Source organism: Streptomyces sp. NPDC002619 (assembly GCF_042889305.1).
Classification (GTDB): domain Bacteria; phylum Actinomycetota; class Actinomycetes; order Streptomycetales; family Streptomycetaceae; genus Streptomyces.
This window is the reverse complement of the sequence record NZ_JBIAQV010000024.1, coordinates 1-53,324: the sequence shown is the minus strand read 5'-3', so window position 1 is coordinate 53,324 and position 53,324 is coordinate 1. Positions and strand designations below refer to the sequence as shown.

Sequence of the window (53,324 nt, the reverse complement as noted above, 5' to 3'; positions counted from 1 at the left end):
ATCGGGAAGCGTTCACGCATGATCGACTCCTTCCAGGGTGGCCAGTTCCTCACGGGCGGTTTCGCGGTTGAGCTGGAGGTCGCGGGCGATGGTGGCGGCCAGGGCGGACTCGCCGGGGGTGTGGCCGTGTCCGGCGTACTGCCAGTCGGCCAGGACGAGGACGGTATCCGGCTCGCGGTCGTCGAGGCCGAGGGCGGCGCGTTCCTGGGCGGCGCGGTAGTCCGCGCGGGCTTGGCGGAGGCTGCCGAGGGTGGTCGAGTAGCGGCGGGACTTGGAGGAGAAGTGGCCGCGGAAGCCGAGCATGTGCGCCCAGGTCCACAGCCGCCGGTCCGGGTAGAGGGCGTCGAGGTCGCGGCATGCGGTGATCAGGCGGCGGGCGTGGTCGGGGACGTTGTGGCGGTCGAGTTCGGCTAGTTCGCCGATCCGGCGGTCGAGGGTGCCGGTGTTCTCGGCGGCCTTGGTGGCGTACTTGGCTACGTAGGAGGCGACGGCCTGTTCGGTGAGGTCGGATCCGTCGCCGAAGGCCTTGACCGGCCGGACGTCCAGCTGCGTGCCCCAGCGGAAGGTGCGCGCCGGTTGGTCCCCGGCGGCCGGGATGCTGACGCTGGTGTAGGAGTGCGCGGCAGCGGCGCGGATGGCGTCGGTGAGCAGATCGGTGCTGGCCCATGAGGGTGGCGGGGAGTCGGGGCCGTCCGGTCCGTCGAGGCGGATCACGGCATGGAAGTGGACGGCGCCGCGCTTTTGGAACTCGGCGACCTTGCCGTAGGAGACGCGGCAGGCGTCGGCGAGTTCGCGTTGTGTCAGTCCGGCGCGGGCGGCGATCTCGCGGCGGAGCCGGTTGACGAAGCGCACCCAGAGCTCTCCGGCGTGGTTGTTGAAGAGCACGGCGCCCGCATAGTCGTACGTCGCGGGATCGAGTGCGGTGCCGAGGGCGGGGTCATCGTCGGCGTGGCGGGTGCCGCAGCGGCAGGTGCCGCGGTCGGGCCGGTTGTGGACCGGGCCGAACGAGGGCGCGGTGAGGGTGGCGAAGACCCTCGGGTGATCGCGGACGGTGGCCGGGATGTCCTTGTCTTCGTCTCCGGCGAGTCCGGCGCGCATCAGGTGGTAGGTGTCGCCCGCGTAGGTCCAGGCGCAGGCCGGGCAGCGGGAGGCGCGGCGGTTGCCGCAGGCGACGCGGAGGCGTCCGCCCGGCTCGTGCTCGGTGCTGTAGTGGTGCAGCAGCTCGCCGGTCGTCTTGTCCTTGTGCAGGACCCAGCCGGTCAGGTGGATCGGGTCGGCGCAGCCGCCGGTGCGCTTGATCTGGTCTTGCCAGCGGTCGAAGCCGGGGAGCCCGGCCACCCGCAGCGCGTCGCCGAGGGTGATCGGGTCCAGGTCCGCGAAGGTCGCGGTGTCGGTCATGCGGCGCCCTCCGTCGTGTCGGCTGCCATCTGGTCGAGGACACGGGCGGCGTCGTCGGCAGCGCGGGCCAGGGTGCGCATGGCTTCGGCGGTGCCGGGGCGGGCGATGAGTGCGATGTCGACGAGGTCACCGCCGATGCGGAGGCTGACGAAGCACCCGCCACGGCCGGTGTGGTCGAAGACGTCGACGCGGGTGGTGGTGTCCGGCTCGACGTGGGCCGAGGTGGTGAGACTCTTCACGCGGCCACCTCCCATACCGTGGCGGGCAGCCGACGCACGGGCGCGGTGCCGGTGCCGCGGCAGGCCGGGCAGTGGGTGGTGATGGTGCGTAGGTGACCTCGGGCATCGCGTCCGCCGAGGGTGACCTTGACGGCGGCGAAACCGTCGCAGTTCGGGCAGATCCGCGCCGTTGTGCTAGTGGCCGGGGTGGGGCCGGTCATGATGGAGGTTCCTTCCGGATCGTTGGTTCGGACAGGGACGGCGCCCGGGCGGCGGAGACTTGGTGGTTTCAGGGCCGCCCGGGGGCCGGTCAACGACGCTTGCTCTCGGAGGCCAGCAGCGAGCGCAGGACCACGGCGCACACGGCGACCGAGGCGGCGGTGATGGCGACCGCGAGCAGCATGGAGACCAGGACCGCGCCGACGACCAGGACGACGGCGGTGCCGCCGCCGACGAGGGCGAGCGCGGTACCGGGCGTGAGCTGGACCACAGGCCGGGACGGCGCCGGAGCCGCGGGGGCGGGGGGCGGGGTCTGGGCCGCCGGGATGACCGCGGTCGGCTCGACGACGGCGGGCGGGGTGACGTGGCCGGTCGGGGTGGGCATGGTGGGGATCTTCGGGCGGAGCATCGGTGACATCCCTTCTGGGTCGGGCTACTTGACGAAGGTGTTGATGGCGGGGGCAAGGACGCTGTCGGCGAGGAGGAAGCCGCCGAGCAGGAGCACGGCGATGAGCCAGGCGGGCGGGCGGATGAGCTTGACGCCGAGGTAGCCGACGACGAGCAGGGCGAGCCAGAGCGGGACGTCCATGGCGGGGTGCCTCCTAGCGGACCTGGCAGCGGTGGGTGCGGGCGGCGAGCTGGGCGGCGGACTGGCTGGTGTAGTCGGCGGACCAGCCACAGCCGTCGGCGCTGCACACGGCGGCGTGCTTGGTCTGGCCGTGGCGGTCGCGGTGGGTGCCGATCTGGACCGGGCCGATGCTCAGCACGGAGTGGAAGAAGTCGCGGGCGGGCATGAGCGGATCTCCTTGTCGTCTCAGGCGAGTTGGGCGGCGATCGCGTCGGCGAGGTGGGGCGGGACGCCGAGGCGGGCGCGCAGGGTGTCGGTGTCGATCGGGTTGCCGGTGCGGGCTTCGTGGTCGGCGGCGACCTTGCGGGCGTGGTCGACCAGGGCGGCCGGGACCGTGACCGCCGGAGCCGGGTCGGCGGCGGGCAGGGCCGGGGCCGTGTCCGGTTCCAGGGCGGGGGCCGGTTCGGGCTCAGATTCGGGTGTGGGTGTGGGTGCCGGGGCTGCGGGTGCTGGCGGAACCGGCATCCGGTCCCCGGCGCGGTCGGGTGAGGAGGCGTGGGCGAGGAGGGTGCCGCCGAGGAAGGCGAGGGCGGGCCATCCGGCGACGCCGAGGCGGAGCAGGGCGGGCGGATTGGCGAGGTCGAGGAATCCGGCGGTGGCGACGTTGGCGCCGAGGGAGGCGACCAGGGCGACGAGGAACCAGCACCAGGCCAGCCGGGACGGGCCATCACTGCGGAGGCGCCGCCAGGCGGCGACCAGGAGCAGGTCAACCGAGACGGGATAGGCCCAGGCCTTCCAGCCGGACTGTCCGGCCGCGGCGGCGAGGTCATGAAGGTGGGCGAAGGACAGGGCACCGGCGATCACGGCCTGTACGAGCACGGCATCCGGGCGCAGCGCGGGACGCATCGCAGATCCTCCTTCCGGGAGTTGAGCCAGAGGCGGGGCGGGGAATCGGTGTCCGGCCGCCCAGCCCCTGGCGGGCGTTCAGTCGGTGGGGGCTTCGCCGATGCCCCAGCAGGTGAGGCACAGACCGGATTGACGGTCGTCGGTGACACGGCCTTTGCGGGCGCCGACCCGGACGGCTTCGGTGATCTCGCCGTTGCCGTCGCAGTCCGGGCACTTCGCGGGCACGGGCCTCGGGGTCTTGCGGCGGGCGGTGGGCCGTTTCGCGGTGGACATGGTCACCACCCCTGGCCGGGGTACTCGGGGCCCTCGTTGGGGTCGTGGCCGGGCGGGGTGGTGCCGGGCGGGGTGGTGCCGGGCGGCGGCTCCGGCAGCGATGCCGCCAGGCACGGGCCCACGGTGTCGATGAAGTCCTGATCGGCACCGAAGGTGTCGGCGTAGAGGGCGAGTTGGCCGAGCATGACCACGGTGCGGGCGAAGTCTTCGCAGTCGGGGCACATGGCGGGTGGACTCCTTGCTTGAGGCATGGCTCGGGTAGGGACGTGGCGCGTAGGCGGTCGCGCCGACCGTGGGACGGGAGTGATCAGGCGGTGGCCGGGATGGACTCGACGGCCGGGGCGTCGACCGGCTGGGAGACGCCGAGCGCGGGCCGGAACGGGGCCAGGGCGGGCAGGTCCGGGGTCAGGTCGGCGTGCCGGTTGCAGGTGTTCACGGCGTGGCGCAGCGAGGTGTGCGGGGCGCGGATGCGGGCCCAGCCGCCGGTGGAGTCACCGGTGATGGCGACGCCGGGCATGTCGGTGGGGATCTGGATCGCGGCGAGGACGGCGTCCGGGGCGATGTCGCCGAAGGCCATGTTGGCGCTGGATTCGTCGTTGACGCGGTGGGCGGTGCGGCCGGTGAGCTGGGCGCGGAGCATGGTGATGCCCTTGCCGAGTTCGGATCCGAAGCGCTGTCCGCAGATTTCCAGGTAGATGCCGGCGGCGCGGCCGAGCTGGGCGAGGCGGGCGAGGGCGGTGATGATCCGGTCCCGGCGCTTCTCCTGCTCCTTGGTGGCGTACAGGGCGAGTTCGGCGACCTCGTCGACCAGGACCACGATGGGTACCGGCCGCAAGTGTTCGGGCAGGTTCCAGATGTCGGCGGCGATCTCCGCATCCGGCACGTCAGCGGTGATCCGCTGTTCGGCGCGGATGACCTGGTAGACGCCCTCCATGTGGGACACCAAGGCGTCGAGGAGTTCGGCGGCGGTGTCGGGGTTGTCGGCCAGCGCGGAGAACCGGCGTGCCAGCGGGAACAGCTCAACTCCCTGCTTGCAGTCGATCCCGACCAGGGCGACGTCCTGCGGGGCGAGCGCGGCCACCAGGTTGCGCTGGTAGACGGACTTGCCGGACTCGGTGGCGCCGAGGGTGAGGGCGTGCGGGACGGCCCGGTAGTCGCGGTAGTGGATCGAGCCGTCTTCGCGGAGGGCGACCGGGACTCGCATGGGGCGGGCGTCGGTCTTGGCGGGCATCTGCACGCGCTTGAGCACGTCGTAGCCGGTCATCCGCAACTCGACAACGCCGGAGCGCAGTTCGCGCGAGGTGACGCCGTACAGGGCGAACGAGTGCCGCAGCCGGTCACACGAGGCGGCAACGTCGAAGGCGTCCTGTCCAGGCCGCAGTCCCAGCCGCAGGACCAGGCCGGTCCGGGTCGGCCGTATCCGCAGGATGCGCGGGGCACGAGGACCAGGGGCCGGACGGTTGGCCGCCCGCGCCAGCGCCAGGCGCCAGCGGGAGGGCGGGACGGTCAGCCCGCAGGCGTCCATGACGGAGGCGTAGCGGACCAGAACCCGCAGCGTCGCGAGGGTGACACCGAACGTCATCCAGTACCAGGCGGGGCGCCGCCACCGCAGGAAACCCACGGTGACGACGACCAGCAGCAGCAGAGCGACGGTCAGCCACGTCATGGCTCAGGCCGCCTTGGGCTTCGAGGCGGCGGCGAGCGAGGTGACGGCGACCGCGCGGAACGCGATGCCGTGCCGCTTCTGGCCGTTGAAGTCGTTCTCCCACGGCCGGGCGATCAGGCCGGTGAGCGCGACCGGCGTGCCCATGGCCAGCTCGCCGGAGATGCCAGGCTCCGGAACGGTGATGGACAGGATCTCGACCTCGTCGTTCGCCGCGAACATCACGTCGACCGTCATCAACTGCGCGCCGGTGTCGGCATCGGTCGCGATCTCGCCAGTACGGCGGTCCTTGACCTTGGGCTGCGGAGTCTTGGCGACCATCACGGTCGCGGCAGAGGTGTCGACGGGGATCTGACGCATGATGGAAATTCCCTTCAGAGGGCGGGAGCGGCGTACTTGCTTGGCGGTGGGTCGCCGCTCCTGAGTTGACGTTGGGCCCGATGGCGGACGCCTGCGGGCACTTGCGTTCCCAACTGGTGCGCACCAGTAGATTCCATCTGGTGCGCACCAGTTGTCAAGTGGTGTCGCCGTCCGGCTTCCTCAACTCGCCTTCCTGCGACACTTCTAGGGAACTGCACAGCTCAACTCCCCGGTAGCCAACAGAGGTTCACGACAGCACAGTTAAGGTCGGGGTTAACCCCTCACGACCTGCGTCGATGTGAGGCATGCTGCTGTTAGGGATCAGCAATCTCATGCAGGGCGGTGCGGGTGACTAGCGGACTCCGAACGGTGCGCAACGCGCGCGAGTGGTCGCAAGAACGACTGGTCCGAGAGATCGAGCAGTATGCGCGCCAGCACATGCTCACGATCGCGTCGACGGCGAGCCTGCGTGTCTACGTCTCGGAGTGGGAGAACGGCAAAAGGCCGATCAGCGAGCGGTACGCGAAGATCCTTCGTGCCCTACTCGGCGTGACCAATGAGGAGTTGTACGGCAGGCAGATAGCTCCAGCCGAGCCGATCCAGACCGACGGCTACGACGAGCTCGTTACCCGGATCGACGCAGCACGGAGCGTCAGCCTGACCATGGTCAAAACGTTCATGGATCAAACGGAACTCTTGCGGACCGTCGATCGGCAGATGGGAGCCACGAGCCTTGTCGATCAGATGACCGGCCACCTGACCACGCTGGAAGACGCACTGACCTTCGCCGTACTTCCGGAGACTCGACGGCCCGTCGCTCGCGCGTTAGCCGGGGCGGCGACGCTGGCAGCCTGGCAGGCTCTAGACGTCGGAGCCGTCGAACGCGCATGGCGTCACTACGAGTTGGGCAAGCGGGCAGCCAAGGAAGCCGATCAGCCGATGTACCTCGCGCATGCCACGGCCGAGCAGGCGTACGTGCTTTGCGACGCTGGCCGTCCTTTGATTGCGGTTGAGCTCGTGCGCGACGCGCAACGTGTCGGCGGCAAGATGATGTCGCCAAGGCTCCAGGCGTGGTTGTACGCCGCTGAGGCGGAGATCTGCGCCAAGGCCGGGATGCCCGCAGAGTGCCGGCGGGCACTCGACAAGGCCGTGCGCTTGCTGCCACCGGGCGACGAGGCCCGGGACCCCGACATGTTGAGCATCTTCCTGAACGAGGGCCATCTAGCCCGATGGCGTGGGAATGCCCTCGCCTTACTCGGAGACGACGACGCCGTAGACGACCTATACGTTGCGCTGGACACCGCTGACCCGACGTTCGTCCGGGCAACAGCCGGACTGCGATGTGACCTCGCGCAAGCCCACCTTGCCCGTGGCGAATACGACCAGGCCCACGACCATCTGCGTCAGGCGCGGTTGCTGGCCAATCGGACCGGGTCAGTACGCCATCGGCGGCGCATCGAGCAGCTCACCCGGCGGTTGTAGGCGACGGCCCAGCCGTATGCGACGCGAGGACATGAAGGAGCGCGACGAGCGTGCCCGACCCCATCAGCTCGCCCCGCTCCATGAGCCCGGGGATGTCGGCGAGCGGGACCCAGGCGACATGACCGGACTCTTCGATGTCGGTCGGGTCACCGACGTGTTTGGCACCGCGGCCTACGAAGATCTCGTGCGGCGAGTCGACCATGCCCACCATGGGCTGATAGGTGACCACGTGCGCAAGGGAATCCGGCCGCCACCCGGTTTCTTCCTCAACCTCGCGTAGCGCGGCCTCGGCGGGATCTTCGCCCTCATCCACGATGCCGCCAGGAAGTTCCCAGCCGAACGCCTCGGGTACGAAACGGTAGCGCCAAAGCATGAGCACGCGGTCTTGGTCGTCGAGAACCGCCGCGATCGCGACGTGGTGCAGCCGCACTACGTGATGTTCGAACCGCTCGACGCCCGGAGGCTCGACATCGACAAGGGTCAACTTCACCCATCGGTTGTCGTACAGCGTGCGCTCGCCGTGGATCTGCCACGGTTCGAGGTCCGTCGGGGTCTGAGTGGTCACCGCACGATCCGGCACACGGTAGGAGCTGCGGCCGTACACCTCGACAACGCGTTCGCTCACGAGCCTCGCAAGCACTTGGCGGAGGGCCGTACGGCCGATGCTCAGCTCTTCGGACAGAGTCCGCTCAGACGGGAGCTTGGTCCCGGGCAGGTACTTGCCCGTCGAGATCCACTCGCGAATCGTGCGGTACACCCGCTCCGACTTCGGTCCCATCCCCTGAGCACGCTCCCGTCGTGTTATGTCGGCCGCCCCAAGCGTAGCCTTCGAGCCCGACAGCAGACAGAGACGATCAGCCGTGCGGTGGGAGTTTCCCTACGTCATCAAGGCCCGCGCACGGCGCGGGCGCGCGCCGCCTCTGCGGCGCGGCCTGCCTCCTGTCTCCGCCCCGGCTGGCCGCGCCCGGCGGCGCGCTGCGTGCATGCTGGCGAGAAGGAAAACCCGCTGTGGCTGGGGCGGTCGGCTCCACGACTTTAGCCAGCCACTTTGGCGCGAGCCTCGAAGATCATGGCCCCAACGTCGTGCTTTACCGGGCAGGTCCACAGACTGCCCGACGCGCCGGAAGCTTACGGGGCCATGATCACTCGCGCCAAAGCAGCTCCCGGCCAAAGTCGTTCCGCCGACCGCGTGCGTTTCGCGGAGTCGTGCGTGGCCAACTGCATCTATTCGTACGCTAGTCACATGAGCGCAGAAGAGTGGATCATCGTCACTAGCTTCGCGAGTGGGGACACTGCGTACTGGGGTTACAGGCGAGACGGCTCCAGCGGTCTGGTCCCGTATCGCACGAGTTCAGCGAGGTACGAGTCCGAGTACGCAGCCCGATACTCAGCAGATGGGCTGAAGCAAGCTGGCTGGATCAACGACTACGAAGTTGAGCAACTGCCACCAAAGCCCCGACTCAAGACCTCGTGATCCCGCTACGCCGCAGCGGCGCGCGCCGTCCGGAACCGCCCCGGGCGAGAGCCGACGCTCCTGACCCACCAACTACTAAAGATCGCTAGCATCTTCGCTGACGGAACTCAGAGGGCATGGTTGCCCGCGGGTGGGGCGAAGCGGAGACGAGGCGGTGCTGTGATCGACTGGCAGAACGACCCGGAGTTCCCTGACTGGCGAGACACGAGCATTGGGGCGAGGGTGCGTGTCTCAGCCTGGCTCGTGTCAATGGTCGGCGAGGGCAACGAGTTCACGAAGCAGAGGCTCAGAGAGGCCATTCCTGGCGTCGAGCAGGTAGACCGGCGTATGCGCGACCTGCGCCCCGCCGGATGGGTGATCAAAACTTACCGCGACAAGCAGGTCGCCGGGGCGGAGATACTTCACCTGGAGAAAGTTGGGCTTCCTGTCTGGCAGAAGCAGTACAGGACCGCTGGACTCCGTGCGATCAGCACGAAGGTACGTCGAGAGGTCTTCGAGCGAGATAAGCACCGTTGCGTACGATGCGGCATCACGGCCGGAGAAATCTACCTTGAGCCCCCCCACGAAGAAGCCCGCCTTACCACGGGCCACGTGAATCCCCACAAGCTAGGTTCTGCGGCCACGGCCAAGGATCTTGTCACCGAATGTGCAAGGTGCAACGAAACGGTTCGGCACCTCACGGGAGTCCAGGTCGACGCGGAGCGCGTTTGGGACCAGATCGTAGAGCTCCCCAAGCGCGACAAGACCCGGCTGCTACATTGGATGACGGCTGACGCTCGCGATTTTGACAAGGCCGAGCAGGTCTGGGCCATCTTCCGGCAGCTCCCAGGCGCCAGTCGCGAAGAATTGCACGAGCGCTTGAAAGAGGCACTTGAGAGCTGACATTGCGCTCCACATGCCGGATAACCTCGACACCACAGGTTCTCAGATAGCGGGCGAGATTGGAACCGGTCACGGGTTGATCGGTGGAAGCGGGACATCAGCGACCTGCCGCTCGATCTGGCCTCCAGCGGCAGGATTTCACCTATCGGCGTAACAGTCAGCTGATCCGGGATCGCATCTCAGCAAAGCGTGCGTGCCGCTCGTGGCCTTCCTGCCCTATAAATCCCTTGAAGCCTACGAGCCGGTACGCGCGGCCACCAAGCTGGTCATCCTCGTCGATTACGAAGTCTCTTGCGAGCATGGCCATCCGGCGCTCGAAGGTGGGGGAATCAATCTTCTCTCCTGCCAGCTTGACGAGCTCTTTCTCCGTGAGTGGAGCTGGCGCGTTCTTCAAGGCCAGGTAGAGCCGGTCATGCATGACCTCGTTCTCTACCTCGGACAGGTCCTTTGGCTGGCTCTTATGGTTCAACGCGTTGGCGATCGACGTACCAACCGCCCTAGCCACTGGTGGGGGAAAGGCGTTGCCGATCTGCCTATACTTCGCCGTCTTACGGCCCGTGAATTCCCAGGCGTACTCTGGCTCAATTCCCCAGCCCTGAATGCGCGCAACCATTTCCGTCGTGAGCTTGGGCAGAAAATCGATAGGGCGCGACTTGTTCGGCGGGGCATCGGCAACACCCATCGCGTCTACGCCGAGGGTACGCCAAGCAGCCTTAGCGCGAGTCGGACCAAGATCTGCTCCGCCGTGTTTCTTCGAGCCGCCCACGATAGTGGGCGCAATTCCCTTCGCCTTGTCTCTCCATTTCTCAGCACCAGGCCAGCCATCCGCTTTCATCAGATCAAATAGAGCTGTTCCGACTGTGCCTTTATAGGCCGTTTCTTCAGGCCAATCGAACCAGGGAGCATCTTCGTTGCGCAGCGCGACTAGGACGAAACGGGGACGTAGTTGCGGTACCCCGTAGTCACTAGCCTGTAGAAGCTTCCAGTCGGACCAGTACCCGAGTTCCTTCAGGCGGTCCTTTACGTGCTGGCGGTACGCGGAGAAGCGCGGCATTGAAAGCCCTCGAACGTTCTCCAAGAGAACAGCCCTCGGCTGCATCCTTCCGGCAAGTTCGACGGCCCACGCGAATAGGTCCCGCTCGTCGGTGGCACCGAGCTGCTTACCAGCGATGGAGAACGGGGGGCAGGGAACTCCGCCAGCGAGCAGGTCGATGTCGGGAAACTCCTTAGGGTTCCAGATCCCCTCGTCAGCCACGTCGCCGTGCCGCACGTCCCAGTGCGGGCGGTTCTTCTTGAGAGTGTTCACCGCGTTCTCATCGAGCTCGACGGCGAGTGCATGGTCGAAGCCTGCCAGCTCCAGGCCGAGCGACTGGCCCCCAGCGCCCGCGCAGATTTCCACGGCCGTCAGATCAGCCACGCTCGTACCTCCAGGTCGATTGCACAGGTCTACCATCCTGACGCATCAAACACCGAGGGTCTGACAGTGTTGGCTACGGTGTAACCGATGGCCCTCAACAGTGACCCCGCAGCGTCGACGCCGCCGACTCCCGGCCGCTCGCGCAACATGGCCGCGATCAAGCGGCGGGACACCAAGCCCGAGCGAACCATCCGCTCCCTGCTTCACGCCGCAGGGAAGCGATACCGCGTTGATGTCCGCTTGCAGCTGGAAGGTACGCGGCCGCGGCCAGACATCGTCTTCACGCGCGCCCGAGTGGCAGTCTTTGTGGATGGGTGTTTCTGGCACTGCTGCCCCGAGCACGGTCGGCAGCCTGGCGTTAACGGGGGCTACTGGGGGCCAAAGCTAGAGCGCAACGTTGCCCGGGACAGGGTCGCCGACGAGGCCCTGGCTGCCGCAGGGTGGACCGTTGTCCGCGTGTGGGAGCACGAGGCTCCAAAGGAGGCCGTAGAGCGCATCATCACAGCTGTCGACGCCGCTGCCCCGGCTAATCGAGGCGCCCGAACTGGATGAGGTCCTGTTCCGCGTCCTCTGCCCTGCGCAGCACGATCCTGCCATCGCCATTGCTGTAGGCCAGCACGGAGCTCCCAGGCGATAGCCCCGCCTCGGCGAGCACCCCAAGGGGGAGTACGACCGAGCCGTCTTCTGCGATGGTCAGCTGGATGGGTTCCCTGAGCACGGAACAGAGCCTCCTATGCCGCGGTCGCCGTCGCAAGCAACAGGTGACGTTACAGGTCAGGCCACTCGGCCAAGCATGTTCGATTTCCCACGGCCGAACAAAGCCGGTCCCGGTCCCTGGTCTCAGTTCTGGTCTCATTCGCAGGCGTACCTTCCCGTCCGGATGAGTACCGGCGCCGGTCAGGCTTCAATGCGACGAGCCCACGTAGATGCAGGTGAACGGGTCCGTACGGCCCTCCAAGGGACGCGAGCACACTTGGAAAGCGTGTTGGGGGCAACCCCTCACGAGTTCGAATCTCGTATCCTCCGCCAGTGCCTCACCGGGCACGTTGTCGAAGGGCCCCACCGTGAATGGTGGGGCCCTTCGACGTTTTCCGTCACAGCGTTTCCTTTTCGGTGTTCCGTCCCCCGTCAGGTGCCCGGGCGAGGCGCGCGCAGGTGTCGGCGCTGCGCCAGTTCCTCCTCGTCCACCAGGGTGAGCATCGGCCGGCCCGGGGCACACATCATCGTGAGCAGGAAGCGGCTCCAGGTGTCCGAGCGGTTGTTTCCGTCCTGGTAGTGGATGACGTCGCCGCCCGGCTCCCAGAAGGTCTCGCCGGCCTTGATCACCCGCTCCGGCTCGCCCTCCACCTCGAAGAGCATCTCCCCCTCCAGCATGTAGCCGAAGGCGGGTCCCGAGTGGCGGTGCGGTGGGGTGCCGGGGTCGCCGGGAGGGAACTGGACGAGGGCCGTCACGGCTTCCGCGCCCTCCGGAACGAACGGCGGTTTCGCCGACTGGAGAAGGGTGAGCGCCGTCTTCCATGCCTCCGAGCGGGGTCGGCTCTCCGTGCCGGTGCCGGCTGCCGTCGGCTCATCGTTCGACATGGTGGCCTCCAGTGACGGGATCAGTGGTGGCTCGGTGGTTCAGGAGAGCCAGTCGGCGTAATGGGTGGGGGCTGTGCGGACCTCGCCCTTGGCGATCAGGGCATCGCCGGGGACCGCTGCGAACATGCCCGCGGTGTCGTCGGTGACGACCGTGCGGCCGTCGGGATGGGCTTCCAGGGTGATCCGGCCGAGGTCGTCGAGGGAGAAGACGTCGGGTCCCGCGACGTTCACCGTGCCGTTCACCGGAGTGCCTGCGGCGACTTCGGCCACGGCGTCCGCGACGTCCCGCGCCGCGATCGGCTGGATCGGGGTGCTGGGCAGGCGGACGGTGTCGCCCTCGGTGGTCCAGGACAGAACCGCGTTCATGAACTCCATGAACTGCGTCACCCGGACGATCGAGTACGGGATCGGCCCGGCCTTGAGGAGGTCCTCCTGGAGGGTCTTGGCCCGGTAGTAGTCGAGGCCGGGCACCTGGTCCGCGCCGACGATCGAGAGGACGACAGCGTGCCCGACCCCGGCCTTCTGGGCGGCGGTCAGCAGGTTGTCCATCGAGGTCTGGAAGAACGCCGGGGAGGCGTCGTCGAAGGTCGGGGAGTTCGTCAGATTGACGAGGACGTCGGCTCCGGCCAGGGCCTCCTCCACGCCCTTGCCCGTGATCACGTCGACACCCGTGGACATGGAGTGCGGTACGGCCTCGTGTCCGGCCGCGTTCAGCTTCTTCACGACCTGCGACCCGATCAGGCCCGTACCGCCCATGACTGCGAACTTCATCATCGCTCCCCTTGCCTCGCTCGCCGATAGGTCAGGCCTCCAGACTGCGACGGTAGGGTGCGCGGCGCACTCGGGCCCGGTGACCGATCCGAGCCCGAGCCCTAGGCAGGTTCCGCGTCGCCCATCGGGCGCAGTCCGTCGAGCGCGGCCCGCAGGATCGGCTCGACGTGGTCGGCGTCGCCGTGAATCGTGGCGATGGCGATGACCATGTCGCCGATCTGCTCGAGGGTGAGGTCGTCACGGATCTCGTGCGCCTCCTGCGCCGCGACGAGGAGCGGTCGGCCGGTGGCCAGCACCCGGTGGCGGTTCTCGCTGAAGACGGGGTTGTCGCTGCCGGACTGCGCGAGCAGCTCGGTGGCGATCTCGTGCTTGCTGTTGAAGTAGGCGAAGAAGCGGTGCAGCCAGGCGATGAACACCGCGCCCTGCGTCTCGCCGCCGACGGTCTTCGCCGCCTCGCACAGGGCGTCGACCTCGTCGGTGTAGAGGGCCTCCAGGAGTTCTCGGCGGCCGGGGAAGTTGCGGTAGAGCGTCGCCATGCCGACGCCGGCGCGCCGTGAGATCTCGGCCATCGACACCTGGGCCCCGGGCTCGGCGAACGCGGCGCGGGCGGCCGCGAGGATCTTGTCGCGGTTGCGTTCGGCGTCGGCACGTCTCGACGGCGAGGGCAGCTGGTCCGAGGCCATGACTTCCTAAGTGGATAGGTTATCCGGTACGTTGAAACGGACAGGTTATCCGTTTCCATTCGGGGCCTGATTCTACCCATCTGCAGCTTCTGTTCACCTGCCGCTTCCACACACCCGCCGCGACCGATTCGCGGTGACTTGAGGAGCCATCATGGAGTACCGCCCTCTCGGACGCACCGGCGTCTCCGTCAGCCAGTTGTGCCTCGGCGCGATGATGTTCGGCGCCTTCGGCAACACCGATCACGACGACTCGATCAAGATCGTCCACCGCGCGCTCGACGCCGGGATCAACTTCGTCGACACCGCCGACTTCTACTCCGCCGGGGAGTCGGAACAGATCGTGGGAGAGGCGCTCGCCGGCGGACGGCGCGACAACGTCGTACTCGCCACGAAGGGCAGCCTGCCGTTCGGCGACGACCCCAACCAGCGTGGCACGTCCCGGCGTTGGATCACGCAGGCGGTCGAGGGCTCGCTGCGCCGGCTGGGGACCGACTGGATCGACCTCTACCAGGTCCACCGCCTCGACGCGGCCGTCGACATCGACGAGACCCTGGGCGTCCTGTCCGATCTGGTCCACGCCGGGAAGATCCGGATGTTCGGCGCGTCGACAGTCGCCGCCTCCGAGATCGTCGAGGCGCAGTGGACCGCCGAGCGCCGAGGCCGCGAACGCTTCCGCACCGAGCAGCCCCCGTACTCCCTCCTGACCCGTGCGATCGAGTACGACGTGCTGCCGACCTGCCGGCGGTACGGGATGGGCGTGCTGACCTACAGTCCGCTGGCCGGCGGCTGGCTGACCGGCCGCTACCGCAAGGACAGGGACATCACCGGACCGGGTTCGGAGGTCCGCCGGAGCCGTTTCGCCGCCGCCTACGACACGACGTCCCCCGCGAACGCGGCCAAGCTCGACGCCGCAGACGCCCTCGGGGCGCTCGCCGACGAGGCCGGGCTCACGCTCATCCAGATGGCGCTCGCGTTCGTCACCCGCCACCCGGCGGTCACCTCCGCGATCGTCGGCCCGCGAACCATGGAGCACCTCGAGTCCTACCTGGCGGCCGACGGCATCGAGCTGTCGAGCGACGTGCTCGACCGCATCGACGAGATCGTGCCGCCCGGACACACCATCAACATCGCCGACAACAACTGGAACACGAGTACGTCGGCGCTGGACGCCGCCTCCCGTCGGCGCTGACCTCAGTCACGTCAGCCCGATCTCCCGCCGGTTGTCCTGACGGAGGTCGGGACCGCCGACACGGAGGTCGGGCGTGCCGACGGCTCGCGGGGCGGGGGCGTCGAACGACCAGGTGTGCGGGTGTTGTCCGTTCGTGGGTTCTCCGTACGGGAGTTGTCCGTCGGAGTCGGTGCGGACGGGGCCGGGGACGGTGGGTGGGTGGGGGTGGAAGTGGGAGGCGGGCTCGTCGTGGGCGCCGACGGTGGGGCCAGCGGGACGGTGGGGCGTGTGAGGGCCGGTGAGGTCGCCAGGTGGAGGGGAAGAGCGATGACCAGGGCCGTTGCGCAGGTTGCCGCCGCTCCCGCCGCCGCACGCAGCAGGCGGCGGCGTTTCGCCGTGCGGCGGATCGTGTCGTAGCTGCCGGGGGGCGGAGCCAGGAACTCGGCTGTGGGCGGGCCGAGGAGCACCGTGAGGGGGTCGTCGGCCGCGAACTCCGGTTCGTCGTCAAAGCGTGTGGTCAAGGCTTCTCCTCAGGTGGACGCGGAGCAGTTCGCGGGCCGCGTGCAGGTCGGCCTTGACGGTTCCTTCCTTGCGTCCGGTCAGCACGGACACCTCCCGGATCGGCATGTCGGCGTAGTAATGGAGAAGGATCGGGATGCGGAGCCGGTCCGGCAGTGACTGGACCAGGAGTCGTACCGAGGGATCCGTCTGTTCCGGGTGCGGGCGCACCACGGCCTCCGTCGTGGCGCGGCGTACGGCCCTGCGTTCGCGCTCCAGCTTGCGCCAGTGGTCGCGGACCAGGTTGGCCGCCGTGACGAAGAGGAAACCGCGCGGCTCGTCCACGGACGTCCACCGGGCCCACAGCCTCGTGAACGCCTCCGAGGCGATCTCGTGCGCCGTCTCGTCGTCGTCGACGAGACGGCGGCACCAGCCGGCGAGGCGCGGGTAGAGGGCGGCGAACAGTTCGGACGCCGCACTCTCGCGGGACCTTTTCACCGCTCTCCATGGTCGAGGGGCGTGAGGACATCACTGTCGCTCAGTACGGCGAACACGATCACGTTGTCCAGGTAACCGTCGCCGGTACGCGGTCCGCCGCACGTGACGAGGCGCAGCTCCGGACGGTCCACGTCCCCGTACACGTCGTCCGCCGGGAAGTCGGCCTTGGCCACCGTCCGTACGGCGGTGACTGTGAACACCGGCGTCGTGCCGTTCTCCAGGCGCGCCTCGATCCGGTCGCCCCGGCGCAGCGCCGCGAGGTGGCGGAAGACGCCGTCCCCGTAGGCGCCGACCGTGACATGGCCGAGGACGACCGACGGGCCGGTCTGACCCGGGGTCGGCGAGTACCGGTACCAGCCCGCGCGGTCGTGGGCCGTGACGGGCGGCACCTGCACCGCGCCGTCGGCCGCCAGCCCGAGCCGTAGCAGCGGGGTGTCGACCCCGATGGCCGGGATCCGCAGGCCGACGGGGACCGAACGTCCCACAGGATGCGGCGACTTGACGGACGGACTCCCTGAAGGGCCGCCGTCCGCGGGTGCCCCGGCCGTGGGCCCTCGGTCGGCGTGGGCCCCGCAGCCCGTGAGCAGCGCGGCCAGTGCGCCGGCCGTGAACGCCCGCCTGGAGAGCGGCTGGGTCATGCTCCGGTCGCCCGCCGGCGACGTACGACGAGGACGGTCCCGCCGGCCACGGCCAGCAGCGCGGCGGCTCCCCCGCCGAAGAGTCCGCCCGTGGAGCCGGAGTCCGAGGACACCGCCACGACTCCGGTGTCGGGGGCGCCGCTCGGCACGACGGAGACCTGGCCGCGGCCCGGGGCGCGGGTGGGGGCGGCGCTGGGCGCGCGGGTCGGCTCGGCGGTGGTGGGAACGGGGCTCGGGGTGTCGCTCGCCCGGGTCGGGGCGGCGGTGGGGGCCGGGGTCGACCCGTCGGCGAACGCGGGCACGGTGGCCGCCAGGACGGCGGTGCACGCGAGTGCCGCGGCGCTGAGGACAGTTCGGCGCATGGAATCGCTCTCTTTCGTCGGCCCGCCCGATGCGTGGGGGAGGGCTGGGTTGCGGATCGTGCGGATCGAGCGGAGAGACGAGGCGGCGGTGGGGCGGGTTGCAAAGAGACGGCAAAGCCGGTCATCGTCGCTGCTGCGGTCTCCACCGTCTCCGCCGCTAGAATTGAAGGCACTTGAAGAGTTCTTCAATTCACTAGTTGTCGCCCTGCGGCGGCGCGGGGAGTGGACGGGGAGGCGATCCGGATGCAGGTGCCGCTGTACGAGGCGAAGGCGGAGTTCTTCCGGATGCTGGGGCATCCGGTGCGCATCCGGGTGCTGGAGCTGTTGCAGGCAGGGCCGATGCCGGTGCGCGAGCTCCTTGCGGCGATCGAGGTCGAGCCGTCGAGCCTCTCGCAGCAGCTGGCCGTGCTGCGCCGCTCGGGCATCGTGACCGCGACCCGCACCGGAGCGACGGTGGTGTACGAGCTGGCCGGCGGTGACGTCGCCGAACTCCTTGCCGCCGCACGCCGGATCCTGGCCGTCCTGCTGTCCGGCCGTCAGGACCTGCTGGACGAGCTGCGCGAGGCGGGGACCGCGGGATGAGTGGTGGGCTCGGGGGCTTCCGGCTGCCGTGGCGGAAGGGGAAGCCGGCCGCGGCGGTCGAGCACGTCCTGCCGCCCGTGCGCCGGCACGTCGCCTCGGTGGAGGTGGGCCCGGAGGCCGTACGGCGGGCCAGGGAGGCGGTGGCACAGGCCCTGCCCCCGGCGGGTGTCCCGCTGGACTCGGCCTTCGCGGACGCGGTGTTGCTGGTGGTCAGCGAGCTGGTCACCAACGCGCTGCGGCACGCGCCCCGTTCACCCGTGATCGACGTCGGGGTGACCGCGGCGGCCGGGCAGCTGGTCGTCGGTGTCGCGGACGCGGAGCCCCGGCTGCCGGACCTCAGCGCGGCGGGCATGGGGGCGGGGCTGCGGATGGTGGCCGAGCTGGCCGTTGAGTACGGCGGTGACGTCAGCGCCGAGCCCGGCGTCGACCACGACGGCAAGGTCGTCCTCGTACGGTTCGCCGTGCCGTCGTCGCGTCGCCGATGAGGGGGGCGCGGCACAAAGGGCCGATCGGCCCCGGAACGGGTCGCGGCGGCCTGTCTCGCAGCCGTCGCACGGTTGCGACACGGTCGTACAGGAGCGGCCGCCACTACGACGGCGGTTTCCGCTCTCCCTGCGCGGCCTGGAGGTCGGCCAGCAGCTCGGTCTGTCCGGCCAGCACGCCGGAGAGGATCGTGCGCGCCACCCGCAGCAGCTCGGCGACGTGCGGGCTGGTCAGCGAGTAGTAGACGTTCGAGCCCTCCTTGCGGGTCCTGACGAGGTTGGCCCGGCGCAGCACGGCCAGCTGCTGGGAGAGGTGGGCGGGCTCGATGCCGACCTCGGGCAGCATCTCGGCGACCGCGTGCTCGCGCTCGCTCAGCAGCTCCAGGGCGCGTATGCGAGCGGGGTGACCGAGGGTTTTGAAGAACTCGGCCTTCATCTGGTACAGCGGAGTACTCACCGTGCCGTCCCCTCCCCGGCACAACAGCACGGTCCCGCCGACCGGACCTCGGCGCATCGCATCCACCCACTCGTCAGGAACATGCGACCCATCCTCGCGTGCGGGAACGACGCAGCCGAACCCGCACTCGAGGAACGGGGCCGCCCCTGCACAGCACTGACGACCTCGGGAATTGCTGACATTGGCAACTCACTGTCGCCGTCCTGGAGGACGTTGCCGACGGAGTCCTTGACGACTCTCCCCCAGCCCTTCGGCCGGGGGACCCCCATCTCGCTTCGCTCGCGGGGCTAGCGTGCGATCTTCACCCGCTTCGGCACGGTCACCTGGTCCACCTCCGACACCCGGACCGTCACCTTCATCGTCCAGGTGCCGGGGATCGGCAGGTCGAGGGAGTCCGTGCCCCAATAGCCGCCCTTGTCGCGCACCTTGGCGTCGATCGGGCCGATCTTCCGGGCGGGGAGGGTGAAGGAGACGCGGAGTTCGGGGACGGCGGCGAGACCTCCGTCGGGACCGAAGACGACGGCCTCCACGGAGTTCCGGCCCACCCGGCCGGGGTCCAGCGTGACCTGCACCTTGCCGCCCGCGGCGCCGACGGCGAAGGGGACCGTCGTGACGGACGCGGCCGGGATCCCGGTGGTCGTGCCCGCGGCGGACGCCTCGGCAGCGGCCCGGCCCGGCAGGGTGCCGGTCAGCAGGGTCGTGATCACCAATACGGTTACGCCGACCGCGACTTCGGCGAGCACGGAGCGACGCAGGGCGCGGCGGTACGGCGCTGGGGGCTCGGGAAGCGGCTCGGGCACCGGCGGCGGCCCACCGACCGGCTCCGGTACCCGCACCCGCACGGCGTTCTTCGCCTCCGCCAGCCGCGCCGTCCACCGCCGGGACTGGCCCGCGGCCCCCAACAGCACAGCCACCGCGGCCAGTTTGACGAGGAGGATCCGGCCGTACGACGTGTCGGTGAGCGCGTTCCAGGAGCCGAGGCCGCGCCAGGACTGGTAGACGCCGGTGACGACCAGGACGGTCACGGAGGCGAAGGCGAGGCGGGAGAAGCGGGTGACCACGGACACGGGAAGCACGTCCGACGACCGGTACAACGTGCTGAGCAGCGCCGTCAGACCGCCAAGCCACACCGCCATCGCCAGCAGGTGCAGCACGGTAGAGGCCATCGCCACCGGCACCTGGAGGCCGGCGGAGGCGTGTTCGGCGGCGGCCCAGGTGAGGGCAAGGGCGACGGCGGTCGCGGCGCCCGTGGCGAGCGCCGGGCGGGACCGGCGTCGCAGCCACGGCAGCAGCGCGCCCGCCACGAGCAGCAGGGCAAGGCGCGTCAGCAGCGCCAGTCCCGGGCGGCCGGTGGCCGTGCGGGCGAGGGCGGCGGGGTCGAGGACCGACGCCGGTCCCGTGCCCGCCTCGTACGGGGCGCGCAGCAGCAGGAGGACCACGGTCGAGCCGAGCAGCGCCCACCAGCCCGCCAGCAGCGGGGTGCGCAGCGGCTTGGGGTCCGGTGGGCGGCAGAGGGCCAGGAAGGCGGCCGCGCCGATGAGCAGGGCGACGGCGAGGTAGGCGACGTAGCGCGCGATGTCGTACAGGCTGCCGGTGACGGCGTTCTCGACCGGGCCGGAGCTCACGTTCACCGTGGTCGGGGAGGGTTTCCCGACGGAGAAGGTGAAGGCACCGGAGACCGGGTGGCTGTCCGCCGAGACGACCCGCCAGGCCACGGTGAAGGTGCCGGTGCGCAACTTGCCCGGCAGGCTGACCCGGGCGCTGTCGGAGCGGCCGGGGGCGTGTTCCGGTTCGCCGGTGCTGATCCGGTGGTTGTCGGGGTCGTACACGCGGAAGGAGTCGTCGAGCAGGCCGACGGACTCGGTGAAGGTGAGGGTGAGGTGGGCGGGGGCCGACTCGAGGACGGCTCCGTCGGCGGGGTCGGTGGCGCGGAGGGCGGCGTGCGCGGAGGCGGGGGCGGCCGAGCCGATCAGGAGCAGGGCCAGTACGGCGCCGAGCAGCACGAGCCCGCGCAGTCGCCGGGGTCCGCCGTACGCGTTGTGCTCTTCGCCCACGTCACCGCTCCGTCTCCGTGCTCGCGCCGCCCGCCCCCGATACGTACGGACGGATGCGCCGCCGTGCTCATCTCGCAGGCGAGCTCGGGAAGGCCGCCTCCCGGGTGAGGAAGGCCAGTTGGGCACGCTTTTCGGGCAAGTAGACGTCGGGCAGGTCCACTTCGGGGAGAACGACTACCGGTCCCGGTACGAAGCCCTGCTTGAGGAAGCGGGCGACGGCCTTGTCGTTGCGCACGTCGGGTCGACGACGACCCGGCGGCGGTCCAGGCCGAGCAGGACGTACGACGCGCAGGCCGACAGCAGCGCCGTGGACCAGCCGGACAGCGCGCCGTCCGGTCCCGCAGGCGAGGAGCCGGTCGCGCAGGCGCGCCGCACCCCCACCTCGCTGCTGGACACGCTCGGTTCGACCCCGGCGACCATCTGGTTCGAGGTCACCCTGTCCGGCCTCCCCTGCCACGCGGACCCGACCCGGCACGAGATACGCGAGGTACCGCGCCGCGACGCGGGCGCCCACCTGGTCGAACGCGTCCGCGCGGAACTCCCCGAACTCCTGGCGTCCACCCCGCACCCGTACGTCTGGATCGCCTGCGACACGACCACGACCCGGGCCCTCGCGTCGTACGTCCGCAAGGAACTCGCCGTACCGAAGCAGCGGGTGCACGCACTCGGGTACTGGCGCGCGACCTGATCCCGCGCGCGGGATCATCGACCCATGGACGTGACTGTGCACCTGGCCCAGGATCCCGACGCCGACGCTCTGCTCGGGCGCAGCGCGCTCGCCGCGCTCACCGGGATGCTGCTGGACCAGCAGGTTCCGATGGAGTGGGCGTTCAAGGGACCGGCGACCATTGCCGAGCGGCTCGGCGCGGACGATCTGGACGCGCACGAGATCGCCGTACACGACCCGGAGGCCTTCGCCGCGCTGCTCTCGGAGAAGCCGGCCGTACACCGCTATCCGGGCTCGATGGCGAAGCGCATTCAGCAGTTGTGCCAGTACGTCGCCGAGCACTACGACGGGAACGCCGAGGCCATCTGGCAGGACGTCGACAGCGGGGCTGAGCTGCTGAAGCGCCTTGAGGCCCTGCCCGGCTTCGGCAAGCAGAAGGCGCAGATCTTCCTGGCCCTGCTCGGCAAACAGCTCGGCGTACGGCCCAAGGGCTGGCGGGAGGCGGCGGGCGTGTACGGCGAGACGAAGTCCTTCCGGTCCGTCGCCGACATCACCGGCCCCGAGTCACTGGCCAAGGTGCGCGCACACAAACAAGAGATGAAGGCGGCCGCGAAGGCGGCGAAGAAGGCCTAGTCATCCGGCTGGCCCGCGTCAACTGGCGGGTGGCGGCCCGCTGGTCAAAACATGGGGCATGACCGAGCCACCCAACAGCGGGTCCCCCGAGGGGCGCGAGTTCGACGACCGTAAGGTCCATGCCACGCGGGAGGCGCCCGGACACCATGAGCCCGAGCCGCCGTTCGAAGGCCCCCTGCACGCGCTGTCCCGCGCGGCCTGGCAGGTCGTGCTGCTCACCGGCATCGCGTCCCTGATCCTGGGCGTCCTCGTCCTGGTCTGGCCGGGCGCGTCCCTGCTCGCCGCCGGCGTACTCTTCGGCGTCTATCTGCTGGTCAGCGGCGTCTTCCAGCTGGTCTCCGCCTTCGGCACGCACAAGGCGACCTCACTGCGTGTGCTGGCCTTCATCAGCGGCGCGCTGTCGATCGTGCTGGGCCTGTTCTGCTTCCGCGGGCCCATGCAGTCGATCCTGCTGCTCGCCCTGTGGATCGGCATCGGCTGGCTGATCCGCGGGATCACGCAGACCCTGGCCGCCCTCTCCGACAGCTCCATGCCCGCGCGCGGCTGGCAGATCTTCCTCGGGATCGTCACCTTCGTCGCCGGCATCGTGCTGATCGACTCGCCCTTCGAGTCGGTCGCCGTACTCACCCTGGTGGCCGGCATCTGGCTGATCGCGGTCGGCATCGCCGAGATCATCACCGCGTTCCGCATCAGCGGCCGCACCAAGCAGGTGCCGCGCGAGGTGTGAGCGCCGTCCGTAGCCCGTGCGAGCGGTTCTCCGGACCGCCGCGATGAATGCACAGCACTCGCCGGGGAGACGACCTTCCATGAGCACCGCACCGAGCCTCCCGCGCGGCCGCGCCTGGCTGCGGGCGCTCGTGCTGCTGCTCGCCCTGCTGGTGCCGGGCACCCACACCGAGGTGCACGCGGTGCATGTGGTGGCGGGTGACGTCGCCGAGTACGGCGTCCTCGACACGGTCCTGCGGCCACCGTCCCGCGCCGATCACGAGCGACTCGTACCCGCGCGTCCCGCGCCCGCCCCGGCGCCCGCCGCTCCCGAGGGTCACCCGCTCCCCGCGCCGCCGAAGCCGCCGTACGCACTGCACACCCTGCGATCCGTGGTCCTGCGCTGCTGACAGACCTCGCACGAGGTCCGTCAGTCCGACGCAAGGAGCACAGAAGTCATGCCTTCAGACCCATACGCCGTCCTGCGCGCCCTGCTGCGCGCGGAGGCCCTGCGCAGCACGCCGAAGTCGCAGGTGAACAAGCCGAAGCCGCAGCAGCAAACCGTGCGGCGCGAACGCGGTTGATACGTGAGCCGGGCGCTCGGCGCGCCCGGCTCACCGCAAGCAGCGGAACGTGCTCACCGCCGCCTGCTCGACGTGCCGAAGAGCGAGCGGGTGATCTCGCGGCCGAGCTGCGTGCCCACCGACCGGGCGAGGGACTTGAACATCCCGCTGCCGACGACCTGTTCGACGAGCGACGGCTCCTCCTTGCCCGCCTTGGAGGTCTCGCGCTTCGCCTGGGCCTTCATCTCGTCGGGCCCCTTGGCCCCGTGCTCGGCGGCGGCCGTCAGCTTCTCGTACGCCGACTCACGGTCCACAGCCTGTGCATAACGGCCGAAGAGGGGGGACGCCTGCACCGCCGCTTCCAGCGCGGCACCGTCGACCGGACCCATCAGGGACTCCGGCGCGCGCAGCCGCGTCGCGGCGACCGGCGTCGGAGCGCCCTTCTCGCTCAGTACGGTCACCACGGCCTCGCCGGTGCCGAGGCCGGTGAGCAGTTCCTCCAGGTCGTACCCGGAGTTCGGGAAGGTCTTCACCGTGGCCTTCAGGGCCTTCTGGTCGTCGGGCGTGAAGGCGCGCAGGGCGTGCTGGACGCGGTTGCCGAGCTGCGCGAGGACGTCGGACGGCACGTCCTTCGGGGTCTGCGTCACGAAGAAGACACCGACGCCCTTGGAGCGGATGAGCCGTACGGTCTGCGTGATCGAGTCGAGGAACGCCTTGGACGCGTCGTTGAACAGCAGATGCGCCTCGTCGAAGAAGAAGACCAGCTTCGGCTTGTCGGCGTCACCGACCTCGGGCAGGTCGTGGAAGAGGTCGGCGAGCAGCCACATCAGGAACGTCGAGAAGAGCTGCGGCTTGTCCTGGACGGCGGGCAGTTCGAGGACGGAGACGATGCCCCGCCCGTCCGCCATACGCAGGAATTCGCTCGTGTCGAACTCCGGCTCCCCGAAGAACGGCGCCATGCCCTGTGCCTCGAACGCGGTCAGGGAACGCAGGATCACCCCGGCCGTGGCGGTCGACAGGCCGCCGATGTTCTTCAGCTCGGCCTTGCCCTCGTCCGACGTCAGGAAGGCGACGACGGCCCTGAGGTCCTTGAGGTCGATCAGCTCCAGGCCCTTGGTGTCGGCGTAGTGGAAGATCAGGCCGAGGGACTGCTCCTGGGTCTGGTTGAGCTGGAGCACCTTGGACAGCAGCACCGGGCCGAAGCTGGTGACGGTGGCCCGGACCGGGATGCCGTGCCCCATGCCGCCGAGCGCGTAGAACTCGGCGGGGAAGCCGGTCGGCGACCACTGCTGGTGCACCTCGGCCGCCCGGCCCCGCACCTTGTCGTTCGGGTCGCCGGGCGCCGAGACCCCGGACAGGTCGCCCTTGATGTCCGCCATGAAGACGGGCACGCCCTGCGCCGAGAGTTGCTCGGCGATGAGTTGGAGCGTCTTGGTCTTGCCGGTGCCGGTGGCACCCGCGACCAGGCCGTGCCGGTTGAGCACGGACAGCGGGATGCGGATCAGTGCGTCGGGGTGGCACTGCCCGTCCCACATCAGGGCGCCCAGATCGAGGGCCGGGCCGGTGAAGGCGTAGCCGGCGGCGATCTCCAGGGCGCCCGCGGGGAGAGCGGGAGCGCTTCCAGGCGCCTCGGGAGCGGCGGCCGGAGGCACGGTCTCGCTGTCACTCATCTCGGACCCCTGTTCGCACTTCGACCTGTTTTTTTCCTGTTTGTCACGCTCTTTCCAGCGTCGCACTCGGCCGCCACGGCTGCGCCCGGAACGTGTTGACCGGTAGGCTTTCCGTGTGATCTTCAAGCGCATCGGAAACGGCCGACCGTACCCCGACCACGGCCGGGAAAGCACCCGGCAGTGGGCGGACGTCGCGCCGCGCCCGGTCCGCCTCGATCAGCTCGTGACGACCAAGGGGCAGCTCGACCTGGAGACCCTCCTCGCCGAGGACTCGACCTTCTACGGCGACCTCTTCGCGCACGTCGTGAAGTGGCAGGGCGACCTGTATCTCGAGGACGGCCTTCACCGCGCCGTCCGCGCCGCGCTCCAGCAGCGCCAGGTGCTCCACGCGCGCGTGCTCGAGCTGGACTGACGTTCCCTGCGGACACGCTCCGGTAAAGGCTTGACCCTTTCGGGTTCTCCTGGGCGCTGTCGAATGATCATCTAGTAGGCACGGCCGCCCCGGCGCACTACGCTGCGCCCATGAGCATGCTGACTCCCCCGGGCATGGGCGGCAAGTACCGGATCACGGGGGACAAATACCCGCGAATGCGACCTCCCCGGCGACGCGGACGGCTCGCGTTCGGGCTGCTGGCCTCTGTCGCCGCGCTGGGCCTGATCGGCTGGGGGACCCTGCAGCTCATCGACGTCTTCACCGGCGGCAAGAAGGCGACGGCCGGCACCAAGGCGTGCCCGGCCAAGGCGAGCGCCTCCGCCCGCCCGGCCGTGGCGCTCCCCGCCCCCGCGAAGATCACGGTGAACGTCTACAACGCCACGCCCCGCACCGGGCTCGCCAAGAACACGGCGGACGAGCTGAAGAAGCGCGGCTTCAAGATCGGCGACGTCGGCAACGCGCCGGCGGAGTTCGACAAGAAGATCAAGGGCACCGGCATGCTGCTCGGCCCCACCACGTCCCTCAACACCTCGCTGCCGGTCCTCGCCACGCAGCTGGCCACGGCCGAGCGCCGCACGGACGCCGGCCGCAAGGGCCCCGCCCTCGACCTCATCCTGGGCAACGCGTTCAAGTCCCTGGAGACGAAGCCGGACGCGGACAGAGCCCTGACCAGGCTGACGGCGCCTGAGCCGACGGGCGCCCTGAAGAAGGGGTGCTGAGGTCCGCACGGCCACGGCGCGGGCACGCCCCACTGCCGCGCGGACCGGGCGGTGTTACTCCGCCGCCCCGTACAGCCGGTCGCCCGCGTCGCCGAGGCCCGGGACGATGTAGCCGTGCTCGTTGAGGTGGTCGTCGACCGCGGCCGTGACCACCGTGACCGGGGTGCCCGCCAGTTCGCGTTCCATCAGCTCGACGCCCTCGGGAGCGGCCAGCAGGACCACCGCGGTCACGTCGTCCGCGCCGCGCTTGATCAGCTCCTGGATCGCCGCGACGAGCGTGCCGCCGGTGGCGAGCATCGGGTCCAGGACGTACACCTGGCGGCCCGAGAGGTCCTCCGGCATGCGCGTGGCGTACGTGGACGCCTGCAGCGTCTCCTCGTTGCGGATCATGCCGAGGAAGCCCACCTCGGCGGTCGGCAGCAGCCGGACCATGCCGTCCAGCATGCCGAGTCCGGCGCGCAGGATCGGCACGACCAGCGGGCGCGGGTAGGACAGCTTGACGCCGGTGGTGCTCTCGACCGGCGTCGTGATGTCGACCTGTTCGGTCCGCACGTCGCGGGTGGCCTCGTAGGCCAGCAGGGTGACCAGTTCGTCGGCGAGCCGGCGGAAGGTCGCGGAGTCGGTGCGCCGGTCGCGCAGGGTGGTGAGCTTGTGGGCGACCAGGGGGTGGTCGACGACGTGGAGACGCATGTCCATAACAGTAGCTGCGCTTCCCCGCACCTCGCGCTGGCATCAAACCGCCTGTCCGGGGGAAAGTGGGAGGCACGGACTGGGAGGGTGAGCCGATGCCTGAGCTGCCTGCCCGCGATCCCGACGGCGCGAACGGGGCCGCCGGGCGCGGATCCCCGGAGTCGGACGCCGATCGCCGGCGCCGCCGGGCCCGGTTCCTGCGCGAACTCGCCGAGGCGCGCGAGCTGCGCGACCGCGTCCAGCCACGCCGCACGAAGGCGGCCCGGCTGCGGCACGCGCTGCGCATGCGCACGTTCCGCTGGTAGGGAAGATCCCCGACCCTCGGGACGTTCACGGTGAGGCCATGCGTGGGCGTCGCGGAAAGCCGCGTACGATCCGCTGGTGGCGGCAACAAGTGCGCTGGTGATTTCGGCACGGACGCGTGGATACGTCTTTGCATACGTGCGATCAAAACTGCCGGACACAGGGAGCCGAAGACGTCCCCTGGAGGCCTTGTTTCTGCCACGATTCCGAGTGGGTGGGCTCGGAGCAAAGCTCTCCCCGCCCAGAACCTCCGCCGGGGGGACCCCCAACCGGCACGCCTATGACCAGTGGGAGAGTCACGGTGTACTTCGCCGCACTGCTCGCGCGCACCGAAGACGGGTGGGAAGCGAGCGACACAGAGCTCGACGATGTGGAGACCCTGTCGGATCTGGCTGACCTGGCCCGGGAAGCCACTCCCGACGAGGACACGGTGCTCGTCCTGATCGAGCAGGAGGACGCCTGGTTCGGCGTCGTCCGCATCGATGGTGAGGACGACCCCCGCATCTACGTCTCGGACGCCGCCGCCGCCGCCCGCAGCGCGTACGGCGAGCTGCTGCTCACGGACGAACTGCTCGGCCGCGAGCCCGGCTCGGACGGCGCCGACCTGGACGCCCTCGACCTCGACGGCACCGAGGACGGTGAGTCCGACTCCGACGACGATGACGAGGACGGCCCCGCCGCCGACGCCGACGCGGTCTCGCACGGCCCGGTGGGCGACAGCGAGATCCTCGACGACCTCGGCGTGAGCGAGAAGGAGCTGCGCGCCCTGGACGCGGAGGACGCGCTGGGCTCGATCGCCGAGGCCCTGGGCGCCTCGGAGGTCCTGGAGACCGTCCGCTGACCGCATCGCAGACGGCCGGCACCCCCGACCCGGTACGCGACCGCTGGCGGCCCGCCATGCGGCTCGCCCTGGACGAGGCCGAGCGGGCCGTCCCGGGCGGGGACGTCCCCGTCGGCGCCGTCGTGCTGTCCCCGGACGGTACGACGGTCCTCGCCCGCGGACACAACGAGCGCGAGGCCACCGGCGACCCCACGGCGCACGCCGAGGTGCTCGCGCTGCGGCGGGCCGCTGCCGTGCTGGGCGAGTGGCGGCTGGCCGGCTGCACGCTGGTCGTCACGCTGGAGCCCTGCACGATGTGCGCGGGCGCGCTCGTGCAGTCCCGGGTGGACCGTGTGGTCTACGGCGCCCGCGACGAGAAGGCGGGCGCGGCCGGCTCCCTGTGGGACCTCGTACGGGACCGGCGGCTCAACCACCGGCCCGAGGTCGTCGAGGGCGTCCTGGCCGAGGACAGCGCCCGGCTGCTCACCGATTTCTTCCGGGCCCGGTGACACCGGGCCACCGCCAGCTGAGCGGGGAAACGGATTTCGGAGCACGGCTCCCTGTGCTGTAAGGTCTCCCTCGGTAGCGTGTCCGAGCGGCCGAAGGAGCTCGCCTCGAAAGCGAGTGTGGCGCAAGTCACCGAGGGTTCAAATCCCTCCGCTACCGCTTCTGAAGGGCCCCGTCGTCAGGCGGGGCCCTTCGTGCGTCCCAGGGCGCGTTCCGGGGACTTCCCTGGGTAGAGAGCAACGGGGACGGACCCACAAGTACGCGCCGCACCCCCGGGGGAAGGTAAGCGTCACGCACCCCGCAGTGGGATCCGTCCCCGACCCCTCGGAGCCCTGCTGGTCCGCCGGGGTCGCTTTCCATCCTGCGGCTCCGGACCGCCGCGCCGGGAGCGGCAAAAGACCTCGGCCAGCGGGCCGTTGGTCCCTAAAGAAGGTGTGAGGGCTAAACTCGCGGCCGGCAACAGGGGTCCCGAGGGGCACAGCAGTCACAGGGGAGGCCGCGGTGGCGGTGAATGCCAAGAAGATCGCCGTGTACGTGCTCGTGGTCTTCGCGCTGTACGTGATCATCACAGACCCGGCCAAGGCTGCGGACTACGTCCAGATAGGCTTCGAGGGCATATCGGACGCCGCGAAGGCCATCGGCGACTTCATGACCTGGGTCGTCAATGGAGCGCACAACTGAGGGAAGAGGCCATGATCCGCCACTTGGTCCTGTTCAAGCTGAACGAGGGCGTCGAGCGCGACGACCCGCGGGTCGTCGCCGGCGACGAGGCCTTCAAGGCGCTCGGCGGCCAGATCGAGGAGCTGCGCTTCTGGGAGTGCGGCTGGAACGTGAGCGACCGCCCCATCGCGTACGACTACGCGATCAACTCGGCGGTGGACGACACGGACGCCCTCAAGCTCTATATCGAACACCCGGCGCATCAGGCGGGCACCGCGCTGTGGCGGGAGTTCGCCACGTGGGTGATCGCCGACTACGAGTTCTGAGCGCCGCACCCAAGGAGCCCTCCGCCATGACGGCGGGGGGCTTTCATGCGTCTAATGCCCCAACTTGCCCTCAACACGGCATTATGCGGTGCTTGCACACGGTGCACATGTGTTGTGATGCTATGACCGCTTTTGACGGATGATTGACCGATGAAGAGGTGGCGTTGACCGTGTCGGCCAGTACTGCGCCGCCTCAGGAAGAGGCGCCCACCCCCGCTCCCGAGAAGCGGCGCGGTGCCGACACCCGAGCCCTGACCCAGGTGCTCTTCGCCGAGCTCAAGGACCTCCAGCCGGGTACGCCGGAGCACACCCGCGTGCGGGGGGCGCTCATCGAGGCGAACCTGCCCCTCGTGCGCTATGCGGCCGCCCGCTTCCGCTCCCGCAACGAGCCGATGGAGGACGTCGTCCAGGTCGGCACCATCGGGCTGATCAACGCCATCGACCGCTTCGACCCGGACCGGGGCGTGCAATTCCCGACCTTCGCGATGCCGACGGTCGTCGGCGAGATCAAACGGTACTTCCGGGACAACGTCCGCACGGTCCACGTACCGCGCCGGCTGCACGAGCTGTGGGTGCAGGTCAACAGCGCGACCGAGGATCTGACGACGGCGTTCGGGCGCACCCCCTCCACCGCCGAGATCGCCGAGCGGCTGCGCATCGGCGAGGACGAGGTGCTGTCCTGCATCGAGGCCGGCCGCTCCTACCACGCCACCTCGCTGGAGGCCGCGCAGGAGGGCGACGGGCTGCCGGGCCTCCTGGACCGCATCGGCTACGAGGACCCGGCCCTGGACGGCGTGGAACACCGGGACCTGGTCCGCCACCTCCTGGTCCAACTCCCCGAACGAGAACAGCGGATCCTGCTCCTGCGCTACTACAGCAATCTCACCCAGTCGCAGATCAGCGCGGAACTCGGCGTCTCCCAGATGCACGTCTCGCGGCTCCTCGCACGCAGCTTCCAGCGCCTGCGCTCGGCGAACCGGATCGACGCTTGAGCGGGAATCCGCTAAGCGAGAATCCGCGGAATCCGTGGACACCGCGGGGCACCCTGTGGAAGCGGTGGAGCCGTAACCGTACAAACGATCGAGCGATCACCGGGGCGAGCGATTCGCCCACCAGGGCCGTTCCCGACAGTTGTGCTTCGAAATGCTGTCAGACCCCTTCTTTCCAGGGCTGATTCACGATTCCTATGTCGACATGTCACTACAGCGTGTTGCCGACATGTGACATTCTGCGGGAAGCGCGTTTGCCGTGGCTCCGGCTCCGGTATTCAGGTGAAGGCTGCGTTCCTCCCCGGGACGCCGCCACGACCGTCCCGCGACCCAAAGGGGGTGGCATGTCCGCAGACCAGGGCAGCTCGAAGGTGCTCACGCCCACGAAGAGCGAGGCAGCGCCCAAGGAGCTCGGCGCTCTCGACGTGCTCGCCGACGACACGGCCCCCGGGGCCACGCAGGCCCCGGACGCCCCGGCGGCCGCCGCAGTCCCGGCCCTGCCGGCCACGGAGGCGATCGACACCCGGACCCTCTCCCGCTCCCTGTTCCTGCGGCTCGCGGCGCTCGACGAGAACAGCCCCGAGCGCGCCTACGTCCGGGACACCCTGATCGAGCTCAACCTCCCCCTCGTGCGCTACGCGGCGGCCCGCTTCCGCAGCCGCAACGAGCCGATGGAGGACATCGTCCAGGTCGGCACGATCGGCCTGATCAAGGCGATCGACCGCTTCGACTGCGAACGGGGCGTCGAATTCCCGACGTTCGCGATGCCGACGGTCGTGGGCGAGATCAAGCGTTTCTTCCGCGACACCTCGTGGTCGGTCCGCGTCCCTCGCCGACTCCAGGAGCTGCGCCTGGCCCTCACCAAGGCCAGCGACGAACTCTCCCAGAAGCTGGACCGCTCCCCGACGGTCACCGAACTGGCCGCGGTGCTCGGTGTGTCCGAGGAGGACGTCGTCGACGGCCTGGCGGTCGGCAACGCCTACACCGCCTCCTCCCTCGACTCCCCGGCCCTCGAGGACGACGGCGGCGAGGGCTCGCTGGCGGACCGCCTCGGCTACGAGGACACGGCCCTGGAAGGCGTGGAGTACCGCGAGTCCCTGAAGCCCCTGCTGGCCAAACTTCCGCCCCGCGAGCGCCGGATCATCATGCTCCGCTTCTTCGCGAACATGACCCAGTCGCAGATCGGCGAGGAGGTCGGCATCTCCCAGATGCACGTCTCGCGCCTGCTGACCCGCACGCTGGCCCAGTTGCGGGAGGGCCTGATCTCCGACTGACACCGAGGGGTTCCTTCCTGACGGGTCGTCAGCCAAACTGGCCCGATGCCTCGCACTGGGACGGAAACCCCCCGGACGCCCCCGACTCGTGGCCGCCGAGGCGCCGTTACGGCAGCGTCGGCGGCCGTCGTCTGCCTGGGCACCCTGCTGGCCGCGTGCGGATCGGGCCCCGACGAGGGCTATGTGGCCGTCGGCCCGGCGGGCGGCGCCGCGCCCTCACGTACGACGACGACTCCGAAGGGCTCGGTCACGTTCGTGCCGCTGGGCGGCCGACCTGTCATGAAGAGCGACAACAGCCCGTCCGCGGAGGGCACTTCACCCAGCCCGCCCTCCGCACCGGCCCGGCTCAGGCCCGAACAGGCCTCGGACACACCGGCCGACGCAGACCCCGAGCCCGCGCCCGGCCCGACCTCCCCGGCCGCACCGCACTCCACGCCGGCCCCCGTCCACACCAAGCCCCCGACCCCTGCCGCACTCACCTGGGACACCCCCGCACGCGAGCCCACGGATCAGTGCTGGTGCGAGAAGGTGACGGTGACGTTCCACAACTCCGGTGGCACGGCGGCCCGTTCGGGCGAGGTGACCTTCGGGACGCACGTCATCGACCTGCTGGGCATCGACTGGTCCACCATCGAGACGACGGAGGACCTGCCGGCGCCCATCGACGCGGGCACGCTGAAGAAGCACACCTGGACGATCTGCGTGGACTCCTGGCGCGTCCCTCTGGGCATGCACATCGAGACCCGGGACGTGACGGCGACCTGGAAGCAGTGAAGTACTGAAGTAATGGAAGTAACGAAGTAGCGGTGACGAGCCTTACTTCAGCGCCAGCCAGGCCACCGCGGCGACGACCGCCACCACGACGATGACGCCGACGATGAGGCCGATGCGCGGTCCGGCCGGGGCGGACGTCTGCTGCTGCCCCTGGGGGGCCTCGTCGACGAACGCGCGGAACATCTGGGTGCTGCCTGCGGGGTCGTGGTTGCCCTGGGGGCCCTGGGTGTTAGCCATGGCCCGAGACATTAGCGAAAGCGGGCCGGGCCGCCCAAGTGGGGGGCCGCCGGAGATGACGTACGGATCCTGTGTCGCTCTCCGCACCACTCCTCACCCGACACAACACTTCCCACCTGCGTATTTACGATAGCAATACTTGCCTTTGCCAAGTTTTTGTCCCGCGGGGGCCCGATTTATTTGCCTGCAGCAACCAAGCGTCCGTACGGTTGCCCCAAGCAACGAATTCGGGAGGTGTGATGGCGGAGCAGACGCAGTTCGAGGAGCTGGCGCATCAGTTCAGCGCCTTCGGAGCCGTGAAGCGGGATCTGGGGCGAATCGTTCCGCACGACTGCCCGGCCGGCGCCGCCGCCGTGCTGACGCTGCTCGGCCGGCACGGCGACATGCGCATGAGCAAGCTCGCGGAGCTGCTCGCCGTGGACATGTCCGTGACGAGCCGGCACGTGACGCACCTCGCCGAGCGGGACTGGATCGAACGGTCCCCCGACCCGGCGGACAAGCGCTCGCGCATCCTGCACCTCACGCCGGCGGGCCGGGCCATGCTCGGCGAGCTCTACCAGCGCAGCACGGATCTGCTGGCCGAGCGGCTGAGCGACTGGTCCGACGACGAGGTCACCATGCTCATCCGGCTCATGACACGGCTGCGGCAGAGCTTCGGCGACTGCCGCACCCCGCAGACCCGGCTCCCGGCGCCCGCGGGGACATCCGCACTCGAAGCGACGACCACCCGTACACCCGCATAAGCACTGAGAAAAGGAAGCCCATGGCAACGACCACACCAGCCGGTGTGCGGGCTCACGCCAAGCACGGGGGAGGCTCCGACCAGGCTCCCATGACGCACCGGCAGATCATGGAGGCCCTCTCCGGGCTGCTGCTCGGCATGTTCGTGGCGATCCTGTCGTCCACAATCGTCTCCAACGCCCTGCCGCGCATCATCGGTGACCTCGGCGGCGGCCAGTCCGCCTACACCTGGGTGGTCACGGCCGCCCTGCTGTCTATGACCGCGACGACTCCCCTGTGGGGCAAGCTCGCCGACCTCTACAGCAAGAAGGCGCTCGTCCAGATAGCGCTGATCATCTACGTCGTCGCCTCGATGGCGGCCGGCCTCTCGCAGAACCCCGCCATGCTGATCGCCTGCCGAGTCGTGCAGGGCATCGGCGTCGGCGGTCTGGCGGCGCTGGCGCAGATCGTGATGGCCGCGATGATCTCCCCGCGTGAGCGCGGGCGTTACTCCGGTTACCTCGGCGCCACGTTCGCCGTCGCGACCGTCGGCGGCCCGCTGCTCGGCGGTGTCATCACCGACACCTCGTGGCTCGGCTGGCGCTGGTGCTTCTACGTCGGTGTCCCCTTCGCGGTCATCGCGCTGATCGTGCTGCAGAAGACCCTGCACCTGCCCGTCGTCAAGCGGGACGTCAAGGTCGACTGGAGCGGGGCCTTCTTCATCGCCGCCGCGGTCTCGCTGCTGCTGATCTGGGTCACCTTCGCCGGTGACAAGTACGACTGGGTGTCGTGGCAGACGTACGCGATGGTCGGCGGTTCGATCGTGCTCGGCCTGCTGTTCATGCTCATCGAGTCCAAGGCGAGCGAGCCGATCATCCCGCTGCGGCTGTTCCGCAACCGGACCATCACCCTCGCCTCGCTCGCCTCGCTGTTCGTGGGCATCGCGATGTTCACCGGCACCGTGTTCTTCAGCCAGTACTTCCAGCTGGCCCGCGACAAGTCCCCGACAATGTCCGGCGTCCTGACGATCCCGATGATCGGCGGCCTGTTCGTCTCCTCCACCGTCTCCGGGCAGTTCATCACCCGCACCGGCCGCTGGAAGGCCTGGCTGGTCAGCGGCGGGCTCCTGGTGACGGCCGGCCTGGGCCTGCTCGGCACCATCCGGTACGACACGGACTACTGGAAGACCGCGGTCTTCATGGCCCTGCTGGGCCTCGGCATCGGCATGATGATGCAGAACCTGGTGCTGTGCACGCAGAACCAGGTCTCGCCCGCCGACCTCGGCTCGGCCAGCTCCACGGTCACCTTCTTCCGCTCCCTCGGCGGTGCGGTCGGCGTGTCCGCGCTCGGCGCGGTGCTGTCCCACCGGATCACCGACTACGTCAAGGACGGCCTGGCCGACCTCAGCCCCAAGTACGCCGCCGCACTGTCCTCCCCGGGCTCCGGCTCGGACAGCATCCCGGACATGAACAAGCTGCCCGCGCCGGTGCGCACGCTCATGGAGAGCGCCTACGGCCACGGCATCGCCGACGTCTTCCTGATCGCCGGCTGCCTGGCGGCGGTCGCCTTCCTGATCACGCTGTTCATCAAGGAGGTCCCGCTGCGCACCTCGGGCGCCCTCGCCCAGGCCGCGCAGGAGAAGGCGGCGGCGGAGGCGGCGGCGGCCGCGCCGGAAACCGTCGAGGAGACGGTGCCGAGCTGGGCGACGGCCGTGGTCGACCCCCAGAACGGCGACGGCACCGAAGCCGCAGCCACCCGGCAGCTCACCGCCGTGGCCACCCTGCCCGCACCCGAGCACTCCGCCTCCGGCGGGGTCCCGGTCCACGGCTACGTCCGCGGTGCCGAGAGCGCCCCGGTCGCCCAGGCCGCTCTCACCCTGATCTCCCTGGCCGGCCGCCAACTGGGCCGCTCGGTCGCCCGGGGCGACGGCTCCTACACGCTGGACGCGCCCGGCACGGGCACGTACGTCCTGATCGCCGCCGCCGACGGCTTCCAGCCGCAGGCGTCCACGATCGTCGTGGGCGAGGAACCGGTGTCGTACGACATCCTGCTCAGCGGCACCAGCGGGCTGAGTGGTGTCGTCCGGGGTGCCGGGAGCGCACTGCCGGTGAAGGACGCGATGGTGATCGTCACCGATGTGCGCGGCGACCTGCTGGCCACCGGGACCACCGGTGAGCAGGGCGAGTTCGCCTTCGCCGAGCTGGTGCCGGGGGCGGTGACCCTCGCGGTGAACGCGGCCGGGTTCCGCCCGCGCGCCCTCCTGGTCGAGATCAACACCACCGGAGTCACCCGGATCGAGGTCGACCTGGACGCCGGCGCCCAGCTCCAGGGCGTCGTGCGGGCTCCGCACGGGCCTCTGGCCGACGCACGCGTGACCCTCGTGGACGCGGCGGGCAACGTGGTCGGCACGTCCACCACCGGGATGGACGGCGCGTACGCCTTCACCGATCTGAACAGTGGCGAGTACACGGTCATCGCGACGGGTTACCCGCCGGTGGCCACGGCTCTCACCGTCTCCGGCACCGGAGTCGACGGCCACGACATCGAACTCGCCCACCCCGGCGAGTAGTTCGACCCCGGCCCGTGGCGGGCGCGCCCCGAGCGGCCGCGCGCGCCACGGGCCGGTTTCTTCACGCGACCGATTTGTAAGCCTTTTCAAGGCCGACCATGGCTATGACCATCCATGGATTTCGGCTGTCCACGGCTTTTGAGGGAGAAAACGGGATGGGACTGACCGCGAGGATCCAGACCCGGGACGGATGGGCCGTGTCGCACGCGGTCGTCACGGTGACCGACACGACCGGCCGGCAGGTGCTGCGCGCCGAGGCGGACTCGGAGGGTGCCGTACGGGATGCGACCGAGCTGGTCCCCGGTGCGTACACGGTGATCGTCACCGCCATCGGGTACGCGCCCGCCGCCGCCGGCGCGATCGTCACCGCGAGCGGCCGGGCCGAGATCGGCACGGTGACCCTGGCCCGGCAGGGCGGCACCGAGCTGCCGCCGCCCGGCCCCTGGACCATCGACCCAGCGCACTCCACGGTCGGCGCCGTCGCCCAGCACCTGGGCATCTCCAGCGTGCGCGGCCGGTTCACCGACTTCATCGGCATGATCGAGATCGCGCCCGACGACGTCACCAAGTCCCGCGTGGAGGCGGTGATCCGGGCCGCGTCCATCGACACGGGCAACGGCATGCGCGACACCCATCTGCGCTCCGCCGACTTCCTCGACGTCGAACGGCACCCCGAGATCACCTACCGCTCGACGGGCCTGACCGCGTCCGGCGCCGACCGCTGGACGGTCCACGGTAAGCTGACCATGCGTGGTGTCGTACGCCCGGTCAACCTGGACCTCGCCTACCTCAGCACCGGCTCCGACCCGTGGGGCGGCACCCGAGCGGCCTTCCGTGCGACGACGGAACTGCGGCGGGAGGACTTCGCGATGAACTACAACCAGATGGTCCAGGCGGGCATCGCCTTGGTCGGTACGACTCTCAAGGTCGAACTGGACATCCAGGCTGTGCAGGGGGAGACACTGCCGCAGGCGTAGGCACACCAGGGTCAGCCACACGCGGGCCCGCTGCCCCTAGGCTGCCCCCATGGCACCGAACATCGCGACGAACACCTCCGTCTCCCTCGACGAGCTGCTGGACTTCGTACGGCCCCGCCACCGCGCCATCCTGCTCACCCGGCGGGCCGACGGCGGCCCCCAGGGATCGCCGCTGACCTGCGGGGTCGACGACTCGGGCCGGATCGTCGTCTCCACCTACCCGGAGCGCGCCAAGACCCGCAACGCCAAGCGCGACCCGCGGGTCAGCCTGCTCGTGCTGAGCGACGACTGGAACGGCCCGTGGGTCCAGGTCGACGGCACGGCCGAGGTCATCGACTCCCCCGACTCGGTGGAACCGCTGGTCGAGTACTACCGGAACATCGCCGGTGAGCACCCGGACTGGGACGAGTACCGGGAGGCGATGCTCAAGCAGGGCAAGTCGATCATCCGGGTGACACCCGAGCGCTGGGGGCCTGTCGCCACCGGGGGCTTCCCGGCGCGGCTGGTGCCCGGCGAATAACCCTCAGGCGCGGGCCACCATCGCCTCGATGCCGGCCACCAGCAGCTCCAGCGCGAAGGCGAAGTCACGGTCCAGCATCTCCTGGACCGTGTCACCGCCCCGCGCCGCCATCAGATCGGCGGACTCCCGGACGACGGCGGCGGACTCCGGGACCTCGGTCGCCGCGCTCACCGCGGTGCGGAAGTATGCGTCCGGGGTCAGACCGGCCGCCGCGACCCGGGTCGCGAAGTGGCCCTCGATCGTGCCGTAGCCGTACACGAACCGGAAGACGGCGGAGATGGCGCCCGTGATGCCGTGCGCGGGCAGCCCGGTGCGACGGACGACCTGCTGCACCCGGCGCGAGAAGGCAAGCGAGTTGGGCCCGATGTTGAGGTAGCGCCCGGCCAGCGGCGACAGCCAGGGGTGGCGGACCAGCAGCTCCCGGTACTCCCGGGCCAGCGTGCGCAGCTGGTCGCGCCAGTCCTCGCCTTCGGCCTCCGGGCCGGGCAGCCGCAGCTCGCCGAAGGCGGCGTCCAGGGCGAGTTCGAGCAGGTCGTCCTTGGTGTCGACGTACCAGTACACGGACATCGCGGTCACGTTCAGCTCGGCGGCCAGCCGCCGCATGGAGAACCTGTCGAGCCCCTCGGCGTCCAGCAGCCCTACGGTGACGCCGGTGATCCGGTCACGGTCGAGACCGGAGGGCTGCCCGCCGCGTGCGGCGCGCCGTGGCTTGCCTCGAGCCAGACACTGCTGCGCGCCGACCGCTCGCCTGCCTTGACCACCGGCGCACCCTCCTCGAGCTTCGACCACTTCTGGAGATGCTAGAACCGGAAGGGCGGTGACCGTGGTCACCGCCCTTCCAATTTCCGGCCTCGTCCCGGCCGGCCGTCAGCCGGCGCTGGTCTTCTGCGTGAGGTCGTAGAAGGTGGCCGAACCGACCGTCACCTTCTTGAAGTTGGCCTCGACCCAGGAGGTGATCTGCGACGAGGTGCCGCTGCCGCCCGCGCCGCCGCCCCTTCCTGCGCCCATGCGGCCGCCCATTCCGCCGCCGGAGATGAAGTAGTGGACCTTCCCATCCGTCACGTACTTCTTGAACTGGGCCAGCGTCGGGGACGGGTCGGTGCCGTTGAAGCCGCCGATCGCCATCACCGGCTCACCGGTGGCCAGTTGGTAGCTGGCGGCGTTCTGCGAGCCGATGGAGGCGGCGACCCAGGTGTAGTGCCCGGCGTCCGTCTCCAGCAGCTTCTTCGCCTGGGCCGGGACACTGGCGCCGTTGAGCAGGCCACCGGCGCCGCCGGCGGCTCCGCCCGGTCGGCCGCCTTCCACGGTGCCGTTCCGCCCGTTCCGGCCAGGCATACCGCCGGGGAAGCCACCGCCCGGGAAGCCCTGGCCCGGCGTGTTCCCGTTGGTGTTGCCGTTGGTGTTGCCGTTGGTGTTGCCGTTGGTGTTGCCGTTGGTGTTGCCGTTGGTGTTGCCGTTGGTGTTGCCGTTGGTGTTGCCGTTGGTGTTGCCGTTCCCGTTCTGCTGGTTCTGGCCCGGCATACCGCCGCCGAAGCCTCCACGGTTACCGCCCCCGCCGGGGCCGCCGCCTCCGCCGAAGCCCATCGTGCTCGCCCCCGCCGGACCGGCCGTCGGGATGGACCCCGTGTGCGCGGAGTCGACCGTGCTCAGCGTGTACGCCGTCGAGCCGGCCAGTGCCGCGACCAATCCCAACGCCGCCGCGGCGAGGGCGAGTCGGCGGGTGAGGCGGCCGGCGAAGACCAGACCGAGCGCGGCGAGCAGGCCACCGATCAGGACCAGCCACCTCAGCCAGGGCAGATACGTCGGTGTGCGGTTGAGCAGGACATAGCCCCAGGCGCTGCCCGCCACGACCGAGGCGGCCAGGGTGAGCGACGCCCAGGTCTCGCTCCGCCGCTCCCACAGCAGACTGGCGCCCATGCCGATGACGGCGGCCACGTAGGGGGCGAGGGCCACCGTGTAGTACTGGTGGAAGATGCCCGCCATGTAGCTGAAGACGACCATGGTGATCAGCAGCGAACCGCCCCACACCAGGAACGAGGCGCGGGTCACGGACGTACGACCGAACCTGCGAGTCGCCCACAGGCCCGCGACCAGCAGGATCAGCGCGGCCGGGATCAGCCAGGAGATCTGGCTGCCGATCTCGGAGTTGAACATCCGGTCCCAGCCGGTCTCGCCCCAACGCCCGGTGCCCGTGCCGCCGCCCCCGCCACCACCGACGCTGCCGGTCTCGTCGCCGCTGATACGGCCGAGGCCGTTGTAGCCGAAGGTCAGCTCCAGGAAGCTGTTGTTCTGCGAGCCGCCGACGTAGGGGCGGGAAGAGGCCGGCCACAGCTCGACGACCGCGACCCACCAGCCGCCCGACACCACCAACGCGACGGTCGCAAGGGCCAGTTGGGCCAAGCGCCTACGCAGTCGCACCGGTCCGCAGACCGCGTAGACCAGCGCCAGCGGCGGCAGGATCAGGAAGGCCTGGAGCGTCTTGGCGAGGAACGCGAAGCCGATCGCCACGCCCGCCCACACCAGCCACCTGGTCCGCCCGTCCTCCACGGCCCGTACGACGAAGGAGCAGGCCAGCGCCATCAGCAGGGCCAGCATCGCGTCCGGGTTGTTGAACCGGAACATCAGCGCCGCGACGGGGGTGAGCGCGAGCACCGCACCGGCGATCAGACCGGCCGCGGGGCTGAACCGGCGCCGTACGGACGCGTACACGACCGCTACGGTGCCGACGCCCATGAGGACCTCGGGGGTGAGGATCGCCCAGGAGTTCAGGCCGAAGATCCGCACCGACAGTTCCATCGGCCACAGGAACGCCGAGGGCTTGTCGACGGTGATCGCGTTTCCCGCGTCCAGCGAGCCGAAGAAGAACGCCTTCCAGGACTTGCTGCCCGCCTGGACGGCCGCCGAGTAGAAGGAGTTGGCGTAGCCGGAGGCGCTGAGGTTGTAGAGGTAGAGCAGCGCGGTGGCGAGCAGCAGGACGAGGAGGGCCGGGCGCGCCCAGCGGGGGTCTTCGGGCCGGCCGCGCCACAGGCGCCGTACGAGCGGCGGGCGGGGTTCACCCGGCTCGGGGGCCTGTTGTGGGGGAGCGACCTGGGGCGGGCCCCAGGCGGCGGGGCTGCTGCCTTGCTGCGTCGGCTGGTCGTAGTGGGTGGTCATCGGAGGTCCCCCGGGTCGGTCGTCGGGTACGGCTGGTGCGGCGCGTACGGCTGAGACGGCTGGTGATACGGCTGGTGCGGCAGGTGTGTCTGATGCGTCTGATACGGCTGCTGCGTCTGATACGGCTGGTGGGTGCCCGCCATGGTGTACGTGGGCACGGCGGCGGGCACCGGCTCCTCGCCCCCCTCGCCCTCCCGTCGGTCCGGGAACACCCAGGCGCGGAAGAGCAGGAAGCGCAGCACCGTCGCCGCGAGGTTGGCGGCGATCAGGACCGCCAGTTCGGTGGAGTGCGCGGGGTCGCTGGAGGCGGCGTTCAGCGCGGCGAGCGAGCCGCTGGTGAGCGCGAGGCCGATGCCGAACACGACCAGGCCCTGTGCCTGATGCCGTACGGCGCCGCCCCTGCCACGCACCCCGAAGGTGAGCCGGCGGTTGGCCTCCGTGTTGGCGACGGCCGAGACCAGCAGCGCGAGGGCATTGGCGATCTGCGAGCCGGAGAAAGTGCGGAAGCCGCTGTAGAGGAGGAGGTAGAAGAGGGTGGACAGGCCGCCGACGACGCAGAAGCCGACCAATTGCCGGGCCAGTCCCCGGGGCACGTCCTTGATGTCGCGGTCGCGCGGGTCGTCGCCGAACGGCCGGGTCAGCCGGTCCAGCGACAGCGAACCGGTGGCCAGGGCCCGGCCCACCCGCCACACGCCCTTGAGGTCGTCGGTCGCCGTCTTCACGATGTGCACCGTCGAGTCGGGGTCGTCGACCCAGTCGACCGGCACCTCGTGGATCCGCAGCCCGGCCCGTTCGGCGAGCACCAGCATCTCGGTGTCGAAGAACCAGTCGGAGTCCTCGACGAGCGGCAGCAGCACCTGGGCGACGTCACGCCGGATCGCCTTGAATCCGCACTGCGCGTCCGAGAAGCGGGCCTGGAGCGAGCCGCGCAGGATGAGGTTGTACGAGCGGCTGATGAACTCCCGCTTGGCGCCGCGCACCACCCGTGAGCTGCGGCTGAGGCGGGAGCCGATCGCCAGGTCCGAATGGCCGGAGATCAGCGGCGCCACCAGCGGCAGCAGCGCGTTGAGGTCGGTGGACAGGTCGACGTCCATGTACGCGAGGACCGGGGCGTCCGAGGCCGACCAGACGGTCCGCAGCGCCCGGCCGCGGCCCTTCTGCTCGAGCCGGAACGACCGCACCTGCGCCAACTGCGCTCCCAGCCGCGCCGCGACGAGCGGGGTGGAGTCCGTGGACGCGTTGTCCGCGATCGTGATGCGGAACGCGTACGGGAAGGTGCGCCTGAGGTGCTCGTGCAGTCTGAGCACGCAGGGCCCGAGGTCCTTCTCCTCGTTGTAGACGGGGATCACTACGTCCAGGACAGGCGTACCGGCGTCGCCGGCCGGGAGGTGCTCCCGCGCCGGCAGAGTGCCGGGAGAAGAGTCGGTTCGCATGGAACCGACTTTCGTCAAGTGCCCTGTCGCACCCGTGTGGTGGCGCTGTGCTGTGCCTGTGAGTGCGACTGCCGGTCGGTTTCGGAGGCGGGCCGCGGGACGGCCGGAGCAGGCGCCGGCAGATGCACGGTGAAGACCGTCCGTCCGGGAACGCTGTCGACGGTCACGGCACCGCCGTGCGCGGTCGCGACGGCCTGCACGATGGCGAGGCCCAGACCGGTGGACCCGGTGGCCCGGGAACGCGCCGAGTCGCCGCGCGCGAACCGCTCGAAGACGTGCGGCAGCAGGTCCGGGGGGATCCCCTGCCCGTTGTCCTCGACATCGACGCACATCCACGGCCCGCGCCGCTGCACGCGTGCGGTGACGGTCGTTCCGGGCGGGGTGTGCTTGCGTGCGTTGCCCAGCAGGTTGACCAGCACCTGCTGCAGGCGTGCCGCGTCCGCGGACACCAGGGCGGGCTCGTCGGGCAGGTCGAGCCGCCAGCTGTGGTCCATGCCGGCCGCGCGGGAGTCGCTGATGGTGTCCACGACGAGCGGAACGAGGTCGGTCTGCTCGAACTGCAGCGGCCGTCCCGCGTCCAGCCGGGCGAGCAGCAGCAGGTCCTCGACCAGCAGGGTCATGCGCCCGGCCTCGGATTCGATACGGCCCAGGGCGTGCCGGGTGTCGGGCCCGACCTGTTCCCTGCCCCTCCGGGTCAGCTCGGCGTACCCCCGGATGGAGGCCAGGGGAGTACGCAGCTCATGGCTGGCGTCGGCGACGAACTGCCGTACGCGCATCTCGCTCTGTTGGCGTGCGTGCAGGGCGCCGTGGACGTGGTCCAGCATCCGGTTGAGCGCGGCGCCGACCTGGCCGACCTCGGAGTGCGGGTCGCACTCCGACTCGGGGACCCGCTCGCTGAGGTTCACCTCGCCGGTGTGCAGGGTGAGTTCGGAGACCCGGGTGGCGGTGGCGGCGACCTTGCGGAGGGGGCGGGTGGCCACGCCGACGATGACGAAGCCGGCGAGGGAGGCGGCGAGCAGTCCCGCCGCGGTGACACACACCTCGACGACGATCAGGGTGTCGATGTTGTCGTCGACGTCCTTGGTGGGCAGGGCGACGTAGTAGGCGTCGCCACCGTCCGGGCTCACCTTGTACTGGACGCGGTAGTCCCCGAGACCGGGCAGCTCCACCGTGTGCGCGTTATCGTCCTTGGACACCTCGGCGAGCGCCCGCTGCTGCGCGGCGGTGAGGTCGACGGTGTCCATCTTCCGGAACCTGTTGTAGCTGTCGTTCAGCTGCACGGCCTTGGCCGCGCTGGCGATCGATCCGTTCTGCACGTACGCCGCAACGGTGCTGGGCTGCGTCGGGCCGATGGTGAGAAGGCGCTCGATCCGCTCGCTCGGCGTGGTGGCGGCCTTGTGCGAGGAGTCGGGCTCCGCCGCGGTTCCGGGCACCGTACCGCCCGGGTTCGGGAGGCGGCCGCCCGCCGCGCGCATCGCGATGTCGCCGACCTTGTCGTCCAGCTGGTCGTACAGATGAGTCCGCAGCGCGAGCGTGGTCACGGTCCCGATCACCGCGCACACCACGGCGATCAGCACCACGGACGCGACGACGAGCCGTGTCCGCAGGGTGCGTGGCTGTCCCGCCCGCAGCTTCCGCGTCCGCGGCCGTCGTCGCCCGCTCATGACGCAGCGGGCTTGATCAGGTAACCGGCACCACGCCGGGTGTGGATCATCGGCTCGCGTCCGGCGTCGATCTTCCTTCGCAGGTACGAGATGTACAGCTCGACGACATTGGCCTGACCGCCGAAGTCGTACGACCACACCCGGTCCAGGATCTGCGCCTTGCTGAGCACGCGGCGCGGGTTGCGCATCAGGTAGCGCAGCAGCTCGAACTCGGTCGCCGTGAGGTGGATGTTGTCCCCGCCCCGCGACACTTCGTGGCTGTCCTCGTCGAGCAACAGGTCACCGACGACGAGCACGGACTCGGAGCGCCGGTCGGCGGCACCGGAGCGCCGGATGAGGCCGCGCAACCGGGCGACGACCTCCTCCAGACTGAACGGCTTGGTGACGTAGTCGTCGCCGCCGGCGGTGAGTCCGGCGATACGGTCCTCGACCGCGTCCTTGGCGGTGAGGAAGAGGACGGGCACGTCCGGCAGATCGCGGCGCAGCCGCCCGAGCACGGCCAGCCCGTCCATGTCGGGCAGCATCATGTCCAGGACGACGGCGTCGGGCCGGAACTCGCGAGCGGTCTGGACGGCCCCCTGTCCGTCCCCCGCGCTGCGGATCTGCCAGCCCTCGTAACGAAGAGCCATGCTCAGCAGTTCGGTGATCGACAGCTCGTCGTCCACCACAAGCACGCGGACGGGGCTCCCGTCCGGCCTCAGCAGTTCGGTGCGCCCCTGGGGCGAGGTCGTGGTCATGGTGGACACCTTGTCGGGGTCCTCTGAGAGCGCGCTTTCCGGAGTCTGTGATTTCCCTGAGAAACGCACAGGGGGTGCTCAGGGACCGCTCAGGGAACACCTGGGAATGGCTCTGACGGCTCCGGCCGCCTCACAGTCCGAACAGCCGCGCCGCGTTGTCGTGGCACACCGCCCGCAGCCAGGCGTCGCCGAGACCGAGCCGCTCCAGGGCGTGCAGCTGATGGACGTACGGATAGGGGATGTTGGGGAAGTCGGAGCCGAGCAGCACGCGATCACCGAGGTCGGCCAGGCGGGGCAGGGCGCGCGAGGGGAAGGGCGCGTGCCGCTCGCCGAAGTCGGTGAACGCCATGGTCGTGTCGAGCCGCACCTCCGCGTGCCGCTCGGCCAGCGCGAGGAAGTCCTCGTACTCGGGCATCCCGAGATGCGCGACGATCAGCCTCAGCCGCGGATGCCGAGCCAGGACGCGCGCGATCGGCTCGGGCCCGGTGTGCTTGCCCGGGGCGGGCCCGGACCCACAGTGAATGACGACGGGCACCCTGGCCTCGGCGATCAACCCCCATACGGAATCAAGCAGTTCGTCCGCCGGGTCGTACGCCCCCACCTGCACATGTGCCTTGAACACACGCGCACCGGAGTCGAGCGCCTCCCGGACATAGACCTCGCCACCCTCCTCGGGGAAGAGAGTGGCGGTGTGCAGACAGTCGGGCGTGCGGCGGGCGAAGTCGGCGGCCCAGCCGTTGAGCCACCGGGCCATCCCGGGCTTGTGCGGATAGAGCATCGCGCTGAAGGCACGCACACCGAATGCACGCAGCAGCGCGGTCCGCTGCTCTTCACCCTCCCGGTACATGATGGGCCATTCCACGCCGCCGGTGAGCGGGCCGAGCGCGTCGAAGTACGCCCAGACCTTGCGCAGGACGCGCTCGGGCATGAAGTGCGTGTGGACGTCGACGAGCCCCGGCAGCCCGAGCCGCTCCCAGAACCGCCGCACCCCGGCCGCTTCCGTTTCCTCCACCGTCACACGCCACTCCCTCTCACGGAGCCGGCTCCTTGCCCACTCCCTCAGAACAACTGATCCTGCACGCTCGCCCGTTCCCTGAACTTGCGGAGGGGGAGGGAAAGTCCCCCCGCGCTCCCGCTGTCCCCTCTGCTCCCGGTGGGAACCAGCTCCCACCCGGTCATGAGCCGGGTGTCCAGCACGACGACTCCGCGCTCGGTGGCGAGATGGAGATCGGGCCCGGCGGCGGCGACCAGCTCACCGCTCACCCACCCGCCGGCGACCAGCTCGACCACTTCTCCGACGGCGGGCGGGGGATCGGCTGCCAACCCGAACACCTCGGCGTGGTCAACGGGCCGGAACGGCTCCCGCACGAGCGCCTCGGACCAGTCGCCGAGCGCCACGGCACGCGCGTGCAGCGCCGCAATCTCGGCCGCGCGCTCGGCCTCGGTCCCCGGCAGCGCGGACCGTACGGCCCGCTTGGCGGCGTACGGGATCCGGTCCGGCACCCCGAGGGCGGCCCTGAGCAGCTCCTCCGTACGTCGCGCGGCCATCAGCGGACCGGAGCCGAGCCAGCTGAAACAGACGGCACCCTGCTCCAGCAGCCGGGCGGAGCCCCGCTCGACGGCGGTGATGCCGACCTTGACCATGCCGGGCCCGAACCAGGCGAGATACACGTGATACGGCCGGGGATCGTCGGCGAGGGTGTCGGCGGCCACGGAGTGAGCCCGGTCCAGCCGCGCACACTCCTCACACCGCGCGCCGGTACTCCGCCCAGAGACACCGGCCCGCACGGGACAGGCGTGCCCCCGCGCGCCCACGCAAACTCGCGTTCCTTCTTCCACGACCCCAAAGGCAACCCGCTTCCCCCACCCCAACCCACTCACGACCCCGCCGCCCCACACCAGCACGGGCCCGTCCCCCGACCACCGCAGCCCTGAGCATGTCCATACGTGTGCCATCACCCTCGAGGGTAGGCGGGGGCACTGACAGCGGGGTGGGACGGATCCTGTGACCTGCGCGTTTGCGCAAGGTGTCTGCTGTGCGGACACCGACTGCTCCCACGGTCCGGCCCGCCGGGGCCCGTCAGAGCTCCGGTACCCGGTGCGTCGGCCTGCCGTCGACGGCCGAGAGCAGCACCGGGAGTGCGGCGAGGTCGGTGTCGGGCACGTCGAGCGGGTTCTCGGACAGGACCGTGAGATCGGCTCGGTGGCCCACGGCCAGGCGCCCGGCCTTGCCCTCGCTCGTCCTCATGGGCCTCAGCCTGTGGCAGGCGATCGCGGTGATCGTCGTGGGCAACCTCTTCTGGCTGCTCACCGGCTGGCTCGCGGTCTCGGGCCCGGCCGCGGGCGCCCCGAGCGAGGTGATCAGCCGGGCGATGTACGGCGTCCTGGGCAACCGTGTGAACAACGCGATCACCGGCTGGCTGATCTCCGTCTGCTACTTCGCCCTCAACCTGGCAGCAGCGGCGATCGCCGCGTTCTCGCTGGTCGAGAAGGCGGGCATCACGGCGACTCCCCCGGTCAAGACGGTGGTCGTGATCGTGATCGCCGCCCTCACTCTGACGATCAGCGTCTACGGCCACGCCATGATCATGAAGCTGTACCTGCCGATCACGCTGGCCCTCACCGCCGTGTTCGCCGTGGTGGCCGCCGGCGTGCTGGGCCACACGGACCTCTCGTACGCCCCGGCCCACCCGCTGTCCGGCACCGATCTGTGGGCGACCGTCCTGGCCGGCGTCACGCTCATCGCCTCGGGCCCCCTCTCTTACACGACCAGCGCCGACTTCTCCCGCTACCTGCCGAGCCGGACACCGGCCGCCGCCGTCGCCGGGTGGACCGCGCTCGGCGGCTTCCTGCCCAGCATCGTCGTCTGCTCCCTCGGCGCCTTCGCGGCGACCGCCGTCGACATGACGGATCCGCAGGCCGCACTGGAGAAGATCCTCCCCGGCTGGTTCACCCCGGTCTTCCTGCTCGCACTGGTCCTGGGCACGATCGCGATCAACGCGCTGACCGCCTACAGCGCCGGCCTCGCCCTCCAGGCCGTCGGCCTGCGCGTCCGCCGCTCGCTGAGCGTGCTCGCCGACGGCACCGTCTCCGTCTCGCTCACGCTGTGCGCGCTGCTCGTGTCCGACTTCCTGGACACGGTCAGCGACGTCCTGGAACTGACCGTCGTCCTGCTCGGGCCGAGCATGGCCGTCTACGCCACGGACATCTGGCTCCGCCGCAACCGCTACGACGGCCCGGCCCTCACCGACGAGACACCGTTCGGCGCGTTCTGGTACAGGGGTGGCGTCAACTGGCCCGGCGCGGTGGCCCTCGCCTCCGGCACCGCCGGCGCGGCCCTGTGCGCGGACACCCTCTACACGGGTCCGGTGGCGGCGGCACTCGGCGGGGTGGACCTGTCACTGCCGGCCGGTGTCACAGTGGCTTCGGCGGTCTACGCGTTGCTGATGAGGGGCCGAGTGAGGCCCACGACACCTGCGCCGACCCACTGACGGCGGAACCGCCGACCGGCCTTCAGCCCAACGCGCCCGCATCGAGCCCGAGTTCACGTTCCGCGGTCGTGACAGCCATACGACGCACCGCGGCCGGCCGCTCCGGGGTCCCGGTGTTGGCGTGGGCGCCGAGTCCGTCGAGCACGGCGAGAATCTGAACGGCGGTCACGGACGGGTCCTCCGTACGGAACTCGCCCGCCGCGCCCCCCTCCCGGACGAGGCCCTCGAGCCGCCCCCGCCAGGCGGACTCCTGCTCGACGACCCTGTCCCGGAGCGCAGGCCGGTACCGGCTGAGATGCCGGGCGTTGATCCACAGTCGGCTCACCGCGTCGTAGTCCTCCCCGCTCGTACCGGCGAGAAAGCGGGCCAGCCGCCGCACCGGCGTGCCCTCGGCCGGGTCGGCGGGCAGCAGTTGGTCGAGTTCCGCCCCGGCGGCGTCGCCGAACGCCTCGGCGGCCAGCTCCTCGGCCGACGGAAAGTAGTGACTGATGAGCCCCGGCCGCACCCCGAGCTCCTCCGCGATCCGCCGCAGCGTGATGGACTCGAGCCCTTCCCCGAGGGCCACTCCACTGGCCGCCCGGATGATCTCGGCGCGCCGGGCCACGGGATCTTTACGGACACGCTTGCGCTGCTCGCCGGGGGATGACATACCCCCATGCGATTGAGCAGCGGAGGAGGGGGGGCCGGCGTGCGTGGTCACTGGGATCCGCGGGCGTCCGGGGCCAACTGGTCGTAGAGCTCACTGGGATGGCCCGGCACCCGCTCGGAGGCACCGCCGTCGAGGAATGACGGAGGCCCCGTGGATCACTCCACAGGGCCTCTCATCTCAATGTGCACTCGGCAGGATTCGAACCTGCAACCTTCTGATCCGTAGGCGCGTGCAGCACCATCACGAACCGCTCGCCTGCTGGGATCTGTTGGCTCGTCCGCCGATTGCGGGCGTGCCACCGTGCGCGGTTGTACGCCTCTGTTGATGTCAGCTACTGAGGTCACGCAACACGCCCTGGAACTGCGCCTTCGCTCGTGAAGTCGTGACCTACCGGACGCGGTCCCGCAACCGAGCTCCGTCGCCCCCTCTTCACGGGCGGCTGTCTACCGTTTCCAGCGGGTCCCCTGCCGCCGTCACTCAACGTAGGCGGTCAGACATACTCTTTTTCGGCATGTCGCTGCAAAATGCGCAAAAATGACTGAAGAGGCTTTTTTGGTATGTGCCAGGGAGTCACAGATGGACGCCGCGGACGAACTCCTACGAGGGCCTGACCCGGCGGCTCTTCTGACGCTGGACGGTGCCATCCGCAGCCTCAACGCTGCGATGACCACAGCGCTGGGCAGGCCGGCGGAACAGTGCCTGGGACGTGACTTCGGTGAGCAGTGCCTGGGACGTGACTTCGGTGATCTGTGGCCCGCAAGCCAGCGGATCTCGGCCGAGAGCCTCGTGGCCCACGCCGCCAGGACGAAGACGGTCGCAATGCGGGTGCTGGACTTCCCCGGGCGAGGCGGAGCACCCGTTGCCTGCTTGATCGAGGCGCGGCAAGTGAAGGATCCCGCAAGTGACGAGCAACTGGTCTGGGTGCACGCACTGGATGCGCGGAACGACCTGGCCAGTCTGGTGATCCCGTTCCGGCTGGCCACCACGGCCGCCCACCTCGGCCTGTGGATGTATTCACCCCATGAGCACCAGCTGGAGTGGCTCGGTGGCGCACCCGCTCTGGCGGCGCTCTTTCCGGATCCCACTATTTCGCTTTCCACAGTGATGTCGGCAGTGCACCCTGACGACCGGGAGGCCTTGCGGCAGCTGGTGCGCTCGACCTCCACCCAGTCCTCCTGGGTGAGGTTGCGGTACCTCACCCAGCACGACGGCTGGCACCAACTGGCCGCCCAGGCCCGTCGGATCCAGTTGGGCTATGACGGACCCGAGCGGATCTTCGGAATGGTCCGCGACGACACCAAGCAGGAGAAGCACAAGGAGAAGGCGCAGGCCGCGCTTACTGCCGAGCGACAGCGCGCCAAAGACATCGCCGACTTCTCCTCCGCCTTGATCACTGCGGCCACGGAGCAGGAGCTGCAGCAGGTCGTCCTGACCCGGCTCGCCGCAACCTTCGGCGCCAGCGGCGCCCTGCTCGCGCTCGTCGACGACGGCCGCCTGCGCGTCTCCACCGATGCCGGGATAGCCATGTGGGAGGTCGACGTCCTGCACGGCATGTCGCTGGACCATCCGAGCCCGCTGCCAGAGGCCATCCGCACCGGCAAGTCTTACTTCATCCTCGACCGGGAGGACTACATCCGCCGTTGGCCGCACGGGGCTGAATTTCCGTGGCTGGCACGACTCGGCTCCGACTACGCCGTCTCGATCATGCCGCTCATCGAGGCCGGCAATCAACCGCTCGGGGCGTGGCTGGTGACCTACGGCAGCGGATACCGGCCGTCCCTGGACGAGCGGACCCTCGTGGGTACGCTGGCCGACCTGGCAGGCCAGGCACTGAGGCGCATCAGGTTGCAGCAGGCACGAGTCGAGCTGGCCACGGCGCTGCAGAAGACCATGCTCCCCAGACTGCCCGAGCGCCTCGCAGGCCTGGAGGTCGCCGCCCGCTACCGGCCGAGCCGGGACGGGCTGGACATCGGCGGAGACTGGTACGACGCCTTCGTCATGCCCGACGGCACGATCGCACTGGAGATCGGCGACGTTCAAGGGCACGACGTCGACGCCGCCGCCCTCATGGGACAGGTGCGCTTGTCCATGCGCGCGATCGCCGCCCAGGAACGGGATCCGGGCACCCTGCTGATGCGCACCAACGAGCTGCTCGTCACGATGGATCCCCCACGCTTCGCCAGCTGCACCATGCTGCACATCGATCCATGCAACGGTCAGGTCACCGGCACCAGCGCCGGCCACGTGCCGCTGCTGTGCGCACACACGGACGGCAGCCACAGCATCCGCGAGCTGCCGGGCGGGCCGGTCCTGGGAGTGGTGCCCGACACCGAGTACCGCGAGGAGACCTTCACCCTGGACGAGGACAGCGCGCTGGTCATGGTCACCGACGGCGTGGTCGAAGGACCGGGCCTCACCTTGGAAGCCGGACTGGAGCGGGCCGGAACACTGGCCGGCGCAGCCCTCCACGACGGACTGAACGCCGAGGAGACCGCCGACCGCATCCTCGACGCCGCGGTCGCGGTCGACCACCTCGACGACGTGGCCGTGCTGGTCATCCGACGCACATGACGGCGCCCGCGTCCTCAACCCTCTCCATACGGACCCCCAAGCCATGATCGGCCAGCTCTACCACTGCCTCCAGCACCACAAGCTGTTCGACGAGCACACCCACGAGATGAGGTTCATGTAATGGGCACGGAGAACAAAGAATCAGCCGCGGCCGGCTTCGATGCCGACTCGTTTCTGGTGGTTGAGGCCAGGACGTTCGAGGATCTGCGCATCGGGGAGGTGTTTCGTGCCCCCAGCCGGACCCTGACGGACGCGCACGCCGCTGCGTTCCAGACGGTCTCGGCGGACAACCATCCAGTGCACTACGACGCGGTGTGGGCGCGCAAGCACGGTCATTCGGCGCCGGTCGTGCACGGTCTGCAGGTTTTGGCGTTCACCGCTCCGGGTGCCACGTTGTTCCCGCACTACATTGGAGAGGTGTTCATCAGTTTTCTGGAGGTGTCGTGCACCTTCCTGGCCGAGGTGCATTCCGGAGACACCCTGTATCCGGCTTTGGTGATCACCGGTCTGGAGCCTCACGGGGACAACGGCCTGGTGACCACCGCGGCCACCGTCCACAACCAGCGTGGCGAACTGGTGCTGTCCGGCCAGCACAAGTACCTACTCCGACGGCAATGAGACCGGCGAAGTGCGCGGTGAGCGTGTCCAGGAAGCCTCCTGGACCGACTGGAGACTGGTCCGGGGCGGTGACAAACAGCCACTTGATCAAAGGGTCGATCGTATAGCGCAGTCGCGCCGCCCCGTCTTGCTGAAGAGACTTGAGACGTCGCACCTGGACGCGCCCTTCATCCGAAAGCGAGATCGGCAGATCGCCGCCGAACACTCGAACCACCTTGGCGAATCCGGCCTGCTCCAAGGCGTAGGCGAGAACCACGGCTTCATCGACCGGGATCTGCTCCTCCTCCGCGAACACAGTCAGCCGGCTCAACCGGCCTGGCTTTTCTGCGGCTTGGACGCCAAAGGAGGTGCGTCCGCTGGACGCCGCAGAGGTTCGCCTCGTGCTCAAGACCGCCCGTTCCCACCGCCTCTCCGCCTTGTGGCTGCTGCTCGTCTCGACGGGTCTGCGTCGCAGCGAGGCGCTCGCCCTCACCTGGGGCGACATCGATCTCGTGAACGGTCAGCTCCGCGTCCGCCGGAACGTACAGCGCATCCGGCGTGAGCTGATCTTCGGCAGTCCCAAGACCATGCGCTCTGTTCGTACGGTCTCCCTCCCGAAGCGCTGTGTTCAGGCACTCACGCAGCACCGAGCCCAGCAGGAGCGTGAGCGCAAGGCCGCGAGAAAGAGGTGGCAGCCTGGACCGGGGCAGCCAGATGGGTTGATCTTCACCACGACGACCGGGCGCGTCACGGACCCCCGCAACCTGAACCGGATGCTCACCATCCTGCGCCGCGATGCCAACGTGCGACGCGTAGCACGATCACGGTGATCCGGAGGCGGACGCCGTGGAGTGATCGGTACTTCTGGCCACGTTGATGTCAAAGGCCCCCTGGGATGATCCCAAGGGGCCTTTAACCTGTGTGCACTCGGCAGGATTCGAACCTGCAACCTTCTGATCCGTAGCTCTATGTGGATCGGTCGCTGACGGTCATACCGGTCGTGCTGCGGCCTTACGAGGACGCTACTGGTTCCGGCCGGTTGCAGGGGTTGCTGTACTTCGCTGCTGTACTGCAACCGAGCTTGCGTCGCCCCTCTTCACGGGCAGCCGTCTACCGTTTCCAGCGGGTCCCTGCCGTCGTCACTCTACGCAAGCGGTCAGACGCCGTCTTCATCGAGACATCGCGTCGAAATGCGCGCAAAATTTGCTGAAGAGGCTGCTTTGTCGTGTGCCCGGGAGCCACCGATGGACGGTTCGGATGAACTCCTTCGAGGGGCTGACCCGGCAGCGCTCTTGACGTTGGACGGTGCCATCCGCGGCCTCAACGCTGCGATGGCCACGGCGCTGGGCAGGCCGGCGGAGCAGTGCCTGGGACGTGACTTCGGTGATCTGTGGCCCGCAAGCCAGCGGATCTCGGCCGAGAGCCTCGTGGTCCACGTCGCCAGGACGAAGACGGTCGCGATGCGGGTAATGGAGTTTCCCGGGCAAGGTGGAGCACCACCTGTTGCCTGCTTGATCGAGGCGCGGCCGGTGAAGGATCCCGCTGGTGACGAGCAGTTGGTCTGGGTGCACGCCCTGGATGCGCGGAACGACCTGGCGAGCCTGTTGATCCCGTTCCGGCTGGCCGCCGAGGCCGCCGA

Annotated in this window: 64 protein-coding genes, 1 tRNA gene and 2 pseudogenes (1 of these 67 running past the window's edge); 31 read left to right on the top strand and 36 right to left on the bottom strand. The window is 69.7% G+C overall.

Translation table 11 applies throughout. The features are described from left to right. From ACFYXB_RS30020 to ACFYXB_RS29965, 12 genes are all read right to left on the bottom strand, one after another. A protein-coding gene (locus ACFYXB_RS30020) for a hypothetical protein (protein WP_389587626.1) crosses the window boundary here: on the bottom strand, positions 1-20 show its start. Its footprint begins 229 nt before the window's first position; only the first 20 of its 249 coding nucleotides appear in the window; its start codon is at positions 18-20; the stop codon falls past the left edge of the window. Further along, a complete protein-coding gene (repSA, locus tag ACFYXB_RS30015) occupies positions 13-1,398 on the bottom strand; it encodes a replication initiator protein RepSA (protein ID WP_389587624.1) in 1,386 nt (461 codons plus the stop codon). Before repSA ends, ACFYXB_RS30020 begins: the two co-directional genes overlap by 8 nt. Then, the gene (locus tag ACFYXB_RS30010) at positions 1,395-1,637 is read right to left on the bottom strand and encodes a hypothetical protein (RefSeq protein ID WP_389587622.1); all 243 of its coding nucleotides are present in this window, start codon (positions 1,635-1,637) and stop codon (positions 1,395-1,397) included. Before ACFYXB_RS30010 ends, repSA begins: the two co-directional genes overlap by 4 nt. Further along, positions 1,634-1,837, bottom strand: a complete 204-nt coding sequence (locus ACFYXB_RS30005) for a hypothetical protein (protein ID WP_389587620.1) — start codon at positions 1,835-1,837, stop codon at positions 1,634-1,636. The genes ACFYXB_RS30010 and ACFYXB_RS30005 overlap by 4 nt, the downstream gene beginning before the upstream one ends. 89 nt (positions 1,838-1,926) lie before the next feature. Beyond that, a complete protein-coding gene (locus ACFYXB_RS30000; protein WP_389587618.1) occupies positions 1,927-2,244 on the bottom strand; it encodes a SpdD-like protein in 318 nt (105 codons plus the stop codon). Between the two features lie 24 nt (positions 2,245-2,268). Then, a complete protein-coding gene (locus ACFYXB_RS29995; RefSeq protein ID WP_362951615.1) occupies positions 2,269-2,424 on the bottom strand; it encodes a hypothetical protein in 156 nt (51 codons plus the stop codon). A gap of 13 nt (positions 2,425-2,437) precedes the next feature. Further along, complete coding sequence (locus tag ACFYXB_RS29990; RefSeq protein ID WP_389587616.1) at positions 2,438-2,629, bottom strand: mobile element transfer protein; 192 nt, start codon at positions 2,627-2,629, stop codon at positions 2,438-2,440. A gap of 20 nt (positions 2,630-2,649) precedes the next feature. Next, the gene (locus tag ACFYXB_RS29985; protein ID WP_389587614.1) at positions 2,650-3,309 is read right to left on the bottom strand and encodes a DUF2637 domain-containing protein; all 660 of its coding nucleotides are present in this window, start codon (positions 3,307-3,309) and stop codon (positions 2,650-2,652) included. 78 nt (positions 3,310-3,387) lie between these two features. Next, positions 3,388-3,582: a hypothetical protein gene (locus ACFYXB_RS29980; protein WP_363290351.1), complete on the bottom strand. Its 195-nt coding sequence runs from the start codon at positions 3,580-3,582 to the stop codon at positions 3,388-3,390. A 2-nt stretch (positions 3,583-3,584) separates the two neighbouring features. Next, complete coding sequence (locus tag ACFYXB_RS29975) at positions 3,585-3,806, bottom strand: hypothetical protein (protein WP_389587612.1); 222 nt, start codon at positions 3,804-3,806, stop codon at positions 3,585-3,587. Positions 3,807-3,889: 83 nt separating this feature from the next. After that, the gene (locus ACFYXB_RS29970; RefSeq protein ID WP_389587611.1) at positions 3,890-5,248 is read right to left on the bottom strand and encodes an FtsK/SpoIIIE domain-containing protein; all 1,359 of its coding nucleotides are present in this window, start codon (positions 5,246-5,248) and stop codon (positions 3,890-3,892) included. Positions 5,249-5,251: 3 nt separating this feature from the next. Further along, a complete protein-coding gene (locus tag ACFYXB_RS29965; protein WP_389587609.1) occupies positions 5,252-5,605 on the bottom strand; it encodes a hypothetical protein in 354 nt (117 codons plus the stop codon). A 438-nt stretch (positions 5,606-6,043) separates the two neighbouring features. Here ACFYXB_RS29965 and ACFYXB_RS29960 point away from each other — a divergent pair, with 438 nt between their 5' ends. Continuing rightward, positions 6,044-7,087: an XRE family transcriptional regulator gene (locus tag ACFYXB_RS29960; RefSeq protein ID WP_389587702.1), complete on the top strand. Its 1,044-nt coding sequence runs from the start codon at positions 6,044-6,046 to the stop codon at positions 7,085-7,087. Here the strand turns inward: ACFYXB_RS29960 and ACFYXB_RS29955 are convergent. Continuing rightward, on the bottom strand, positions 7,071-7,865 hold the full coding sequence (locus ACFYXB_RS29955; protein ID WP_389587607.1) for an NUDIX domain-containing protein: 795 nt from the start codon (positions 7,863-7,865) through the stop codon (positions 7,071-7,073). The genes ACFYXB_RS29960 and ACFYXB_RS29955 overlap by 17 nt on opposite strands. Positions 7,866-8,720: 855 nt before the next feature. On the opposite strand from ACFYXB_RS29955, the gene ACFYXB_RS29950 reads away from it, so the two are divergent. Then, complete coding sequence (locus ACFYXB_RS29950; RefSeq protein ID WP_389587605.1) at positions 8,721-9,443, top strand: HNH endonuclease; 723 nt, start codon at positions 8,721-8,723, stop codon at positions 9,441-9,443. Between the two features lie 157 nt (positions 9,444-9,600). On the opposite strand, the gene ACFYXB_RS29945 is transcribed toward ACFYXB_RS29950, so the two are convergent. Continuing rightward, a complete protein-coding gene (locus ACFYXB_RS29945; RefSeq protein ID WP_389587603.1) occupies positions 9,601-10,860 on the bottom strand; it encodes a DNA cytosine methyltransferase in 1,260 nt (419 codons plus the stop codon). A gap of 87 nt (positions 10,861-10,947) precedes the next feature. Here ACFYXB_RS29945 and ACFYXB_RS29940 point away from each other — a divergent pair, with 87 nt between their 5' ends. Continuing rightward, positions 10,948-11,412, top strand: a complete 465-nt coding sequence (locus ACFYXB_RS29940; RefSeq protein WP_389587601.1) for a very short patch repair endonuclease — start codon at positions 10,948-10,950, stop codon at positions 11,410-11,412. Here ACFYXB_RS29940 and ACFYXB_RS29935 read toward each other — a convergent pair. The 4 genes from ACFYXB_RS29935 to ACFYXB_RS29920 all read right to left on the bottom strand — a co-directional run bounded on the left by ACFYXB_RS29935 (position 11,387) and on the right by ACFYXB_RS29920 (position 13,895). Next, complete coding sequence (locus ACFYXB_RS29935; protein ID WP_389587599.1) at positions 11,387-11,578, bottom strand: AbrB/MazE/SpoVT family DNA-binding domain-containing protein; 192 nt, start codon at positions 11,576-11,578, stop codon at positions 11,387-11,389. The genes ACFYXB_RS29940 and ACFYXB_RS29935 overlap by 26 nt on opposite strands. Before the next feature lie 410 nt (positions 11,579-11,988). Further along, positions 11,989-12,441 carry a cupin domain-containing protein gene (locus ACFYXB_RS29930; protein ID WP_389587597.1) on the bottom strand — a complete coding sequence of 151 codons (453 nt, stop codon included), beginning with the start codon at positions 12,439-12,441 and terminating at the stop codon, positions 11,989-11,991. Positions 12,442-12,480: 39 nt separating this feature from the next. Then, a complete protein-coding gene (locus tag ACFYXB_RS29925; RefSeq protein WP_351353802.1) occupies positions 12,481-13,212 on the bottom strand; it encodes an NAD(P)H-binding protein in 732 nt (243 codons plus the stop codon). Between the two features lie 101 nt (positions 13,213-13,313). Further along, a complete protein-coding gene (locus tag ACFYXB_RS29920) occupies positions 13,314-13,895 on the bottom strand; it encodes a TetR/AcrR family transcriptional regulator (RefSeq protein WP_389587595.1) in 582 nt (193 codons plus the stop codon). Positions 13,896-14,046: 151 nt separating this feature from the next. Between ACFYXB_RS29920 and ACFYXB_RS29915 the strand changes: the two genes are divergently transcribed. Next, the gene (locus ACFYXB_RS29915) at positions 14,047-15,084 is read left to right on the top strand and encodes an aldo/keto reductase (RefSeq protein ID WP_388508857.1); all 1,038 of its coding nucleotides are present in this window, start codon (positions 14,047-14,049) and stop codon (positions 15,082-15,084) included. A gap of 11 nt (positions 15,085-15,095) precedes the next feature. Here the strand turns inward: ACFYXB_RS29915 and ACFYXB_RS29910 are convergent, their stop codons facing one another. The 4 genes from ACFYXB_RS29910 to ACFYXB_RS29895 are packed head-to-tail and all read right to left on the bottom strand — an operon-like array spanning position 15,096 to position 17,059. Next, positions 15,096-15,584 carry a hypothetical protein gene (locus ACFYXB_RS29910; protein WP_389587593.1) on the bottom strand — a complete coding sequence of 163 codons (489 nt, stop codon included), beginning with the start codon at positions 15,582-15,584 and terminating at the stop codon, positions 15,096-15,098. After that, a complete protein-coding gene (locus ACFYXB_RS29905; protein ID WP_389587591.1) occupies positions 15,568-16,059 on the bottom strand; it encodes an RNA polymerase sigma factor in 492 nt (163 codons plus the stop codon). The genes ACFYXB_RS29910 and ACFYXB_RS29905 overlap by 17 nt, the downstream gene beginning before the upstream one ends. Beyond that, on the bottom strand, positions 16,056-16,697 hold the full coding sequence (locus ACFYXB_RS29900) for a class F sortase (RefSeq protein WP_389587589.1): 642 nt from the start codon (positions 16,695-16,697) through the stop codon (positions 16,056-16,058). The genes ACFYXB_RS29905 and ACFYXB_RS29900 overlap by 4 nt, the downstream gene beginning before the upstream one ends. Continuing rightward, on the bottom strand, positions 16,694-17,059 hold the full coding sequence (locus ACFYXB_RS29895; protein ID WP_389587587.1) for a sortase-dependent protein: 366 nt from the start codon (positions 17,057-17,059) through the stop codon (positions 16,694-16,696). Before ACFYXB_RS29895 ends, ACFYXB_RS29900 begins: the two co-directional genes overlap by 4 nt. Positions 17,060-17,302: 243 nt before the next feature. Here ACFYXB_RS29895 and ACFYXB_RS29890 point away from each other — a divergent pair, with 243 nt between their 5' ends. Together ACFYXB_RS29890 and ACFYXB_RS29885 are read left to right on the top strand one after the other, a co-directional pair. Next, a complete protein-coding gene (locus ACFYXB_RS29890) occupies positions 17,303-17,641 on the top strand; it encodes an ArsR/SmtB family transcription factor (RefSeq protein ID WP_389587586.1) in 339 nt (112 codons plus the stop codon). Next, positions 17,638-18,126, top strand: a complete 489-nt coding sequence (locus ACFYXB_RS29885) for an ATP-binding protein (protein WP_389587584.1) — start codon at positions 17,638-17,640, stop codon at positions 18,124-18,126. Before ACFYXB_RS29890 ends, ACFYXB_RS29885 begins: the two co-directional genes overlap by 4 nt. A 103-nt stretch (positions 18,127-18,229) precedes the next feature. Here ACFYXB_RS29885 and ACFYXB_RS29880 read toward each other — a convergent pair whose 3' ends face one another. Both ACFYXB_RS29880 and ACFYXB_RS29875 read right to left on the bottom strand, forming a co-directional pair. Then, positions 18,230-18,580, bottom strand: a complete 351-nt coding sequence (locus tag ACFYXB_RS29880; RefSeq protein WP_389587582.1) for an ArsR/SmtB family transcription factor — start codon at positions 18,578-18,580, stop codon at positions 18,230-18,232. Between the two features lie 287 nt (positions 18,581-18,867). Further along, a complete protein-coding gene (locus tag ACFYXB_RS29875; RefSeq protein ID WP_389587700.1) occupies positions 18,868-20,583 on the bottom strand; it encodes a copper resistance CopC/CopD family protein in 1,716 nt (571 codons plus the stop codon). Between the two features lie 169 nt (positions 20,584-20,752). Here ACFYXB_RS29875 and ACFYXB_RS29870 point away from each other — a divergent pair, with 169 nt between their 5' ends. The 5 genes from ACFYXB_RS29870 (at position 20,753) to ACFYXB_RS29850 (ending at position 23,223) form a co-directional block, all read left to right on the top strand. Continuing rightward, complete coding sequence (locus tag ACFYXB_RS29870) at positions 20,753-21,322, top strand: SIP domain-containing protein (protein ID WP_389587580.1); 570 nt, start codon at positions 20,753-20,755, stop codon at positions 21,320-21,322. 24 nt (positions 21,323-21,346) lie between these two features. Next, positions 21,347-21,934, top strand: coding sequence for an HhH-GPD-type base excision DNA repair protein (locus ACFYXB_RS29865; protein WP_389587578.1), 588 nt, complete (start codon positions 21,347-21,349; stop codon positions 21,932-21,934). Between the two features lie 58 nt (positions 21,935-21,992). Continuing rightward, positions 21,993-22,661, top strand: a complete 669-nt coding sequence (locus tag ACFYXB_RS29860) for an HdeD family acid-resistance protein (RefSeq protein WP_389587576.1) — start codon at positions 21,993-21,995, stop codon at positions 22,659-22,661. A gap of 79 nt (positions 22,662-22,740) precedes the next feature. Next, on the top strand, positions 22,741-23,049 hold the full coding sequence (locus tag ACFYXB_RS29855) for a hypothetical protein (RefSeq protein WP_389587574.1): 309 nt from the start codon (positions 22,741-22,743) through the stop codon (positions 23,047-23,049). A gap of 48 nt (positions 23,050-23,097) precedes the next feature. Then, a complete protein-coding gene (locus ACFYXB_RS29850; RefSeq protein WP_351357038.1) occupies positions 23,098-23,223 on the top strand; it encodes a hypothetical protein in 126 nt (41 codons plus the stop codon). 53 nt (positions 23,224-23,276) lie between these two features. On the opposite strand, the gene ACFYXB_RS29845 is transcribed toward ACFYXB_RS29850, so the two are convergent. Beyond that, positions 23,277-24,872: a helicase HerA-like domain-containing protein gene (locus ACFYXB_RS29845; RefSeq protein ID WP_389587571.1), complete on the bottom strand. Its 1,596-nt coding sequence runs from the start codon at positions 24,870-24,872 to the stop codon at positions 23,277-23,279. Between the two features lie 115 nt (positions 24,873-24,987). Here ACFYXB_RS29845 and ACFYXB_RS29840 point away from each other — a divergent pair, with 115 nt between their 5' ends. Together ACFYXB_RS29840 and ACFYXB_RS29835 are read left to right on the top strand one after the other, a co-directional pair. After that, positions 24,988-25,284 (top strand): type II toxin-antitoxin system VapB family antitoxin, encoded by a 297-nt coding sequence (locus tag ACFYXB_RS29840; RefSeq protein WP_003999914.1) that lies wholly within the window; start codon positions 24,988-24,990, stop codon positions 25,282-25,284. Between the two features lie 110 nt (positions 25,285-25,394). Continuing rightward, positions 25,395-26,024, top strand: a complete 630-nt coding sequence (locus ACFYXB_RS29835) for a LytR C-terminal domain-containing protein (protein ID WP_389587569.1) — start codon at positions 25,395-25,397, stop codon at positions 26,022-26,024. Between the two features lie 54 nt (positions 26,025-26,078). Here the strand turns inward: ACFYXB_RS29835 and upp are convergent, their stop codons facing one another. Continuing rightward, entirely contained in the window at positions 26,079-26,714 is a 636-nt protein-coding gene (gene upp, locus ACFYXB_RS29830) for a uracil phosphoribosyltransferase (RefSeq protein WP_351357030.1), read from the bottom strand. Positions 26,715-26,809: 95 nt separating this feature from the next. Between upp and ACFYXB_RS29825 the strand changes: the two genes are divergently transcribed. The 9 genes from ACFYXB_RS29825 (at position 26,810) to ACFYXB_RS29785 (ending at position 32,367) form a co-directional block, all read left to right on the top strand. After that, on the top strand, positions 26,810-27,019 hold the full coding sequence (locus ACFYXB_RS29825) for a hypothetical protein (protein ID WP_389587567.1): 210 nt from the start codon (positions 26,810-26,812) through the stop codon (positions 27,017-27,019). Positions 27,020-27,318: 299 nt separating this feature from the next. After that, on the top strand, positions 27,319-27,858 hold the full coding sequence (locus ACFYXB_RS29820) for a hypothetical protein (RefSeq protein WP_351357059.1): 540 nt from the start codon (positions 27,319-27,321) through the stop codon (positions 27,856-27,858). Between the two features lie 56 nt (positions 27,859-27,914). Next, on the top strand, positions 27,915-28,346 hold the full coding sequence (gene tadA / locus ACFYXB_RS29815) for a tRNA adenosine(34) deaminase TadA (protein WP_351357024.1): 432 nt from the start codon (positions 27,915-27,917) through the stop codon (positions 28,344-28,346). A gap of 72 nt (positions 28,347-28,418) precedes the next feature. After that, positions 28,419-28,503, top strand: a tRNA-Ser gene (locus ACFYXB_RS29810). A gap of 342 nt (positions 28,504-28,845) precedes the next feature. Continuing rightward, on the top strand, positions 28,846-29,025 hold the full coding sequence (locus ACFYXB_RS29805) for a hypothetical protein (protein ID WP_351357003.1): 180 nt from the start codon (positions 28,846-28,848) through the stop codon (positions 29,023-29,025). Positions 29,026-29,036: 11 nt separating this feature from the next. Next, positions 29,037-29,330: a Dabb family protein gene (locus tag ACFYXB_RS29800; protein ID WP_351357000.1), complete on the top strand. Its 294-nt coding sequence runs from the start codon at positions 29,037-29,039 to the stop codon at positions 29,328-29,330. A gap of 158 nt (positions 29,331-29,488) precedes the next feature. Next, entirely contained in the window at positions 29,489-30,322 is an 834-nt protein-coding gene (locus tag ACFYXB_RS29795; RefSeq protein ID WP_351357056.1) for an RNA polymerase sigma factor SigF, read from the top strand. Positions 30,323-30,663: 341 nt separating this feature from the next. Continuing rightward, a complete protein-coding gene (locus ACFYXB_RS29790; RefSeq protein ID WP_389587565.1) occupies positions 30,664-31,593 on the top strand; it encodes an RNA polymerase sigma factor SigF in 930 nt (309 codons plus the stop codon). A gap of 45 nt (positions 31,594-31,638) precedes the next feature. Further along, positions 31,639-32,367 carry a hypothetical protein gene (locus tag ACFYXB_RS29785; RefSeq protein ID WP_389587563.1) on the top strand — a complete coding sequence of 243 codons (729 nt, stop codon included), beginning with the start codon at positions 31,639-31,641 and terminating at the stop codon, positions 32,365-32,367. Positions 32,368-32,409: 42 nt separating this feature from the next. Here the strand turns inward: ACFYXB_RS29785 and ACFYXB_RS29780 are convergent, their stop codons facing one another. Further along, a complete protein-coding gene (locus ACFYXB_RS29780) occupies positions 32,410-32,604 on the bottom strand; it encodes a hypothetical protein (RefSeq protein WP_351356991.1) in 195 nt (64 codons plus the stop codon). 239 nt (positions 32,605-32,843) lie between these two features. Between ACFYXB_RS29780 and ACFYXB_RS29775 the strand changes: the two genes are divergently transcribed. The 4 genes from ACFYXB_RS29775 to ACFYXB_RS29760 all read left to right on the top strand — a co-directional run bounded on the left by ACFYXB_RS29775 (position 32,844) and on the right by ACFYXB_RS29760 (position 37,390). Then, a complete protein-coding gene (locus ACFYXB_RS29775; protein ID WP_389587561.1) occupies positions 32,844-33,347 on the top strand; it encodes a MarR family winged helix-turn-helix transcriptional regulator in 504 nt (167 codons plus the stop codon). Positions 33,348-33,367: 20 nt separating this feature from the next. Next, positions 33,368-35,893: an MFS transporter gene (locus ACFYXB_RS29770; protein WP_389587559.1), complete on the top strand. Its 2,526-nt coding sequence runs from the start codon at positions 33,368-33,370 to the stop codon at positions 35,891-35,893. 155 nt (positions 35,894-36,048) lie between these two features. Next, positions 36,049-36,870, top strand: a complete 822-nt coding sequence (locus tag ACFYXB_RS29765; protein WP_389587557.1) for a YceI family protein — start codon at positions 36,049-36,051, stop codon at positions 36,868-36,870. Between the two features lie 49 nt (positions 36,871-36,919). Further along, positions 36,920-37,390: a PPOX class F420-dependent oxidoreductase gene (locus tag ACFYXB_RS29760; RefSeq protein ID WP_389587555.1), complete on the top strand. Its 471-nt coding sequence runs from the start codon at positions 36,920-36,922 to the stop codon at positions 37,388-37,390. A 3-nt stretch (positions 37,391-37,393) separates the two neighbouring features. Here ACFYXB_RS29760 and ACFYXB_RS29755 read toward each other — a convergent pair. The 8 genes and pseudogenes from ACFYXB_RS29755 to ACFYXB_RS29720 all read right to left on the bottom strand — a co-directional run bounded on the left by ACFYXB_RS29755 (position 37,394) and on the right by ACFYXB_RS29720 (position 46,625). Beyond that, a pseudogene (locus ACFYXB_RS29755) lies at positions 37,394-38,151 on the bottom strand (TetR/AcrR family transcriptional regulator). A gap of 106 nt (positions 38,152-38,257) precedes the next feature. Then, entirely contained in the window at positions 38,258-40,543 is a 2,286-nt protein-coding gene (locus ACFYXB_RS29750; protein ID WP_389587553.1) for a glycosyltransferase family 39 protein, read from the bottom strand. Next, positions 40,540-41,976, bottom strand: coding sequence for a glycosyltransferase (locus ACFYXB_RS29745; protein WP_389587551.1), 1,437 nt, complete (start codon positions 41,974-41,976; stop codon positions 40,540-40,542). The genes ACFYXB_RS29750 and ACFYXB_RS29745 overlap by 4 nt, the downstream gene beginning before the upstream one ends. 14 nt (positions 41,977-41,990) lie before the next feature. Further along, entirely contained in the window at positions 41,991-43,640 is a 1,650-nt protein-coding gene (locus ACFYXB_RS29740; protein ID WP_389587549.1) for an ATP-binding protein, read from the bottom strand. Then, positions 43,637-44,377, bottom strand: a complete 741-nt coding sequence (locus tag ACFYXB_RS29735) for a response regulator transcription factor (RefSeq protein WP_351356964.1) — start codon at positions 44,375-44,377, stop codon at positions 43,637-43,639. The genes ACFYXB_RS29740 and ACFYXB_RS29735 overlap by 4 nt, the downstream gene beginning before the upstream one ends. A gap of 130 nt (positions 44,378-44,507) precedes the next feature. After that, positions 44,508-45,395 (bottom strand): amidohydrolase family protein, encoded by an 888-nt coding sequence (locus ACFYXB_RS29730; protein WP_389587547.1) that lies wholly within the window; start codon positions 45,393-45,395, stop codon positions 44,508-44,510. A 41-nt stretch (positions 45,396-45,436) separates the two neighbouring features. Further along, positions 45,437-46,333 carry a DUF2797 domain-containing protein gene (locus tag ACFYXB_RS29725; protein ID WP_389587545.1) on the bottom strand — a complete coding sequence of 299 codons (897 nt, stop codon included), beginning with the start codon at positions 46,331-46,333 and terminating at the stop codon, positions 45,437-45,439. Positions 46,334-46,457: 124 nt separating this feature from the next. Beyond that, positions 46,458-46,625 (bottom strand): amidohydrolase family protein, encoded by a 168-nt coding sequence (locus tag ACFYXB_RS29720; RefSeq protein ID WP_389587543.1) that lies wholly within the window; start codon positions 46,623-46,625, stop codon positions 46,458-46,460. Here ACFYXB_RS29720 and ACFYXB_RS29715 point away from each other — a divergent pair. Beyond that, positions 46,612-47,868, top strand: a pseudogene (locus ACFYXB_RS29715) (purine-cytosine permease family protein); the annotation flags it as partial. The gene ACFYXB_RS29720 and the pseudogene ACFYXB_RS29715 sit on opposite strands and share 14 nt — an antisense overlap. Before the next feature lie 22 nt (positions 47,869-47,890). Here the strand turns inward: ACFYXB_RS29715 and ACFYXB_RS29710 are convergent. After that, positions 47,891-48,517: a TetR/AcrR family transcriptional regulator gene (locus ACFYXB_RS29710; protein ID WP_389587541.1), complete on the bottom strand. Its 627-nt coding sequence runs from the start codon at positions 48,515-48,517 to the stop codon at positions 47,891-47,893. A 576-nt stretch (positions 48,518-49,093) separates the two neighbouring features. Here ACFYXB_RS29710 and ACFYXB_RS29705 point away from each other — a divergent pair. The 4 genes from ACFYXB_RS29705 to ACFYXB_RS29690 all read left to right on the top strand — a co-directional run. After that, positions 49,094-51,088 (top strand): SpoIIE family protein phosphatase, encoded by a 1,995-nt coding sequence (locus ACFYXB_RS29705; protein WP_389587539.1) that lies wholly within the window; start codon positions 49,094-49,096, stop codon positions 51,086-51,088. Positions 51,089-51,208: 120 nt separating this feature from the next. Further along, positions 51,209-51,706, top strand: a complete 498-nt coding sequence (locus tag ACFYXB_RS29700) for a MaoC family dehydratase (RefSeq protein WP_389587537.1) — start codon at positions 51,209-51,211, stop codon at positions 51,704-51,706. 347 nt (positions 51,707-52,053) lie between these two features. Next, the gene (locus ACFYXB_RS29695; protein ID WP_389587535.1) at positions 52,054-52,515 is read left to right on the top strand and encodes a site-specific integrase; all 462 of its coding nucleotides are present in this window, start codon (positions 52,054-52,056) and stop codon (positions 52,513-52,515) included. 414 nt (positions 52,516-52,929) lie between these two features. Beyond that, on the top strand, positions 52,930-53,324 hold a 395-nt coding region (locus ACFYXB_RS29690; protein WP_389587533.1), incomplete at its 3' end, for a PAS domain-containing protein.

Excerpts from the sequence above, each read along its gene's own strand:
- ACFYXB_RS29940 (WP_389587601.1), top strand. The coding sequence starts at position 10,948 with ATGGCCCTCAACAGTGACCCCGCAGCGTCGACGCCGCCGACTCCCGGC.
- ACFYXB_RS29920 (WP_389587595.1), bottom strand. The coding sequence starts at position 13,895 with ATGGCCTCGGACCAGCTGCCCTCGCCGTCGAGACGTGCCGACGCCGAA.
- ACFYXB_RS29825 (WP_389587567.1), top strand. The coding sequence starts at position 26,810 with ATGCCTGAGCTGCCTGCCCGCGATCCCGACGGCGCGAACGGGGCCGCC.
- ACFYXB_RS29980 (WP_363290351.1), bottom strand. The coding sequence starts at position 3,582 with ATGTCCACCGCGAAACGGCCCACCGCCCGCCGCAAGACCCCGAGGCCC.
- ACFYXB_RS29740 (WP_389587549.1), bottom strand. The coding sequence starts at position 43,640 with ATGAGCGGGCGACGACGGCCGCGGACGCGGAAGCTGCGGGCGGGACAG.
- ACFYXB_RS29720 (WP_389587543.1), bottom strand. The coding sequence starts at position 46,625 with ATGAGGACGAGCGAGGGCAAGGCCGGGCGCCTGGCCGTGGGCCACCGA.
- tadA (WP_351357024.1), top strand. The coding sequence starts at position 27,915 with ATGCGGCTCGCCCTGGACGAGGCCGAGCGGGCCGTCCCGGGCGGGGAC.
- ACFYXB_RS29800 (WP_351357000.1), top strand. The coding sequence starts at position 29,037 with ATGATCCGCCACTTGGTCCTGTTCAAGCTGAACGAGGGCGTCGAGCGC.
- ACFYXB_RS29865 (WP_389587578.1), top strand. The coding sequence starts at position 21,347 with ATGGACGTGACTGTGCACCTGGCCCAGGATCCCGACGCCGACGCTCTG.
- ACFYXB_RS29835 (WP_389587569.1), top strand. The coding sequence starts at position 25,395 with ATGAGCATGCTGACTCCCCCGGGCATGGGCGGCAAGTACCGGATCACG.
- ACFYXB_RS29790 (WP_389587565.1), top strand. The coding sequence starts at position 30,664 with ATGTCCGCAGACCAGGGCAGCTCGAAGGTGCTCACGCCCACGAAGAGC.
- ACFYXB_RS29970 (WP_389587611.1), bottom strand. The coding sequence starts at position 5,248 with ATGACGTGGCTGACCGTCGCTCTGCTGCTGCTGGTCGTCGTCACCGTG.
- ACFYXB_RS29965 (WP_389587609.1), bottom strand. The coding sequence starts at position 5,605 with ATGCGTCAGATCCCCGTCGACACCTCTGCCGCGACCGTGATGGTCGCC.
- ACFYXB_RS29750 (WP_389587553.1), bottom strand. The coding sequence starts at position 40,543 with ATGACCACCCACTACGACCAGCCGACGCAGCAAGGCAGCAGCCCCGCC.
- ACFYXB_RS29975 (WP_389587612.1), bottom strand. The coding sequence starts at position 3,806 with ATGTGCCCCGACTGCGAAGACTTCGCCCGCACCGTGGTCATGCTCGGC.
- ACFYXB_RS29705 (WP_389587539.1), top strand. The coding sequence starts at position 49,094 with ATGGACGCCGCGGACGAACTCCTACGAGGGCCTGACCCGGCGGCTCTT.
- ACFYXB_RS30005 (WP_389587620.1), bottom strand. The coding sequence starts at position 1,837 with ATGACCGGCCCCACCCCGGCCACTAGCACAACGGCGCGGATCTGCCCG.
- ACFYXB_RS29860 (WP_389587576.1), top strand. The coding sequence starts at position 21,993 with ATGACCGAGCCACCCAACAGCGGGTCCCCCGAGGGGCGCGAGTTCGAC.
- ACFYXB_RS29890 (WP_389587586.1), top strand. The coding sequence starts at position 17,303 with ATGCAGGTGCCGCTGTACGAGGCGAAGGCGGAGTTCTTCCGGATGCTG.
- ACFYXB_RS29735 (WP_351356964.1), bottom strand. The coding sequence starts at position 44,377 with ATGACCACGACCTCGCCCCAGGGGCGCACCGAACTGCTGAGGCCGGAC.
- ACFYXB_RS29960 (WP_389587702.1), top strand. The coding sequence starts at position 6,044 with ATGCTCACGATCGCGTCGACGGCGAGCCTGCGTGTCTACGTCTCGGAG.
- ACFYXB_RS29900 (WP_389587589.1), bottom strand. The coding sequence starts at position 16,697 with ATGACCCAGCCGCTCTCCAGGCGGGCGTTCACGGCCGGCGCACTGGCC.
- ACFYXB_RS29895 (WP_389587587.1), bottom strand. The coding sequence starts at position 17,059 with ATGCGCCGAACTGTCCTCAGCGCCGCGGCACTCGCGTGCACCGCCGTC.
- ACFYXB_RS29985 (WP_389587614.1), bottom strand. The coding sequence starts at position 3,309 with ATGCGTCCCGCGCTGCGCCCGGATGCCGTGCTCGTACAGGCCGTGATC.
- ACFYXB_RS29855 (WP_389587574.1), top strand. The coding sequence starts at position 22,741 with ATGAGCACCGCACCGAGCCTCCCGCGCGGCCGCGCCTGGCTGCGGGCG.
- ACFYXB_RS29745 (WP_389587551.1), bottom strand. The coding sequence starts at position 41,976 with ATGCGAACCGACTCTTCTCCCGGCACTCTGCCGGCGCGGGAGCACCTC.
- ACFYXB_RS29955 (WP_389587607.1), bottom strand. The coding sequence starts at position 7,865 with ATGGGACCGAAGTCGGAGCGGGTGTACCGCACGATTCGCGAGTGGATC.
- ACFYXB_RS29770 (WP_389587559.1), top strand. The coding sequence starts at position 33,368 with ATGGCAACGACCACACCAGCCGGTGTGCGGGCTCACGCCAAGCACGGG.
- ACFYXB_RS29700 (WP_389587537.1), top strand. The coding sequence starts at position 51,209 with ATGGGCACGGAGAACAAAGAATCAGCCGCGGCCGGCTTCGATGCCGAC.
- ACFYXB_RS29765 (WP_389587557.1), top strand. The coding sequence starts at position 36,049 with ATGGGACTGACCGCGAGGATCCAGACCCGGGACGGATGGGCCGTGTCG.
- ACFYXB_RS29785 (WP_389587563.1), top strand. The coding sequence starts at position 31,639 with ATGCCTCGCACTGGGACGGAAACCCCCCGGACGCCCCCGACTCGTGGC.
- upp (WP_351357030.1), bottom strand. The coding sequence starts at position 26,714 with ATGCGTCTCCACGTCGTCGACCACCCCCTGGTCGCCCACAAGCTCACC.
- ACFYXB_RS29725 (WP_389587545.1), bottom strand. The coding sequence starts at position 46,333 with ATGGCACACGTATGGACATGCTCAGGGCTGCGGTGGTCGGGGGACGGG.
- ACFYXB_RS29760 (WP_389587555.1), top strand. The coding sequence starts at position 36,920 with ATGGCACCGAACATCGCGACGAACACCTCCGTCTCCCTCGACGAGCTG.
- ACFYXB_RS29775 (WP_389587561.1), top strand. The coding sequence starts at position 32,844 with ATGGCGGAGCAGACGCAGTTCGAGGAGCTGGCGCATCAGTTCAGCGCC.
- ACFYXB_RS30000 (WP_389587618.1), bottom strand. The coding sequence starts at position 2,244 with ATGCTCCGCCCGAAGATCCCCACCATGCCCACCCCGACCGGCCACGTC.
- ACFYXB_RS29710 (WP_389587541.1), bottom strand. The coding sequence starts at position 48,517 with ATGTCATCCCCCGGCGAGCAGCGCAAGCGTGTCCGTAAAGATCCCGTG.
- ACFYXB_RS29915 (WP_388508857.1), top strand. The coding sequence starts at position 14,047 with ATGGAGTACCGCCCTCTCGGACGCACCGGCGTCTCCGTCAGCCAGTTG.
- ACFYXB_RS29995 (WP_362951615.1), bottom strand. The coding sequence starts at position 2,424 with ATGGACGTCCCGCTCTGGCTCGCCCTGCTCGTCGTCGGCTACCTCGGC.
- ACFYXB_RS29990 (WP_389587616.1), bottom strand. The coding sequence starts at position 2,629 with ATGCCCGCCCGCGACTTCTTCCACTCCGTGCTGAGCATCGGCCCGGTC.
- ACFYXB_RS29885 (WP_389587584.1), top strand. The coding sequence starts at position 17,638 with ATGAGTGGTGGGCTCGGGGGCTTCCGGCTGCCGTGGCGGAAGGGGAAG.
- ACFYXB_RS29930 (WP_389587597.1), bottom strand. The coding sequence starts at position 12,441 with ATGTCGAACGATGAGCCGACGGCAGCCGGCACCGGCACGGAGAGCCGA.
- ACFYXB_RS29845 (WP_389587571.1), bottom strand. The coding sequence starts at position 24,872 with ATGAGTGACAGCGAGACCGTGCCTCCGGCCGCCGCTCCCGAGGCGCCT.
- ACFYXB_RS29780 (WP_351356991.1), bottom strand. The coding sequence starts at position 32,604 with ATGGCTAACACCCAGGGCCCCCAGGGCAACCACGACCCCGCAGGCAGC.
- repSA (WP_389587624.1), bottom strand. The coding sequence starts at position 1,398 with ATGACCGACACCGCGACCTTCGCGGACCTGGACCCGATCACCCTCGGC.
- ACFYXB_RS29925 (WP_351353802.1), bottom strand. The coding sequence starts at position 13,212 with ATGAAGTTCGCAGTCATGGGCGGTACGGGCCTGATCGGGTCGCAGGTC.
- ACFYXB_RS29850 (WP_351357038.1), top strand. The coding sequence starts at position 23,098 with ATGCCTTCAGACCCATACGCCGTCCTGCGCGCCCTGCTGCGCGCGGAG.